At 67.9% G+C, this 57,671-nt stretch carries 41 protein-coding genes and 1 tRNA gene (1 of these 42 running past the window's edge); 19 read left to right on the top strand and 23 right to left on the bottom strand.

The genetic code is table 11. The features are described 5' to 3' along the window. Positions 1–1,082, bottom strand: partial view of a glutamate--tRNA ligase gene (gltX, locus tag JF542_RS15425; protein ID WP_207076484.1) — the 5' portion only. The gene continues 256 nt to the left of window position 1, outside the view; the window shows 1,082 of its 1,338 coding nt (coding positions 1–1,082); its start codon is at positions 1,080–1,082; its stop codon lies off the left edge, out of view. A gap of 100 nt (positions 1,083–1,182) precedes the next feature. On the opposite strand from gltX, the gene JF542_RS15420 reads away from it, so the two are divergent. Then, positions 1,183–2,130, top strand: coding sequence for a 1-phosphofructokinase family hexose kinase (locus tag JF542_RS15420; protein WP_207076483.1), 948 nt, complete (start codon positions 1,183–1,185; stop codon positions 2,128–2,130). A gap of 40 nt (positions 2,131–2,170) precedes the next feature. On the opposite strand, the gene JF542_RS15415 is transcribed toward JF542_RS15420, so the two are convergent. Both JF542_RS15415 and JF542_RS15410 read right to left on the bottom strand, forming a co-directional pair. After that, positions 2,171–3,169: a DUF6976 family protein gene (locus JF542_RS15415; protein ID WP_207076482.1), complete on the bottom strand. Its 999-nt coding sequence runs from the start codon at positions 3,167–3,169 to the stop codon at positions 2,171–2,173. Positions 3,170–3,180: 11 nt separating this feature from the next. Continuing rightward, positions 3,181–3,390 carry a hypothetical protein gene (locus JF542_RS15410; protein ID WP_040545208.1) on the bottom strand — a complete coding sequence of 70 codons (210 nt, stop codon included), beginning with the start codon at positions 3,388–3,390 and terminating at the stop codon, positions 3,181–3,183. A 123-nt stretch (positions 3,391–3,513) separates the two neighbouring features. Between JF542_RS15410 and JF542_RS15405 the strand changes: the two genes are divergently transcribed. From JF542_RS15405 to JF542_RS15395, 3 genes are all read left to right on the top strand, one after another. Then, positions 3,514–4,440: an MBL fold metallo-hydrolase gene (locus tag JF542_RS15405; protein WP_207076481.1), complete on the top strand. Its 927-nt coding sequence runs from the start codon at positions 3,514–3,516 to the stop codon at positions 4,438–4,440. Positions 4,441–4,803: 363 nt separating this feature from the next. After that, positions 4,804–5,562, top strand: a complete 759-nt coding sequence (locus JF542_RS15400; protein ID WP_144266898.1) for an MHYT domain-containing protein — start codon at positions 4,804–4,806, stop codon at positions 5,560–5,562. Between the two features lie 212 nt (positions 5,563–5,774). Then, the gene (locus JF542_RS15395) at positions 5,775–6,917 is read left to right on the top strand and encodes a CpsD/CapB family tyrosine-protein kinase (RefSeq protein ID WP_207076480.1); all 1,143 of its coding nucleotides are present in this window, start codon (positions 5,775–5,777) and stop codon (positions 6,915–6,917) included. 89 nt (positions 6,918–7,006) lie between these two features. On the opposite strand, the gene JF542_RS15390 is transcribed toward JF542_RS15395, so the two are convergent. The 7 genes from JF542_RS15390 to JF542_RS15360 all read right to left on the bottom strand — a co-directional run bounded on the left by JF542_RS15390 (position 7,007) and on the right by JF542_RS15360 (position 23,822). Beyond that, positions 7,007–8,332: a GumC family protein gene (locus tag JF542_RS15390; RefSeq protein WP_207076479.1), complete on the bottom strand. Its 1,326-nt coding sequence runs from the start codon at positions 8,330–8,332 to the stop codon at positions 7,007–7,009. Positions 8,333–8,552: 220 nt separating this feature from the next. Then, entirely contained in the window at positions 8,553–9,209 is a 657-nt protein-coding gene (locus JF542_RS15385; protein WP_207076478.1) for a 4'-phosphopantetheinyl transferase family protein, read from the bottom strand. Positions 9,210–9,213: 4 nt separating this feature from the next. Beyond that, positions 9,214–13,914 carry a MupA/Atu3671 family FMN-dependent luciferase-like monooxygenase gene (locus JF542_RS15380; RefSeq protein ID WP_207076477.1) on the bottom strand — a complete coding sequence of 1,567 codons (4,701 nt, stop codon included), beginning with the start codon at positions 13,912–13,914 and terminating at the stop codon, positions 9,214–9,216. 5 nt (positions 13,915–13,919) lie between these two features. Beyond that, entirely contained in the window at positions 13,920–14,942 is a 1,023-nt protein-coding gene (locus tag JF542_RS15375) for a glycosyltransferase family 2 protein (protein ID WP_207076476.1), read from the bottom strand. Positions 14,943–14,946: 4 nt separating this feature from the next. Then, on the bottom strand, positions 14,947–21,417 hold the full coding sequence (locus tag JF542_RS15370) for a type I polyketide synthase (protein ID WP_207076475.1): 6,471 nt from the start codon (positions 21,415–21,417) through the stop codon (positions 14,947–14,949). Between the two features lie 186 nt (positions 21,418–21,603). Continuing rightward, the gene (locus JF542_RS15365; RefSeq protein ID WP_207076474.1) at positions 21,604–22,968 is read right to left on the bottom strand and encodes an oligosaccharide flippase family protein; all 1,365 of its coding nucleotides are present in this window, start codon (positions 22,966–22,968) and stop codon (positions 21,604–21,606) included. Continuing rightward, complete coding sequence (locus tag JF542_RS15360; protein WP_207076473.1) at positions 22,965–23,822, bottom strand: glycosyltransferase family 2 protein; 858 nt, start codon at positions 23,820–23,822, stop codon at positions 22,965–22,967. Before JF542_RS15360 ends, JF542_RS15365 begins: the two co-directional genes overlap by 4 nt. Positions 23,823–24,064: 242 nt before the next feature. On the opposite strand from JF542_RS15360, the gene epsE reads away from it, so the two are divergent. Next, positions 24,065–25,267 carry an exopolysaccharide biosynthesis GT4 family glycosyltransferase EpsE gene (gene epsE, locus JF542_RS15355; RefSeq protein ID WP_207076472.1) on the top strand — a complete coding sequence of 401 codons (1,203 nt, stop codon included), beginning with the start codon at positions 24,065–24,067 and terminating at the stop codon, positions 25,265–25,267. Positions 25,268–25,291: 24 nt separating this feature from the next. On the opposite strand, the gene JF542_RS15350 is transcribed toward epsE, so the two are convergent. After that, positions 25,292–28,282 carry a calcium-binding protein gene (locus JF542_RS15350; protein ID WP_207076471.1) on the bottom strand — a complete coding sequence of 997 codons (2,991 nt, stop codon included), beginning with the start codon at positions 28,280–28,282 and terminating at the stop codon, positions 25,292–25,294. A gap of 339 nt (positions 28,283–28,621) precedes the next feature. Between JF542_RS15350 and JF542_RS15345 the strand changes: the two genes are divergently transcribed. Further along, positions 28,622–30,187, top strand: a complete 1,566-nt coding sequence (locus JF542_RS15345) for a 2-isopropylmalate synthase (RefSeq protein WP_207076470.1) — start codon at positions 28,622–28,624, stop codon at positions 30,185–30,187. Between the two features lie 65 nt (positions 30,188–30,252). Here the strand turns inward: JF542_RS15345 and JF542_RS15340 are convergent, their stop codons facing one another. Continuing rightward, on the bottom strand, positions 30,253–31,101 hold the full coding sequence (locus tag JF542_RS15340) for a hypothetical protein (RefSeq protein WP_207076469.1): 849 nt from the start codon (positions 31,099–31,101) through the stop codon (positions 30,253–30,255). 258 nt (positions 31,102–31,359) lie between these two features. Continuing rightward, a complete protein-coding gene (locus JF542_RS15335; RefSeq protein ID WP_007795890.1) occupies positions 31,360–32,346 on the bottom strand; it encodes a 2-hydroxyacid dehydrogenase in 987 nt (328 codons plus the stop codon). Between the two features lie 105 nt (positions 32,347–32,451). On the opposite strand from JF542_RS15335, the gene JF542_RS15330 reads away from it, so the two are divergent. Next, positions 32,452–32,952, top strand: a complete 501-nt coding sequence (locus JF542_RS15330; protein WP_207076468.1) for an SH3 domain-containing protein — start codon at positions 32,452–32,454, stop codon at positions 32,950–32,952. A gap of 34 nt (positions 32,953–32,986) precedes the next feature. On the opposite strand, the gene JF542_RS15325 is transcribed toward JF542_RS15330, so the two are convergent. Further along, entirely contained in the window at positions 32,987–34,051 is a 1,065-nt protein-coding gene (locus JF542_RS15325) for a Hint domain-containing protein (protein WP_207076467.1), read from the bottom strand. A gap of 335 nt (positions 34,052–34,386) precedes the next feature. Between JF542_RS15325 and JF542_RS15320 the strand changes: the two genes are divergently transcribed. Then, a complete protein-coding gene (locus tag JF542_RS15320) occupies positions 34,387–34,719 on the top strand; it encodes a hypothetical protein (RefSeq protein ID WP_207076466.1) in 333 nt (110 codons plus the stop codon). 1 nt (position 34,720) lies between these two features. On the opposite strand, the gene JF542_RS15315 is transcribed toward JF542_RS15320, so the two are convergent. From JF542_RS15315 to JF542_RS15305, 3 genes are all read right to left on the bottom strand, one after another. After that, the gene (locus tag JF542_RS15315; RefSeq protein WP_207076465.1) at positions 34,721–36,025 is read right to left on the bottom strand and encodes an O-antigen ligase domain-containing protein; all 1,305 of its coding nucleotides are present in this window, start codon (positions 36,023–36,025) and stop codon (positions 34,721–34,723) included. Next, positions 36,022–37,479, bottom strand: a complete 1,458-nt coding sequence (locus JF542_RS15310; protein ID WP_207076464.1) for a GumC family protein — start codon at positions 37,477–37,479, stop codon at positions 36,022–36,024. The genes JF542_RS15315 and JF542_RS15310 overlap by 4 nt, the downstream gene beginning before the upstream one ends. Before the next feature lie 126 nt (positions 37,480–37,605). Then, positions 37,606–38,220 (bottom strand): response regulator transcription factor, encoded by a 615-nt coding sequence (locus JF542_RS15305; RefSeq protein WP_207076462.1) that lies wholly within the window; start codon positions 38,218–38,220, stop codon positions 37,606–37,608. 313 nt (positions 38,221–38,533) lie between these two features. On the opposite strand from JF542_RS15305, the gene JF542_RS15300 reads away from it, so the two are divergent. The 3 genes from JF542_RS15300 to JF542_RS15290 all read left to right on the top strand — a co-directional run bounded on the left by JF542_RS15300 (position 38,534) and on the right by JF542_RS15290 (position 43,097). Further along, the gene (locus tag JF542_RS15300; protein WP_207076460.1) at positions 38,534–39,913 is read left to right on the top strand and encodes a WecB/TagA/CpsF family glycosyltransferase; all 1,380 of its coding nucleotides are present in this window, start codon (positions 38,534–38,536) and stop codon (positions 39,911–39,913) included. A gap of 134 nt (positions 39,914–40,047) precedes the next feature. Further along, positions 40,048–40,566 carry a putative pterin-binding protein gene (locus tag JF542_RS15295; RefSeq protein ID WP_207076459.1) on the top strand — a complete coding sequence of 173 codons (519 nt, stop codon included), beginning with the start codon at positions 40,048–40,050 and terminating at the stop codon, positions 40,564–40,566. 113 nt (positions 40,567–40,679) lie between these two features. Continuing rightward, positions 40,680–43,097 (top strand): ATP-binding protein, encoded by a 2,418-nt coding sequence (locus JF542_RS15290; RefSeq protein WP_340689161.1) that lies wholly within the window; start codon positions 40,680–40,682, stop codon positions 43,095–43,097. Between the two features lie 12 nt (positions 43,098–43,109). Here JF542_RS15290 and JF542_RS15285 read toward each other — a convergent pair whose 3' ends face one another. Continuing rightward, positions 43,110–44,327 (bottom strand): polysaccharide biosynthesis/export family protein, encoded by a 1,218-nt coding sequence (locus JF542_RS15285; protein ID WP_207076458.1) that lies wholly within the window; start codon positions 44,325–44,327, stop codon positions 43,110–43,112. A 214-nt stretch (positions 44,328–44,541) separates the two neighbouring features. Between JF542_RS15285 and JF542_RS15280 the strand changes: the two genes are divergently transcribed. The 4 genes from JF542_RS15280 to JF542_RS15265 are packed head-to-tail and all read left to right on the top strand — an operon-like array spanning position 44,542 to position 48,725. Continuing rightward, positions 44,542–45,759, top strand: coding sequence for an oligosaccharide flippase family protein (locus JF542_RS15280; protein ID WP_207076563.1), 1,218 nt, complete (start codon positions 44,542–44,544; stop codon positions 45,757–45,759). Between the two features lie 4 nt (positions 45,760–45,763). Beyond that, positions 45,764–46,687 carry a glycosyltransferase family 2 protein gene (locus JF542_RS15275; RefSeq protein WP_207076457.1) on the top strand — a complete coding sequence of 308 codons (924 nt, stop codon included), beginning with the start codon at positions 45,764–45,766 and terminating at the stop codon, positions 46,685–46,687. Between the two features lie 11 nt (positions 46,688–46,698). Then, positions 46,699–47,685: a glycosyltransferase family 2 protein gene (locus JF542_RS15270; RefSeq protein ID WP_207076456.1), complete on the top strand. Its 987-nt coding sequence runs from the start codon at positions 46,699–46,701 to the stop codon at positions 47,683–47,685. Positions 47,686–47,714: 29 nt separating this feature from the next. Beyond that, positions 47,715–48,725 (top strand): glycosyltransferase, encoded by a 1,011-nt coding sequence (locus tag JF542_RS15265; protein ID WP_207076455.1) that lies wholly within the window; start codon positions 47,715–47,717, stop codon positions 48,723–48,725. 750 nt (positions 48,726–49,475) lie between these two features. On the opposite strand, the gene JF542_RS15260 is transcribed toward JF542_RS15265, so the two are convergent. The 5 genes from JF542_RS15260 to JF542_RS15240 form a co-directional block, all read right to left on the bottom strand. Beyond that, complete coding sequence (locus JF542_RS15260) at positions 49,476–49,646, bottom strand: hypothetical protein (protein WP_007795849.1); 171 nt, start codon at positions 49,644–49,646, stop codon at positions 49,476–49,478. A gap of 713 nt (positions 49,647–50,359) precedes the next feature. Beyond that, positions 50,360–50,435 (bottom strand) — tRNA-Thr (locus JF542_RS15255). A 45-nt stretch (positions 50,436–50,480) separates the two neighbouring features. After that, positions 50,481–52,016 carry a heme biosynthesis protein HemY gene (locus JF542_RS15250; protein ID WP_207076454.1) on the bottom strand — a complete coding sequence of 512 codons (1,536 nt, stop codon included), beginning with the start codon at positions 52,014–52,016 and terminating at the stop codon, positions 50,481–50,483. Between the two features lie 10 nt (positions 52,017–52,026). Next, on the bottom strand, positions 52,027–53,550 hold the full coding sequence (locus tag JF542_RS15245; protein ID WP_340689160.1) for a COG4223 family protein: 1,524 nt from the start codon (positions 53,548–53,550) through the stop codon (positions 52,027–52,029). A 47-nt stretch (positions 53,551–53,597) separates the two neighbouring features. Further along, positions 53,598–54,344 carry a uroporphyrinogen-III synthase gene (locus tag JF542_RS15240; protein WP_207076453.1) on the bottom strand — a complete coding sequence of 249 codons (747 nt, stop codon included), beginning with the start codon at positions 54,342–54,344 and terminating at the stop codon, positions 53,598–53,600. A 72-nt stretch (positions 54,345–54,416) separates the two neighbouring features. On the opposite strand from JF542_RS15240, the gene tsaD reads away from it, so the two are divergent. From tsaD to JF542_RS15220, 4 genes are read left to right on the top strand one after another with little or no spacing between them, the layout of a single operon-like run. After that, positions 54,417–55,496: a tRNA (adenosine(37)-N6)-threonylcarbamoyltransferase complex transferase subunit TsaD gene (gene tsaD / locus JF542_RS15235; RefSeq protein WP_207076452.1), complete on the top strand. Its 1,080-nt coding sequence runs from the start codon at positions 54,417–54,419 to the stop codon at positions 55,494–55,496. After that, positions 55,493–56,455, top strand: coding sequence for an NAD(P)H-dependent glycerol-3-phosphate dehydrogenase (locus JF542_RS15230; protein WP_207076450.1), 963 nt, complete (start codon positions 55,493–55,495; stop codon positions 56,453–56,455). Before tsaD ends, JF542_RS15230 begins: the two co-directional genes overlap by 4 nt. A 1-nt stretch (position 56,456) precedes the next feature. Further along, complete coding sequence (locus JF542_RS15225) at positions 56,457–56,729, top strand: YciI family protein (protein ID WP_207076449.1); 273 nt, start codon at positions 56,457–56,459, stop codon at positions 56,727–56,729. Further along, positions 56,726–57,145 carry an EVE domain-containing protein gene (locus JF542_RS15220; RefSeq protein ID WP_207076448.1) on the top strand — a complete coding sequence of 140 codons (420 nt, stop codon included), beginning with the start codon at positions 56,726–56,728 and terminating at the stop codon, positions 57,143–57,145. Before JF542_RS15225 ends, JF542_RS15220 begins: the two co-directional genes overlap by 4 nt. Positions 57,146–57,671: the final 526 nt, after the last annotated feature.

Below are 57,671 nucleotides of genomic sequence, written 5' to 3'. Positions count from 1 at the left end.
TCGCGAAACAGCTCCCACCAGCCCGCGAGATCCTTGCGGGTCTCGATGTTCTCGCGCGTGACGCTCCAGAACAGCTCGGCCTTGTCCGAAGGCACGCCCAGGGCCGCGATCTCGTCGGCCACCGCGGACAGCGGCAATCCGTGCAGCTTGCGCGCGGTCAGCGGGTAAAGATCGTTGACGTCGAACTTGGTCGGCGCAGAGCCGAACTGCGACAGCTCGAAGCCCTCAGCGATCTCTTCCAGCGACAGGCGCAGTTCCACCGGCTGGCTCGAGCCGAGCCGCGCCATCAGCGACAGCAGCGCCTCCGGCTCGATGCCGCTTTCGCGCAGGTCGCGGATCGACAGCACGCCGAGACGCTTCGACAGCGACTCACCCTGCGGGCCGGTCAGAAGCGAGTGGTGGGCAAAGCTCGGGACGGTGCCGCCCAGCGCGTTGATGATCTGGATCTGGGTCGCGGTGTTGGTCACGTGGTCCGAGCCGCGCACAACGTGGGTGACACCCATTTCGGTGTCGTCGACCACCGAGGCCAGCGTGTAGAGAATCTGGCCATCGCCGCGGATCAGCACCGGGTCGGAAACCGAGGCCGCGTCGATCGAGATGTCGCCGAGGATGCCATCGGTCCACTCGATGCGCTCCTGGTCGAGCTTGAAGCGCCACACGCCATCGCCGCGCTCGGCTCGCAGCGCGGCCTTCTCGTCGTCGGAAAGCGCAAGCGCTGCACGGTCATAGACCGGCGGCTTGCCCATGTTGAGCTGCTTCTTGCGCTTCAGGTCAAGCTCGGTCGGGGTCTCCCATGCCTCGTAGAAGCGGCCGATCTCGCGCAGCTGGTCGGCGGCGGCGTGATAGCGGTCGAGCCGCTTGCTCTGCCGTTCGATCCGGTCCCATGTCAGGCCCAGCCACTCGAGGTCGCGCTTGATGCCGTCGACATACTCTTCCTTGCTGCGCTCGGGATCGGTGTCGTCGATGCGCAGAATGAAGGTGCCGCCGGCCTTGCGGGCGATCAGGTAGTTGAACAGTGCCGTGCGAAGGTTGCCCACATGGATGTGGCCGGTGGGCGAAGGGGCAAAACGGGTGACGGTCATGGGAGGCTCCTGCTTACGCGGACGGCACTTCCCACAAGCGCGCTCATTTGTCCAGTTCGAGGCTCTTGGCGAACCGGTGGTTGAGTGACATGGTTCCGCCATGAACGATATTCTGACCGTCACGCTGAACCCCGCGCTTGACCTGACGACGACCGCGGACCGCGTCGTCGCGGGGCCGAAGCTGCGCTGCGATCCCTTCACCGTGGATCCCGGTGGCGGTGGCATCAACGTCGCGCGCGTCGTGGCGGCCCTTGGCGGCCAGGCCCGCGCCTTCGTGGCGCTCGCCGGCCCCACCGGCATGCGGCTCGAGGCGGCGATGGCCGATCAGGGCATCCCGCTGGTAAGGATGGAGGCCCCGGGCGACACCCGGGAAAGCATGGCCGTGCACGATCGCGAAACCGGCCAGCAATACCGCTTTGTCATGCCCGGCCCGCTCTGGTCCGAGGAGCAGGTGACCGAGGCGCTCGAGGCGATTGCCGCATCGGTGCCCGAGGGCGGCATCGTGGTGCTGAGCGGCAGCCAGCCACCCGGCGTCTCGGCCGCCTTCGCGACGCAGCTCTGCGCCGAGTTGGAGCCGCGCAAGGCGCTGCTGATCGTCGACACCTCGGGCCCGGCGCTGGAATATCTCGCCAAGGGCACCAACCCGGCCCCCGCGGTGCTGCGCATGGACACCGAGGAGGCCGAGGGTCTTGCAGGGCGGCCACTTGTGACGCGGCTCGAGTCGGCGCAATTCGCCGCCGAACTGGTGGCGCGCGGCGCCGCCGAGCGGGTCATCGTGGCGCGCGGCGCGGATGGCTCGGTGATGGCCGGGCCGGACGGGCTGGTGCAGGTGAGCGCCGCCAATGTCTCGGTCGTGTCGGCCGTCGGCGCGGGCGACAGCTTTGTCGGCGCCTTCGCCTATGGCCTCGCCGCCGGGATGAGCGGCCCGGACTCGCTGGCGCTTGGCGCGGCAGCCGCGAGCGCGACCGTCACCACGCCGGCGACAGCGCTCTGCACCCACGAGATGGTCATGGGCTACCTGCCGCAATGCGGCGCCAGCCTGATCTAGGAATGAGGCCCCGGCACGACGCGCGCCGGAGACCTTGCGTTCATGCCACCGCAGCGGCCTCTGCCGCCTGAATGTTCAGCCGGACCATGGTCTGGTTCAGCAGCATGTAGGCGATCTCGCCGAAGGTGGCGGGGCCCGTGAAGCTGCCGGTGGTCTTCGACTCGAGCTCTCCGTAGAGGTAGTTGAGGATGCAGTTGCACGACAGCTCGCGGCTGCCCTCGCCCTGCGCCCGAGCGACGAATTCGGAGGCATAGTCCCCCGGCAGCTGCGCGACGCGATAGCTCACGCCCTCGATCACCGGCGCATAGAAGCTGACCGGCTTGCCCGGCTCGACCGACTGGAACGAGACGTTGATCATCGCGCCGGCGAAATTCGCCACCAGCGGGCAGCGCGTATCCACGCCCTTCTCTGCAAGGTAGCTTGCGAAGTCGACCTCTTCGCCATTGACCAGCGCGGTCTGCGCCGTGAACCCAGTGCCTGCAAAACTGATCTCGTCGGCGGTCTGATCGGGCTCGAAGAGGTTCAGGATGTCGATATCCGCGACCCGATCGGCGCGCAGTTTCACGTGCAGCACCATCGCGCCCTCGTCGAAGGCCATGCCGCGCGCCCCGTCGAACACCTTGGGCTTGGCGGACTCGAGATCGTCGAGATGCACGCCGGTGACCCAGCCCATCAGCGGCTGGTCGAACACACCCGAGTAGCTGCTGCCGTGAATGGCGAACTCTTCATGAGCGTTGCTGAAGGCCGGGATCAGGATCACCGACAGGCCGTTGTCGAAGCGGTTCATCGTCAGGCTCGGGAGATCCTCGCCGGCATAGAGCACCGGGCGCGCGTCTTCGGCGGCCTCGATCTCGGTCACGAAGAGGTTATCGCGATCCACCCGGCCGCCGGTATCGGTCATGAAATAGACCGAGGTGCCACCGATCCAGCACCCCTTGGGCAGCTGCGACAGCGCCGCCTCCGATCCGGCGACAACCAGCACCTTGCCGGCATCGATCAGGGCGGCGGCCTCGGCCACGCTCATCATTGCATTCTTCATGGCCAGTCCTTTCAGAAGAGGGCGATGTCCTTCGCCGCAAAGGTATTTTTCTCGAAATAGTCGCGCAGCTCGGCGATCTTGGGGCCGAGCGCTCCGGGGCGTGCCTTGACCTCGCGCCGGAGCCGCGTGACCAGCAGCTTGGTGGCGAGCACGGCGCCGGACAGGTCGCTCTCGGAGGTGAGAACGCGGCGCCAGCAGGGGTTGGTCGTGTCGGGAATCATCGGCATCTCCGTCTTGGGGTGCCGCTCCCTATCCCGTGGCGCGTTAACAAGCTGCAAAGCCGGATCTGGCAAGCCGCCCCGCGCGATCTACCTTCCGCACACCAACAGGAGGGAGTCACCTACATGACGGAACAGACGACATTCAGCCGCCGCACCGCCCTCGCCGGTGCCGTTGCCATGCCCTTCGTCGCGGCCGGTGCCGCGCCGCTGCGGGCGCAGGCCGCCAAGCAAGGCGCGATGGTGCCAAAGGTGAACCGCATCATGCTCGGCGACTTCGAGGTCACCGCGCTGATGGCCGGCACCGCCACGCGCGAGGATCCGCATTCGATCTTCGGCCTGAACGCCTCGGACGAGGAATTCGCCGAGGCCGCCGAGGCCGCGAACATTCCCACCGACAAGGCGCAGTTCTTCTTCACGCCCACGCTGGTCAACACCGGCAACGAGCTGATTCTGTTCGACACCGGCCTCAATCCCGACGGTATTGTCGCCGCGGTCGAGGCGGCGGGCTACGCGCCCGGCGATGTCAGCCACGTGGTGATCACCCACATGCATGGCGATCACGTCGGCGGCCTGACGGGCGGCGACGGCCCGACCTTCGCCAATGCCCAGCACGTCACCGGGCAGGCCGAGTACGATCACTGGTCCGGCGTCGCCAACGACACCTTCACCAACAAGGTGGAGCCTCTGGCCGAGCAGTTCAGCTTTATCGGCAACGGCGAGAGCGTCGCCTCGGGCATCACCTCGGTGATGACCCCGGGCCATACGCCGGGCCACATGAGCTACATGCTCGAGAGCGGCGGCAAGCAGCTGATGCTGATCGCCGATCTGGCCAATCACTACGTGTTCTCGCTGGCCCATCCCGACTGGGAGGTGAGCTTCGACACCGACAAGGAAGCCGCCGCGCAGACCCGCCGCAAGACGCTCGACATGCTGGCCGCCGACAAGATCCCGTTCATCGGCTACCATATGCCGTTCCCGGCCCTGGGCTATGCCGAGACCCGTGACGACGGCTTCCAATACGTGCCGCACAGCTACCAGCTGATGCTCTGAACCTCCCGCCGCGCCCGATTCGCCGGGCGCGGCGACGACATGCCTATCTGTCGCGGCGGTTTTCTGAGTCTCATGCCGACAGCCTCGCGCCGCCCGCTCACTGGCGCCTCAGCCAGCAACGCGCTGCCAAGTCTCGACCGCTTTCGCCGCGCGATTTTCGCAGCAACGCACTGTTTGCACACGATCAATTATCCAGTCTCGGCAGCAGCTTGCACCCACCCGGAACGCGGCGCCGTCATCTCAATGTGAGACGGACTAACAGCCTGACATTAAAGCATCATTCCTCGGCCACTTTTGCGCCGCATCGATAGGTTGATCTCAAACTCAACTTAGACTGAGAATCGACCATCGGAGCAATCCACCGTGCTAGGTACACTACTGCAGGGCATCCTCGAGACCCAAAGCAACTTCATCGCCGCCGCGGCCGGCGTTTGCGTGATCACCGCGGGGATGCTCGTGCTCCTGATGCGCAACAGCGACTACGCCACCCTCAACCAGCGCTGCGTCGTGGCGGTCTGGGTGGCGCTGGTCGCCGGGGTCGGCGTCTGGACCACGCATTTCGTCGCCATGATCGGCTACCGTCCCGATGCGGCGCTGACCTACGACATGTCGCTGACGGCGATCTCGATCCTTGTCGGCGTCGTTCTGGTCGGCCTCCCGGTTGCGGCAAGCCTGTTCGTGGAGAGCGAGCACAAGCGCGTCGGGCTTGGCGTGGTGGCTGGGCTTGGCGTCGCCGCCATGCACCTGACCGGTATGTCGGCGCTGGAGAACTGCCTCGCGATCTACAACCCGATGACCCTGCTGATCGGCATCGCCGCCGGCATCGCGGGATTCGTGCTCGCCATGCTGCAGGAGGGCGACGACATGCGCAGCCAGCTTCGCAAGGGGCTCGGCATGGTCGCCGGCGTCTGCGCGCTTCACTTCATCGCCATGGGCAGCGTCTCGATCGACCTTCTCGAGGGCATCGCCTACGGGATCGGCGGCAAGTTCATGTCCACCCTCGTCGCCAGCGTCTCGCTGGGCGTGTTCGCGGTCACGGTGATCGGAACGATGGGCTATCGCCGGTCGCTTGCGATGCGCCGCGCCGGGTACTGGGGCGAATCGGAGTTCGACCGCCTCTGAGCGGGCACCTCCTGTCTTGGGGACGGCAGTGCCACGGGGCCGTCCTCATTCTGGTCAAATTCTTCTGGTTTACTCTGAGTCAGGGTTAACGCGCGCCGAATCCCTGGTCGGGACGACTGTGGACTGGCGCGCCGGCAAACGGGCTGGTTTATGCAGGTATACAAGGTTCTGGTAGTCTATGGGTCGCCGCGTGATCTGCGAGGTGCGGAGGCATGACCATGGTTGAAAGACGCAAGTTCCGTCGCAGGAACCGCAATCCCATCGATGACGGCCCCGAAGAGCCGCCGATCGAGCCCCTTGAATCCCGCGACCGGCGCCTCGAGCGCCGCCGTGCCGAGGACAAGGCCGCCCTGGCCGAGGAGACGGCGCACGCAGCCGAAGAGGCCGCCCGGCGCAGCGCCGAGGAAGAGGCCCGCCAGCGTGCCGCCGAAGAGGCGCGCCTGCAGGAACAGCGCGAGGCCGAGGCCCGCGAAGAGGCGCGGCGCCAGACCACCGCCAAGCGCGAGGAGATCCGCAAGCGTCTGCGCGTGCATGACGGCGACAAAGTCACCGCGCCGGCGACCGCATCAGCCCCGGTCGAGGCCGAGACCGCGCCAGCACAGGCGCCCCGCAGCCCGGCCCGCAAGCCGACGCCGCTTTGGCATCGGCTGCAGGAATTCACCGTCAATCCTCGCCATCTCGAGCGTCACCGCATCATCACCGCCGAGCGTCAGGACCCGGCCCACGCCGCCTTCGACGTGCTGCGCACGCGGCTGCTGCAGGCGCTGGCCGAACGCGGGTGGACGCGCGTGGCGATCACGTCGCCAACGAAGGATTGCGGCAAGACCTTTACCGCGGCCAACCTCGCCATCAGCCTCTCGCGACAGCAGAACTGCCGCACCATGCTCATCGATTGCGATCTGCGCCGCCCGTCGCTGCATAAGGTTCTGGGGGTGAAGAACCCCGGCTCCATGGGCGATGTCCTGCGCGGCCTCGTGCCGCCGGAAGATCACCTGATCCGTATGGGCGAAAACGAGATCCACGCCGGCCGCAACATCGCCTTCGGCTTCAACGGCACCGTCGAGCCCTACGCCTCGGAGCTGCTGCAATCGCCGCAGAGCCGTACCGCGCTGCGCCACATCGAGGACGAGTTCGCGCCTGACGTGATGCTCTTCGACCTGCCGCCGGCGCTCTACTACGATGACGTCATGGCCTTCCGCGGCCAGTTCGACGGGGTGATCCTCGTGATCGGCGGCGGGATCACCACCGAGAAAGAGATCCGCGAGACCCAGCGCCGGCTCGGCGACGACGTGCCCCTGCTCGGCACCGTGCTCAACAAGGCCGAAGGCAGCAAGATCCGGCAGTATACCTACTGAAAACCTGCTGATCGTCTGGCGGGAGCTGCGCGCGGCAGCTTTGTCTCAGCGTCGCTTCGGGGCCGGCGCCGGCCCGGCCCCTGCGACGCTCAGGACCGGGCCATGCGTGGCAGAAACCTGTCCAGAAGCCCCTGCCACGGCAGGATGTCGGTGAACAACCGGTAGAGCCCCAGCATCAGCGCCGCCAAGAGCCCCACCGCGGTGACCGACCGCAGCTGCCGGCTGCGGCGGTCGCGCCGCGCCTCGACCACCGGGATCGACACCACCGGCTGCAGGCCGAGGACGCGCTCCATCTGCGCCGCACTGCGGATCGCCGGGTTCAGCAGCTCCGCCACGAACGCGATCACGACACCGGCAAGGACGCTGGCCACGACCCCGGCCAGGACGATCTTCTTGCGTCCGCTGGAGGCCGAGAACTCGGGCACAAGCGCGGTTTCAAGCACTTCGAAGCGGTCCGTCTGCTGGCGATCCTCGAGCATCTGGCCCATCTCGGCATCCGCCTTGCGGCGGGTGATGACGCTGTACTGATCCTTCAGCCGTTCGAGATCGCGTTCGAGCGCAGAGAGCTCGCGCTCGACCTCGGGGGCCTGCAGCAGAGTTTCGTTGATGTCGCTGATGCGCTGTTCGATCAGGCTCTGCTGCTCGCGCATCAGGCCAAGCTGGCGCGACAGCACTTCCTCGCGCTGACGGGTGGAATTGCCTTCCATCTCGACGATGTCGCGCGCCAAAGCCAGCTGACTGTCCTCGAGCGTGGTGAGCTGGCTGCGCAGCGCGCCGGTGCCGCTCGGCAGGGCCTCGGCATTTTCGCGCTTGAAGATGGCGATCTTCGCTTCCATCGCCTCGATCTCGGTCTCGACACGGGCCTCCTCGCTTTCGAAGAAGGCCAGCGTGTCGCGGGCGCTGCTGAGGCTGCGGTCGCGCGATTGGTTGATGACCTGGTACATCATCTCGTTGGCGACATCCGCCGCCTTCTGCGGGTCGGGCAGGACCACGCTGATGCGCAGGCCCGAGGGCATCTCCTGCTGCGCGGCAAAGCTGTTGGAGTTGGTCCGGATCTCCTGGATCGAGACCGCCTCGCGCATCCGGAACAGGCGCTGGCCCACGGACATACCGGTATCACCGTCAAACAGACCGTGCTCTTCCATGAGGGCGAGAAGATTGTCGCGCGACATGAGGCGCTGTTCGATCAGGCGCACCCGACGCGACCCATCCTGGTTCTGGGCAGACGCCCCGGCGAGCGAGTCGGGCATCTGGCCCTCCTCGATCTGCACCACGGCGGTGGCTTCGTAGACCTTGATTTGGTTCAGGGCGAGCCAGACGGAGGCGGCACTACCAAGTACGGTCACTAGTAAAATCAGCAGGGCACGGCGTTTCAGTGCGGACAGCACCTCACCGATCGACTGGAACTGGTTCATCTCGTTACTCCGGCAACGTCTGGCCCCCACCCTACGTTCGGAAAAAGCGCCTGCTCCGACCGACCCAACTGGGGCCAAAACGCGTCGGGGTCACGCCGCTTTCGAGACACAAACTAACAAATTTGCCCAAATTTAGCCACGTTCAAACGACGGCGAATGGGAAACAATTCGTGTCCGATTTGCGAAACACGGCCTTATTCTCGCCTCATTGTCGGGGGTTTTAGCCTATTTTCGCGCTTAGGCAGAGTGAAATGACGTGGTTCGCGACCAGAAGCTGCCACATTGGCAGCGCAGCTCCGCGCCCGAGCCCGACATTTTTCGCCATATTCATGCGCCCAATTTGCAGATTCGCCTGCATCGCGTCGAAGCCGAACAGCGCCCTCGTCACCGGGTACTGCGCCTTGTAGGCGGCCTCCTTGGCACTGAAGATCCGGGTCGCGGCCAGCGTCCGTGGCAACGGCGCCAGCGCCGCCAACTCGTCGGGCGCTGCGATCTCGGGAACAAGCTCGGCCGCCATCGGGCGGTCGGGTTCGAGATCGATGCCAATCATCGCCCAGTCGGCGCTTCGCCCGACCACCGCAAGGCAGACCGGGCCCGCATGGCTGATGCTGCCGAGAACGCCCTCGGGCCAGTGCGGGGCGCGGTCGGGCCGGGCGGGAATGGCGCAGGGCGGCAGGCCGAGCTGCGACATGGCTGCGCGCGCAGCCCTGCGGCCACCGGCGAATTCGGCGATACGCGCGGGGATCGCCTTCGAGACGGCGACGCGCTCCTCGGCGAAGAGCGCATCGGGATCACCGGTCGCCTCGTGCACGGCCCAGCCCAGCCCTTCGGGAAAGCGGACCGTGCGAAGCGCCTGTCTCAGCGTGGCGGCATCCATGGCCTCAGGCGCTGCGCCGCGCCCGCATCGCCCGACGGCGCGCCATGGCGTCGGACCGCGCCTTCGCCCGGTCATTGGCGACGGGGGCCGGCGCTTCGGGCGCAGGGGCGGCCGGGGCGGCGGCGAGTTCCGGCTGCGGCTGCGGCGCGGGAGCGCGCTTCGGGGCGACGGTCGGTGCGGCCCCGGGATCAACAAGCCCCGCGACCCGCGCGGTCAGATCGGCAAGCACAGGGAAGCGGAAGATGTCGGTGATCGACAGCCCCTTCGCCCCAAGCTCGTCGCGGATCGCGCGATGCGCCTGGACCGCCAGAAGCGAATGGCCTCCAAGGTCGAAGAAACTGTCGCGCCCCGAAATCTCGGCCACGCCCAGCACCGTCGACCAGATCTCGGCGATGCGCGCCTCGACCTGCGCACTGCCCTGCCCTGCCCCGCGCGCCACGAGCGGCGCCGCGGCGGGGGGCGCTTCCGGGGCGGGGCTGGCTGCGGCTTTCGGGGCAAGCGCCCTGGTCATCGGCTTGGGCAGCGCCTTGCGGTCGACCTTCTTGTTGGGCGTCAGCGGGAAACTCTCGAGCCGCATCAGGTGCGAGGGCACCATGAAGCCCGGAAGATCCCCGCCCATCGCCGCCTTCATCGCCGCCTCGTCGAGCGGCGTCTCGGCGCTGTAATAGCCCACCAGACGAATGTCGCCCGGCTGATCCTCACGCGCGACAACCACAGCCTGAGTCACCCCCGGCTGCGCCTCCATCACCGCCTCGATCTCGCCAAGCTCGATGCGGAAGCCGCGGATCTTCACCTGATGATCGACGCGCCCGATGAAGTCGATGCGCCCATCCATGCGGCGGCGCACCAGATCGCCGGTGCGGTACATCCGTCCGCCGTGGAACGGGTTCGGAAGGAAGCGCTCGGCGGTCAGATCCTCGCGGCCCCAATAGCCGCGCGTCACGCCCTCGCCGCCGATCCAAAGCTCGCCCGGCTGCCCCACGCCCACCGGGCGCATGTCGTCATCGAGCACGTAGAGCTGCTGGTTGGCCAGGGGCATACCGATATTGACCACCCCGTCGACGAGCCCGGCCGCCTCGGTCGAGGACCAGATCGTGGTCTCGGTCGGGCCGTACATGTTGGTGACGCTGGCCTCGGTGATCTTGCCGAACTCCTGCACCAGCGCGCCGGGCAGCGGCTCGCCGCCGAGGAACAGGTGCTGCACCTTCGAAAGCGCGTAGCGCGCCTCGTCGTTCATCGCGATCATCCGCGCCATCGAGGGCGTGCATTGCAGATGCGTCACCTCGTGGCGCAGGATCTGCGCCGCGATGGAGAAATCGCCCGCATCGAGCTCGGGCGCCACGTTGGCCCCCTGCACCACCTGCGCCAGCGGCCGCAGCCCCTCGAGCACGCGCTCGCGCTCGATGCCGTAATCGATCAGGCAGGCAATCTCGCCCACGCCGATGCGCTTCAACTCCTCGGTGCGCGCCAGCGCATCCTCGACGGTGCCAAAGAGACCGCTGTCGTTGAAGTAGCGCTCGAAGGCAAAATCGAGGATCGCGTCGAGTTCCTCGGGGGTGAGTATCTCGAGATCCAGCTCGAACGGGTTGTTGAGCCCCTGAGGCCGTTTGAAGGCCGGGAAGGCCCAGGCATACTGCTTGATGAGCCCGGCGGCCGAGCGCAGGTACGCCTTCATCGGCTCGCGAGCGACCTCGCGCGCCTCCTCTCGGGTGGCGGCGACGAAGCTGTGCAGCATCAGCGTGACGGTGAAGTCCTTCGGGTCATGCCCCGCCTCGCGCAGCGCGCCGTGATAGAGCCGGATCTTGTCGGCCACCTCGTCGATCGACTGGCCAAGCAGATGGGTGAGCACGTTGCAGCCCAGCCGCCCCGCCTCTTTCCAGGTCTCGGGGTTGCCGGCGGTGGTGACCCAGACCGGCAGCTCGGCCGAGACCGGGCGCGGCTGCGTCACGACCTCGTGCAGCGAGCCGTCCTTGCGCGGGAAGGCGACGGGTTCACCGCGCCAGAGGCGGCGCACCTGCTCGATGTTCTCGAGCATGGCGGGCTTGTTCTCGGGCGGGGTGTTTTCGGGACGCAGCACGAAATCGTCCGGCTGCCAGCCCGAGGCGATGGCCAGCCCGGCGCGCCCGTTGGTGAGGTTGTCGATCACCGCCCATTCCTCGGCGATGCGCGCCGGATGGTGCAACGGTGCCACCACCGAGCCCGCGCGCACGGCGATGTTCTGCGTCACCGCGGCGACGGCGGCGCCGGTCACCGAGGGGTTGGGATAGGGCCCGCCGAAGGCGTGGAAGTGCCGCTCCGGGGTCCAGACCGCGCAGAACCCGTTCTGATCGGCGAACTTGGCGCCCTCGAGCAGTAGCCTGTACTTGTCGCGGCCTGCGCCGTCATCGTTGCCCCAGTAATAGATCGAGAACTGCATGGAGCGGTCCGACAGCGGCATCGGCCCGTTCGAGATCAGCCCCCGGTCCTCGTCGGACGTCAGCACCACCTTGAAGCCGCGCGCGGTGGTGTAGAACAGCTCGAGCACCGAGATGTCGAAGCTGAGCGAGGTCACAGCGAGCCAGGTGCCCGCCGGCTCGTGCGGCACGTTGGCATCCATGCCGAGGTAGAAATTCAGCACGTTGCGGTGCTCGATCATCACGCCCTTCGGCGTGCCGGTCGAGCCGCTGGTGTAGATCAGGTAGGCGAGATCCTCCGGCCCGCTGGCCGGGGCGGGGTTTTGCGTCGGCGCCTGCGGCAGGCGCGGATCGGCGTCGATCACCAGCAGGTCAGCGCTGTGCTCAGGCAGATCGCCCTTCAGCGCCGATTGCGTCACGATCACCGGCGCGCCGCTGTCGGCGATGTAGTGCCGCAGACGGTCCGCCGGGTAGGAGGGATCGAGCGGCAGATAGGCGCCCCCCGCCTTCAGAATGCCAAGCGCGCCGACCATCAGGTCGACCGACCGGCGGGTGTAGAGCCCGACCACAGCCCCGGCGCCCACGCCCATGCCGCGCAGCACATGCGCCACCTGGTTGGCGCGGGCGTTGAGCTGGGCATAGGTCAGGCTCTGATCCTCGAAGACCAGCGCCACCGCGTCAGGGGTCTTGGCGACCTGCGCCTCGAACGCCGCCTGCATGGTCAGGCTGCGATCATGCGCCTCTTCGGTAGCGTTCCACAGGTTCAGCACCATGTCGCGCTCGGCCTCGGGCAGCACCGGCAGGCTGGCAAGGTCGGACTGGCCCTGCGCCTCGCGCGCCATCAGTTCGAACCGCGCGGCAAGAAGCTCGGCCTGGGCCTGCGGCAGACGCCCGGTATCGGTATGCAGCGTCGCGCCCCCGGCGGTCAGCTCGATGGTGATCGCGGTGCCCTCGATATGGCCCGCGCCAAGGGTCAGACCAATATGCGGCACCTGCGGCGCACCGGAGAGCTGCGGCTCGCGGGCCGGCAGGTCGGTGGCAAAGCCCTTGCGCTTCCGAACCTCGGCAAGTTCCTCTTCAAGGCGCTGCGCCAGCGCATCCACACTGTCCGAAGCCTTCACCCGCAGCGGTGCCCACGGCGCGATGACCCCGGTCGAGGCCAGCGCGGCGAGCGCGTCGTCGGCATAGGCGAGATCGCAGAGCTCGTGCCCATCGAGCCGCGCCGCGAAGGCGCTGGCGATGACCTGCGCCGGCACCGCGTTGCCCAATACCAGAGGTCGCGAGACCACCTCGCCGCCCGTCTTGCCGAGCCCCTGAAGCTCCGCCGGAGACAGCTCGGCCAGACGGTTGCGCCAATAGCCCTCATGCGGCGCGACCTGCGCCACTGCCTCGGCGATGGCGGCGCGTTCGTCGCCGGGCACGAGGTCGAGCGCCTCGCCCGGCTTGCCGACCTGCGCCACCAGTGCCAGCGCGCCGCAGGGATGGCTGAAATGCGCCATCCGCAGCGCGCCGCTGCCGCAGGCCACCGTCAGGTGATCGTCGGTCGCCTCGAGCACGGCGCCGGGCGCGCCGCTGCCCTCGACCGCGCGGGCCTCTCCGACGAGCCAGAACGCGCCATGCGCTCGAAACTTCGGGGCCGAAAGCGGATTGGCATAGCCGCCGTGATCGAGCGCCCGCACCAGCCGCGCCAGTTCGGTCGCGGGGCGGGTAAAGTCGAGCACCCCGTGCGCAGAGGGGCGGTCGGCCAGCGCATGGTAGCTGCGCAGAGACAGGTCCTGCGGAAAGCGGCGCAGCCCGTGCTCGAGCTGCTCCATCAGGTCGCCGAAGCTGTCGATGGCGGCCTCGTAGGCCTTGGTGTTCAGCGTCAGCGCGGTATCGGTGGGCGCGATGTCGAAGCCGCGCGACACGAGGATGTCGCCCTCGTCGACGCCGCCCTCGATCATGTGCCAGGTCACGCCGTGACGGCTCTCGCCCTCGATGAGCGCCCAGACCGGCGCGTTGAGCCCGGCATGGCGCGGCAGCGGGCCATCGTGGAAGTTGATCGCACCTTTGCCGGGCAGGGCCAGCACCGCCGTGGGGATGATGTCGAGATTGGCGATGGAGAGCAACCAGTCGAACTCCAGACCGCCGAGCCGCTCGGCCAGCCCCTTGCCGGGCGCGACGACCGTCAGCCCCCGGCCCGTCGCCCAGTCGGCGATATCCGGATTGCGGGTCACGACCGCCCGGATCGGATGCCCCGCTGCCAGAAGCTTCTCGCTGCATTGAACGAGGAGGGATTCGTTGCCGATCACCACGCTGGAAAACTGCGCCATACTGCCTACTCCGACTGCGCCCCAAGCACCGCCCCCGGCGCCGGGCCGGGTTTGGTTTCACGTGTGACCGGCAAAGGCCGGGTCATCGCCCTGAGGTCATGAAACACGAGATCGCGCAGGAAGTGGTCCGGGTCGGCCTGAGCCTTGCGCTGCAGCACCCGCCGCAGCCGCCAGAGCAGACCGCCCGCCAGATGCGCGAGCGTTGCCACGGCCGCATAGGCGCGCCCGTGGTTCTTGGTGAAATAGTGCCAGCGGCTGTCGAGCCAGAAGCCCGGCACCCGCGCCCATGTCCTCATCCCCGTCGAGACCGACCCGATATGGGTCACCTCGCTGTCGCGGACATAGTGGGTCTCGTATCCCGCCCGCGCGGCGCGCAGGCAGAGGTCGGTTTCCTCGAAATAGAGGAAGAAGGTCTCGTCGAAGAGGCCGATCTCGTCCAGGACGCTCTGCCGCATCATAAGCGAGGCCCCGGCCAGCCAGTCGACCCGCTGGGTCTGCGCCGGCATCTCGAGCGGCACGCGCCGCAGATGCAGCAGGCGCGAGATCGGGCCGAACCGCGCCGCGCCTTCGAGCTCCGAGGCGATCGACGGAAAGCGGAAGGCGGTGATGTGCGGATCACCCGCCTCGCCGTGGATATAGCTGCCGGCAAATCCAGCCTCTGGATGTGTCTCGAGATGGTCGAGCAGCGCCCGCAGGCTGCCCGGATCCGGGAAGGCATCGGAGTTCAGCGCATAGACGTAATCCGGCGCGCTGCCGTCGGACCAGCCGGCCCGAATGCCCACGTTGTTTCCGGCGCCGAAGCCGCCATTATGGCCCGACTGGATCAGCCGGATCGGGGCGCCCTGCGCCCAATCCTCCGAGCCAAGCGCCGCCTGCATCGTCTCGAACGAGGCGTCACCGCTGTCATTGTCGACGATCACCAGCTCGGCGTTGAGCCCCGCCATCTCCCGCAGCGCCGCCTGCACCGAGCGCAGGGTCATCTCCGGCGTCCGGTAATTCAGCGAGACGATCAGCAGCTTCGGACCCATGCGCCTACTCCGCCGCCCGGTGGCCGGAGCGGCCGGGGAAGTCGACCACCTCCGAGCCGCCGCGCAGCTCCGCCTCGGCGCTCGTGATGGCCTCGCGCATCAGCGCCGCCAGCACCCGCACATTGGGCTCGAGCACCATGCTGTCGTGATCACCCGGCACCTCGTGCACCTCCACATGCGGCACGTACTGGCTCCAGTCGTTGTCCGGCATCACGTAGGCGCGCTCGGAGTTCACCATGCGCCCCTGCGAGACCTGCCACTTGCCCACCAGCGGCGGGCGGTAGAGCACCAGCCGGCCCTGCCAGGGCGTGACCTCATAGCGAGCCACGGCTTCGAGGAAGGCGGCCTCGATCTCGGCGTTGTGGAAGCTGTGCTGCTCGGCGGTGTCTTCCTTGGCCTGCCGCTTGGCGATCTCCCAGCGGATGCGGTTGCGCGCCCAGATCAGCGGGTAGAACAGCCCCTTGGCCTTCAGCTCCTGCATCTGGATCAGCATCCGGTCCTTCGGCTCGAGCGGGCGTCGGGTGGGCAGCGGCGTGTCGAGCAGGACGCAGAGCGACACCTCCTCGCCCGCAGCCTCGAGCTGGCGGGCGATCTCGAAGGCGGTGATGCCGCCGCCGGAGAAGCCGCCGACCATGTACGGCCCCTCGGGCTGCACCTGCCGCATCTCGGCGATGTAGTCGCGGGCCATCTCCTTGATGCTGCCATGCGGATCCTCGCCACCATAGAGCCCACGCGCCTGCAGGCCATAGAACGGCCGGTCGGCGCCCAGAAGATTGGCGAGGTGGCGCAGGTTCAGCACGTTGCCGAACATGCCGGCCACGAGGAAGAACGGCGTGCGCGGCCCGCCCTCGCCGTCATGCATCGGCACGAGATGGGTGAAACGTCGCTCGGGCGCTTTCGGCGCAGGCTCGGCGCCGTCCTCGCAGGCGGTGATCCCCGCCTCCTCGGCGATCATGGCGGCGCATTTGCGGATCGTCGGCGCCTCGAACAGCACCGAGATCGGGAACTCGACGCGGTAGGTCTTCTTGACCATCGAGAACAGCCGCACCGCGATGAGGCTGTGCCCTCCGAGGTCGAAGAAGCTGTCCTCGACGCCGACATTCTGTACCCCGAGCAGCTCCTCCCAGAAGCCCGCCAGCGTGCGCTCCATATCGGTCTCGGGCGCGACGTAATCGCCGTCGAGCTGCGGCCGGTCGAATTTCTGCACCTCGCCGGCCTCGGCGGTGGACGCGGCGGTCTGGCGGGTAAGCTGGTCGAGATCCATCGACGAGATCACCACCTGCGGCAGCCCCAGCACCAGCGCGCGGGCGAAGGCGCTCACGCCCTCGTCGGGCAGGATGCCCTGGCTGAGGTTGTGGGCCAGCCGCTCCTCCGCGGGCGAGAGCGGCTGCGCCGTGCCCTGCGCGCCCTCGATCTCGAGCTCGGCGGCGGTAAGCCGCGGCGCGGCGTGCAGGATATCGGGCTGGGCGAGCTTGTGGATGGTGAAGCCCGAGATCTCGACCAGCACGGTGCCGTCCGGGGCCGAAAGCGTGATGTCGAAGCTCGCGGTCTCGGCATCGGCGCGGTTCTCGGCGGCGTTGCGGACCCAGCTGACGATGCGGTCGGTCAGCGGCGCATGCACGCGCACCCGGGCATAGCTCACCGGCACCCAGAGATGGGTCGGCTGATAACCTTCGATCAGCTCCATCGCCCAGCCGGTGGCGATGTCCATCAGCGCCGGATGCAGCAGGCAGCCATCGGCCTGCGCGGCCTCGGCCAGCGACAGCTCGGCGATGCCTTCGCCGCAGCCCAGCGCGCGGCGGTCGAGCACGCGCCAGCGTGGGCCGAAGGCGAGCTGCACCTCCTGCGCGGTGGCGAGCTTGCCACCGTCGGCGGCCACCACCGGCTTGCCACAGCGGGCGCGGATCGCCGCAAGGTCGAGCGGCTCGGGGCGGCGCATCGGCAGGAGCGCCAGCGTTCCTTGCGCGGTCAGCGCGTGACCGCGCTTGCCAGCCAGCGTGGCATCCGCCAGCACCTCGAACCCGTAGCCTTCGTCACGGCGCGAAAGCCGCAGGCGCAGATCGCGCGCGCCGCCCTCGGCCACCCGCAGCGGGCGCAGGAAGGTCAGGTCGCGGATCTCGAACGCGCCGGTTTCGTGCTGCGCCCGCAGCGCCTCGGCGGCAAGCGCGAGATAGCCGGTGCCCGGCAGCAGCGCGTCCCCGGCGCGGGTCCGGTGCTCGTCGATGAACCAGTCGTCGGCGGAATAGCGCGCGGTGAACAGGCGGTTGCCCTGCGCGTCGAAGCTCTTGTCGTCGAGCATCGCAACGCCCGCCGGCTCGACCGGCGCGGGCGGCACCTCGCCACGGCGCGCGGCGACGGCCTCTGCGGCCATGCCGACCTCGCTCCAGATGCCCCAGTTGATCGCGAGGACCTTGGTGCGACCGCCCGCACGGGCCTGCGCGAAGGCGTTGAGATAGACGTTGGCGGCGACATAGTCGACCTGACCCGCCGGCGCGGTCACGGTGGAGGAGGATGAGAACAGCACCATCCATTCGATGCTGCCATCGGGGAACACCTCGCCCAGCACCTGCGTGCCGTGGATCTTGGGCGTGAACACGTCCTCGACGCTGGCGGGCGACTTGGCGAGCAGCGGCGCGTCGTCGATAACGCCAGCGCCGTGGACCACGCCGGTGATCGGGCCGAAGCGGGCCTCGGCCTCGTCGCGGACCTGCCGCATCTGGCCCGGGTTGCAGACATCGGCGGCGGCGATCATCACCTGCGCCCCGGCCTCTTCCAGCGCCTGCACGGCCCGGATGCGCCGCGCCAGCCCGTCCTGCGGCGCGTGGCGGGCAAGGTAGTCGGGCCATGCGTCGCGCTCGGGCAGCGCCCGGCGCGCGATGAGCACGAGGTTGGCGCCGCGCGTGGCGAAGTCCTGTGCCAGCGTCAGGCCGATGCCGCCGAAGCCGCCAGTGAGCAGGTAAGTGCCGCCGTCGCGGGCAACGGGGGTGGGCTCGGGCAGATCGACCGGTTTCATGGCGCATTCAAAGCGCTTGGCACCACGCAGGGCGGCAATGGCATTGGCGGGCTCGGCGAGCAGCTCTTCGAGGACTTGCAGGCCCAGCGCCTCAAGCGCCTGCTCGTGCCGCGCTACGGCCTTGCGTTGCGCGAAGAGCCCGGCCTCGGGCTGCGGCGGCAGGGCGAGGTCGAGGGTCGAGACCGTCACGCCCGGAAGCTCGCGCGGGATCACCCGGGCGGGGCCGGCGATGGTGCTCTTGGCGGGATAGGGCAGCGCCTCGTCGCGCACCCGGGCGGCACCGCTCGTGACCACGGTCAGGTGCAGCGGGCGGGGGAGGTTTTCCTCGGCGAGCGCCTGCGCAAGGAAGAGCAGCGCGTAGAAGCCCTGCTCCTGAAGGCGGTGAAAGAAGCTCGAGCCCGGACGATGGCTCTCACCCTCGGTGACGAGCCAGAAATGCGCAATCCGGGTCGGCACGTGGCCGCGCAGGGCGAGGTCCTGCAACAGCAGGTCATATCCCTCGCGGCCCCGCTCGGGCGGCAGGAGGTAGGCGGTGTCCGAGACGCGGGTGAAGCTGTCGCCGGGGCGGATCTCGATCACCGTGTGACCGGCGGCGCGGAGCTTTGCCACCGCGCGGGCGGCGAGCCCGGCCTCATCCATGAAGACCAGCCAGCTCTGCGGCTCGGCATCCGCAAGCCCGGCTTCGACATCGACCTCGACAGCCGCCGCGCGGGGTCGCCAGACCGGCTTCCAGCCCCAGCTCGCGACATCGTCGTTGCGCATCAGGAACTGCGGCGCGGTGTCGGACTGCGCCTTTCCCGGCGCGATGAAATAGGGCGCGCGCTGGAAGGCGTAGGAGGGCAGCACCACGCGGTTGCGCCGCGCCGCGCCCCAGACCTGCGCCCAGTCGAACGCGGCACCCAGCGCCCAGAACCGGCCCAGCACCTCGAACATGTGCTTGTCGTCGGCGATGGCATCGTCGCGGTGGCGCAGCGACGACAGCACCGCCTGCCCCTGCACCTCGGGGTGCTGGCGGGCCAGCGCCGAGAGCGCCTTGCCCGGCCCCACCTCGAGATAGATGCGCTCGGGCCGGGCCAGCGTGCCGATGCAATCGGCGAAATGCACGGTGCCGCGCAGATGCTCGACCCAGTAGTCGGGCGAGGTCGCCTGTTCGTCGGTCATCAGCGCGCCGCTGCGGTTCGAGGTCAGCGGGATCTGCGGCGCGAAGAGGTCGATGGAGCGCAGGTAGGCGCCGAAATCCGCAAGGATCGGCTCGAGCATGTGGCTGTGCGCGGCGATGTCGATGGGAATGCGCTGGCAGTCTATGTCCTCGGCGCGCAGCCGCGCCTCGAGCGCGTCGAGCGCCGCCTGCGGGCCGGAGGCGACGGTCAGTTCCGGGGCGTTGACCGCGCCGAGGTCGAGGCCCTCGCCCAGCATCGGCTGCAGCGCCTCGGCGGAGAGGTTGACCGACAGCATCCCGCCCGCCGGCACGGTGTCGAACAGCCGCCCGCGCAGGTGCACAAGGCCGATGCAATCCTCGAAGCTCATCACGCCGGCAAGGCAGGCGGCGGTGTTCTCGCCCATCGAGTGGCCGGCCAGCGCCACCGGCTGGATGCCCCAGCTCATCCAGAGCTGCGCCAGCGCGTACTCGGTGATCATGATCAGCGGCAGTTGCAGCGACGGCTTGGTCAGCGCCTCGTCGGCGCGCTGCCGGTCGGCCTCGGCGGGCAGCCACAGCGACCGGATGTCGGCGTCGGTGATCTCGGCCAGCGCGTCGAGGCCGCGATCCATCCATTCGGCGAAGACCGGCTCGGTCTCGTAGAGATCGCGGGCCATGCCGGAATATTGCGCCCCGCCGCCGGGGAACATGAACACGGTCTCGGGCCGGTCGAGGGCGCTGTGAGAATGCACCCGGCGCGGCGCCTCCTCCTCGAGCAGGCGCGCGGCCTCCTCGTGGCTCTCGGCCACCACGATGCGGCGCTTGTCGAAGGCGCGGCGGCCCTGCTGCAGCGTCCATGCGACGTCGGCGAGCGGCTGCTCGGGGTGGGCGCGCAGATGCGCCGCGAGGCGCTTTGCGCCCTCGTCGAGCGCCGCCTTGGAGCGGGCCGACAGCGTCAGGATCTGGAACGGCCAGTCGCTTTCGTCGGATGCGGCCCGGGCGGGCGCTTCCTCGAGCACCGCGTGGGCGTTGGTGCCGCCCACGCCCAGCGAGTTGACCCCGGCGCGGCGCGGATGGCCGGTCTGCGGCCACGGCGTCAGCGTATCGTTGACCACGAAGGGCGAGCTGTCGAAATCGATCGCCGGGTTCGGGGCCTCGAAGCCCAGCGAGGGCGGCATCTCGCCCTCGTGCAGCGCCAGCGAGGCCTTGATCAGGCTCGCCACCCCGGCGGCGGTGTCGAGATGGCCGATATTGGTCTTCACCGAGCCGATGCGGCAATGCCCCACCGCGTCCGAGCTTTCGCGGAAGGCCTGCGTCATGGCGGCCACTTCGATGGGGTCGCCCAGATAGGTGCCGGTGCCGTGGCACTCGACGTAATCCACCGTGTCCGAGGTGATGCCCGCCATGGCCTGCGCCTCGGCCACCGCCTGCGCCTGTCCGTCGACGGAAGGTGCAAGGTAGCCGGCCTTCTGCGCGCCGTCATTGTTGACCGCGCTGCCCTTGATCACGGCCCAGATGTGGTCGCCGTCGGCGATGGCGTCGGACAGCCGGCGCAGCACCACCACGCCCGCGCCCGAGCCGAAGACCGTGCCCTGCGCGCGGTGGTCGAAGGCGTGGCAGGCGCCGTCGGGCGAGAGGATCTCGTTCTCCTTGTAGAGATAGCCGCGGTTCTGCGGCAGCTCGATGGTCACCCCTCCGGCCAGCGCAATGTCGCATTCGCCGTTGAGCAGCGCCTGCGCGGCGTAATGCGTGGCGACGAGCGAGGTGGAGCACGCGGTCTGGAGGTTGATCGACGGCCCGTGCAGGTCGAGCACGTGGCTCAGACGGGTGGTCATGAAATCCTTGTCGTTGCCAGTATGGCGCAACAGGAACATGCCGGTATTCTCGACGAGGTCCGGGTTCGAGCAGACGTTGAAATAGAAATACGAGCCCATGCCGCAGCCGGCGAAGACGCCGACCTGTCCGTCGAAGCTGTCGGGCACGTGGCCGGCATTCTCGAGCGCCTCCCAGGCGGTCTCGAGAAACTGGCGGTGCTGCGGGTCCATGATCGCCGCTTCCTTCGGGGAGAACCCGAAGAACTCGGCGTCGAACATCTCGAAATCATCGAGCGGCGCGGCGAAGGGAACATAATCCTTGTGCCGCATCAGGCCCGGATCCTCTCCGGCGGCGCGCAGCTCGTCCTCGGTCAGGCGGCGGATCGACGAGCGTCCGGCGCGCAGGTTGTCCCAGTAGGCGAGGATGCTGTCGGCCCCGGGCAGGTGTGCCGCCATGCCGACGATGGCAATGTCATTCTCGCTGCCTGGCAGCGGCAATGCTGTGCTCATGAACCAGTACCTCGTAACCCGCGACGTGCCGCCGTCGTAAACGAAGAGTTAGAAGAAAATGGGGCAGCCCGTTGTCACTCGCAACGATAACCCCTGTTTCTCGCGAAATTGGCTGCCATTGTCGCGAATTTGGAGACAATGATCGGCTTAGGCGCCGTCGCGTCGACTTCATCAGGAACGATTCTATCAACCGAGTCGCGCCAGCGCCACGATTGCCTCCCAGTTGATCGCCACCGCCAGCGCCGCCAGCAGAAGCGCCACCAGCGTGAAGAGCGCGTCGTGCAGCGGATCCCATGCCCCCATGCGCCGCGCCAGCCAGACCACCACCGGGTAGGCCAGCACATAGGCAGCCCCGATGCCCAGCAGCGCCCCCATGAGCCCGGCAAGCTCGAGCCCCGCGAGGATACAGCCCACCATCAGCACCGCCCGCGCCAGCGCGAGGACAAAGAAGGTGCGGCTGTCACCGGCTGCCAGCGCCGCCTGATCGTAGGTCTGCACGATGATCTGGGGCATCTGCACGCAGGCCACGATCACCGTCACCGCGCCGGCGGCGAGATAGCGCTCGTCATAGAGCAGATCGACCAGCCAGTGCCCCAGTGCCGCGAAGACGCCGACCATCAGGATCAGCGCGGCGGTGACCACGAACCGCATCTTGCGCAGGCGCACGAAATTCTCGCGGCTCTCGGTGGGCGGGTTCTCGCGGTAGATCGGGATCAGGATGCGCCGTGTCACCATGCCGCCCAGCAGCATCGGGAAGGCGGCGAGGAAGTAGCCGATATTGTAGATCCCCAGCAGCTCGAGGCTGAGATACTTGCCCATCAGGATCTTGTCGCTCTGGTGGAAGAAGAAGCCGCAGACCGTCGACAGGAAGATCCACTTGCCGAAATTGATCAGCTCGCGCGCCGCGGGCTTCTCCCAGCGGAAGCGGTTTCCAGCCCCCGGCAGGAAGATCCAGTTGATGACGACCTCCACGATCACCGCGATCAGGCCGCTGAAGACCAGCGACCAGACCGACCCAGTGCGCCAGGCCAGCAGGATCGCGGCAAGCACGCCCGTGGTCTGGGTGACGAAGTCGAGCACCGTCACGAGGCCGAGACTCAGGTGCCGGTTGGCGCTGTCCATGCGGGTCGGCTTGAAGCCAGCGATCAGCAGGGCAAAGCTCGCCACCGGCAGGATCGTGAGCAACTGCGGCTCGTCGTAGAAATACGCCGCCGGCCAGGCGAGGCCACAGCCCACGAGGAAGAGCCCGGCGCCGCGCAGCACCTGAATGGTCCAGGCGGTGTCGAGGAAATCGCGCTCGTCGCCGCGTTTGCTCTGCAGGATCGCCGGGCTGACCCCGACATCGGAGAATTGCTGCAGCCCCATCATGAACACCGAGACCAGCGCCATCAGGCCGAAGGCCTCGGGGAAGAGCAGCCGCGTCAGGATCAGGTTCGAGGCCAGCCGCAGGCCCTGGCTGAAGGCGAAGCCGCCGACGGTCAGCGCCGAGGAGCGGATCACCCGGGCGGTCAGCGACGCGCCGCGGAAGCGGGAGAGCAGCGCGCCCGTCATCGGCCGCGACTCCAGTCGCCGGAGGCCGGGCGCAGGCGCACGCTCAACGCGACCCCGGTATAGACCGCGAAGCCCAGCGGATCGCGCAGTGCCATCGCCAGCTTGTCCGAGGCTGAAAAGGCCGGCTTGTCGTCATTGGCGACAAGGGCGGGATAGCGCGACTCGATCTCGGCCACGCCGGCATCCTGACGCCGGCGCACCCGGACCAGCCGGTCGAAGCCCTCGGCGATCGGCCAGTCGTAGCGTGCCGGCACGCCGACGCGTTCGTCGGGGGTGAAGTTCAGCCGCACGAAGGTGTCGTCCGAGATGATGTCGGGGAAGCATCCCCAGCGCCCGCGCCCCGTGGCATTGACCGCGAAAACGCCGCAGCCCGGCACGCATTGCGCCATGAACGGCACCTGTCGCCAGATCCGCGCATAGGCGCGCGACACGGCGCTGCGGGCAGTGATGTTGACGGTGCCGCTGGCGTAGCGCGGCTCGGGGCACGAGAGCACCTCGTGCAGCTGGCTCAGCAGCTCCGGCGCCACGATCACGTCGGCATCGAGATAGACTCGCGTCGCACCGCGCGCGGCGGCATCCCCGGCATCGAGCGCGGCAAGTTTGCCGCCCTCCTGCCGCTCGAGCACCTGCAGCGTCCAGCCGCGCTGCGCGAAGGCAGGCGTCTTGGCACGGGCGCGCTCTGCGGTGTCGTCGCGGCACCCATTGGCGATGACGATGACCTCGACGGGCGCCTCGTCCGGCCAATGCGAGGCGCACAAGGCCTCAAGGCAGCCGCCGATCAGCGCTGCTTCATTGCTTGCCGGTAAGATGACCGAAACGGCTGGCGTCCCGGGAGTCTCGGAAGATCCCGTCATATCGATACCAAACAGACACTCACATGCGCCAAACGCGCCTCACAGCGTCCACATGCCACCAAATTGTGGTTAAAGAAAGAAGCCCTCTCAAAATATAATCAGATTGATACAAGCCCGCCTGATGCGCCGCGAACACGGTGGTGAGGCTTCTTGCGAAATCGGCAGGGCATTATGGAAACCGCTGCCGTTCCCGGTCACATTGGCGTGGACGAGCTGACAGCGGGGGATGCGTGTCGCAGAGATTGCGGATCGGATACCTGGTACCCCAGTTTCCGGGCCAGACTCATATCTTCTTCTGGCGCGAAGTTCAGGCGCTGGAAGCGATGGGCCACAAGGTGGACCTGCTCTCGACGCGCATGCCGCCGTCGGGCCTGATCGCGCATGACTGGTCGGAAGACGCCATCGCCCGCACCACCTATCTCGGCCAGATCAAACCGCTGAACGCGCTGCGTGCCCTGAGCGGGCTGCTGCCGCGCGGCCTGATGCGCGCGACCCTGAGGGAGGGACCCGGCTTTGCCCGCGACGTGGCGGTGACGCTGTCGGCGGCGCAGGCGCTGAAGGCCCACGCGACAACGGCCGGGCTTGATCATGTCCACGTGCATTCCTGTGGTCGCGCGGCGCTGATCGCGGCACTGGCGCAGCAGCTCGGCGGGCCGAGCTATTCGCTGACCCTGCATGGCCCGCTGTCGGATTACGGCCCCGGCCAGCGCTTCAAGTGGCGCCATGCGGGGTTTGCCACCATCATCACCCACAAGCTGCTGCACGAGATGCAGGCGGCGATGCCCGAGGATCTCCCCGAGCGCCTGACGGTGCGCCCGATGGGGGTGGATACCGAGGTGCTGAAACGCGAGACGCCCTACCAACCGCCCGAGAAAGGCCGCCCGATCCGGCTGTTCTCCTGCGGCCGGCTCAACGTGGTGAAGGGGCATCAGGACCTGATGTCGGCCATGCGCCAGCTGCTCGATCAGGGCGTCGACGTCCGGCTCGAGATCGCCGGCGAGGACGATGCCGGCGGCGAAGGCTTCCGCAAGGATCTCGAGGCGCATCTGCGCAAGCTGCGGCTGCAGGATCACGTCAAGCTGCTGGGTGCGATCGACGCCGGCGCGGTGAAGGCAAAGCTGCTCGAGGCGCATGCCTTCGTGCTGGCCTCGTGGCACGAGCCGCTGGGCGTGGCCTACATGGAGGCGATGGCCTGCGGCGTGCCGGTGATCGGCACCGATGCGGGCGGCGTGCGCGAGCTGATCGACGATGGCAGCACCGGCAAGCTGGTGCCGCCGAAAGAGCCCACCGCGCTGGCCCGCGCGATCCGCGAGCTGGCCCAGAACCCCGACAGCGCGCTACATTTCAGCGCCGCCGGCCGGGCGCATGTGGAGACGCATTTCCGCGCCAGCCTCGGTGCAGAGACGCTGGTCTCGGAGATCCTCGCGACGCGGCAGGAGCCGTAGAGGGCGCCCTCCCGAAGCGGGAACTCAGAGACCGGCGGTCGGCAGCTCGACCCCCGGTGCGTCGGAAAAGCTCAGCGCCTCGACCTGCACCATCCGCACGATACCCTGCGGCCCATCCGCCACGAGCCGACCCTCCTCACGCGTGAAAGCATAGTCCGCCTGCGCGCCGGGCAGCACCGCCACGTCGCGCCCCTCGCCACCGTGCAGGATGTCGTCGCCGCCCTGCCCGATCAGGGTGTCGTCGCCGTCTCCGCCGAGCAGGATGTCGGGCTTCGCGCTGCCTTCGAGCGTCTCGCTCCCGGCATCGCCCTCAAGCAGCAGCCCGTCGTCGAAGCTGCCCGGTGCGCGCGGCTCCCAATCGGCAGGCGCGGTGGCGTTGTAGCTCATCAGCATGTTCCAGCGCGGGTTGTCGTCAGCCAGATGCCGCAGCGCGCCCCAGCTGCCCCATTGCGATGCCGGGGCGACATCGACGAAGGCGTTGAACAGCGTGCCGCCGCTCGCCACCCAGCCGGTCAGAAGCTCTTCGTAGAGCTTGGCCATCTCGGGGGTATAGTTGAAATACTTGAAGAACTCGGCCAGCTCCTCGTCCTGGACCCGAACCATCTGGGCCGAGACATGGGTGCCCCCCTCGTACATCACCAACTCGAGCCCGGCTGCCTCGGCTGCGCTGGCATGGTAGGGAAAGATCTCTTCGATCAGTTCCTTGAGCGAGCCGTCGAGCAGCGCCTGCGCCACCGGCGCCACCGCCGCGTCGAAGCGATGCTCGCGGACATATTCGCGCAGCGCCACGCGGCGCAGCCCCTCGGCCTCGCCCGCGGCCACCGCCGCCGCCTCGGAGCGCGCCAGCCAGTCGTCGACCTGCGGCGCCATCTCCTCGCCGCCCATCTCGTAGCCGAAATACCCCGCCACGGCATAGGCGTCGAACAGGTCCTGCGGCGGATGGCCGAGCTGCAGATAAGCCAGCGGCGCCATCAGCACGCTCTCCTCGAGCCCCGGCCAGCCGGTATGGGTCGAGATCACCCGCACCAGCCGGTCCTCGGCCTCGTCGCCATAGATGTCGGTCCAGATCTGCATGACCTGCGCCGAGCGCAGCCCGTAATACTGCATCCAGCCGGCCTCGGAGCGGCCCCAGAGCGCATCTGCCTGCGCATCGGCCCAGCGCGCCTGCTCGAAGATGTGGTTCCAGACCTCGTTGGAGTATTCCACATAGACCTTGAGATCCGGATCGAGCCGCGCCTTCACCAGTTCGGCGAACTGGCGCACGTAATCGTCATCGGCCATGTGCGGGATATTGAACCACGGATCAGCACCGACGCGGTTGGCGAGCCGCAGCATCACCTCGGCCGGGACACCCCGGGAGGTCCAGCTGAAATCGCTCATGCGGGGGCGGTCGTCCCAGCTCTGTACCGGCGAGCCGTTGGTGTGCATCCAGTCCATGAAGCGCAGGCTGCGCAGGTCGCGGATGCGCTCGATCCAGAGCGGGTTGAACAGCGCGCCCGCCTCGAACAGCGCGAGCTGGTCCTCGCGCACGATGCGGATGTTGCGGATCGGGTCGTCGGGATCGGTGGCGGTGATCGAGACCCCCACCGCGCCCTCGCCGGGGGCGTACCAGAACTGGCCCTCGCCCTCGCCGAGCCGCACCCGGCTGGCGCGGCCGGTGATATCGAGCTTGCCCTTGCCCTCCCAGAACACGCGGTAGGTGCCGATCAGGTACTCGGCATCCGACGAGATATCGGTGAGCAGCAGCGCCTCCAGACGCTCAACCCGCTCGGGGATGCTGACCGGCCAGCCGGCCTCGTCGAGGGCGCCTTCGGCGCGCAGCGCGTCGGCATCCACGCCGCCCCATTGTCCGGGCAGGTGACCGACCCACTGCCGCGCGGTCTTCATGTGATCGAGAAAGGGCGCCTGGGTCGACCAGTCGGCGATGCCGTTCAGCCCCATCGCAAGCGCTGGCGCGCCCTCCGGACGCCCGCCCGGATCGGGCAGCGCCACCTGCCCGCGCACCGGCATCGGCTCGGCGGACGCCGCGGGCGCGGCCTCGGGCTCGGACTCGGGGGCAGCTTCAGCGGTGCGCGTGGCAGGCGCCTCCGGTGTCAGCCCGGCGCTTTCGAGCACGCCGGAGGCCGAGATCTCGTCCCATACCAGCGCGGCAAGCTCGGGGTAGTTGGCGACGATCTCGGGATGCAGCGTCTCGGGCGGCGTGAAGTCGGCGGGCGGCGGCGCCTGAAAGGTCGCGGCATAGGTGATCATCGCGGCGAGGAAATACAGGCTCGGCGTGCCGTGCGGATCGAGATCGACATAGAGCGCCTCGGCGGGCACGTCCTCGAGCGGGCCGTCCTTGCCCAGCAGCACCGAGAGGATCGGCGCCACCGGGATCAGCCGGATATCGGCCTCGGGCCGCTCTGAGCGCAGATCGTCGCGCAGGGTCTCGTACCAGTCATGGTAATCGCCCTGGTTCATCGCGTGATAGCGCCGAAGGGCGCGGGCCGAGGGCGGAAAGCTGCGCGAGAGCGCGGCCATCTCGGCCCAGCCCTCGTAAAGATAGATCGGGATGCCCGGCACCCGGTTGTCCACCCAGTCGACGACCTTCAGGATCGCGCCCATCGGGCTCTCGTTCGCGGCGTTGTCGTAGTCATAGGGCGCGTCGGGCGCCTGGTACTGGATGAAGTTCGTCGGGGTGATCCAGACCGCATCGAACCCGGCATCCCCGAACGTGCCGCGCCCGGCATCCCAGTGGCCGCTCACGTCGGGAACAGACCAGTTCGGCCGCGGCGGCAGGCTGGAGGCGAAATCGCGCAGGAACCCCCACTGGCCATCCAGTGCGAGCGCCCGGCCATCGGCGCGGGCCAGCACCCCCATCCAGTAGGGCACGTTGGCAGTTCCTTGCTCGTTCAGATGATGCACGAGACTGTTGCCGAAGACATAGACCTTGGCGGCGTCGCGCTGCTCCTGTGCAAGCGCGGCGAGCGGCGTGAGCAGTGCGAGGCAGGCGGCGTGGATGATACGTCGGATCACATGATCTCTCCCGGATGGTCGGCCCTGACCTCCAATATGGCGGGCGTGACGCCACGCTCAAGCCTTGTCTCGGGTCCCTGCCCCGCTGCCACCTGTGGCAGCAACAATCGCGGCATTTTGCGGGTTTTCATTCGTTCGATTGCGCGTATAGTCCGCCACATGATGACCACCGGCCATATCGCTGCAATCTCCCGTGCCCTCGGCGCGACGCTTGCGCTTGGCCTGCGTCTTCTCCTAATCCGCCTCTGAGCGCGCAGTCACCCGGCGCGACCGCTCAGAGGAGGCATCGTTTCGCGCCGGCGAGACACCAGGACGAAGACCAACAAGAGATTCAGTGACATGACCGACCAGACCAAAGACCGCGTGTACATTTTCGACACGACGCTCCGCGACGGCGAACAATCGCCCGGCGCCACCATGACCCATGACGAAAAGCTCGAGATCGCCGAGCTTCTCGAAGACATGGGCGTCGACATCATCGAGGCGGGCTTCCCGATCGCCTCGGAGGGCGACTTCAAGGCCGTCGCCGAGATCGCCGAGCGCAGCAAGGAGTCGGTGATCTGCGGCCTCGCCCGCGCCCAGCTCCCGGATATCGACCGCTGCTGGGAAGCCGTGAAGCGCGCGCCGCGCCCGCGCATCCACACCTTCATCGGCACCTCGCCGCTGCACCGCGCCATTCCCGACCTCACCCAGGACGAGATGGCCGAGCGCATCTTCGAGACCGTGACCCACGCCCGCAACCTCTGCGACAACGTGCAATGGTCGCCGATGGACGCCACCCGCACCGAGTTCGATTATCTCTGCCGGGTGATCGAGATCGCCATCAAGGCCGGCGCCACCACGATCAACATCCCCGACACCGTGGGCTACACCGCACCGCGCGAATCGGCGGACCTCATCCGCCGCCTGATCGAGACCGTGCCCGGCGCCGACGAGGTGATCTTCTCGACCCACTGTCACAACGATCTCGGCATGGCGACGGCGAACTCGCTCGCCGCGGTCGAAGCGGGCGCGCGGCAGATCGAGTGCACCATCAACGGCCTTGGCGAGCGCGCCGGCAACACCGCGCTCGAAGAGGTGGTCATGGCGCTGCGCACCCGCGGCGACATCATGCCCTTCGACACCGAGATCGACACCCGCAAGATCATGCAGATCTCGCGCCGGGTCTCGACGGTGTCGGGCTTCCCGGTTCAGTTCAACAAGGCCATCGTCGGCAAGAACGCCTTCGCGCATGAGAGCGGCATCCACCAGGACGGCATGCTCAAGAACGCCGAGACCTTCGAGATCATGCGCCCCGAGGACGTGGGCCTCGCCGGCACCTCGCTGCCGCTCGGCAAGCACTCGGGCCGCGCCGCGCTCCGCGCCAAGCTCAAGGAGCTCGGCACCGAGGTCGGTGACAACCAGCTCAAGGACATCTTCGTGCGGTTCAAGGATCTCGCCGACCGCAAGAAGGAGGTCTACGACGAGGACATCCTCGCGCTCGTGACCGCCGCGATGACCGATGGCGCCGATCACCTCGAGATCGTGTCGCTCAAGGTGACCTGTGGCACTGGCGGCCCTGCGGAAGCCACCCTCGAAATGGAAGTCGGCGGCGAAGAGATGTCGGCCACCGAGCACGGCGACGGCCCGGTCGACGCCACCTTCAAGGCGGTGCGCGCGCTCTACCCCAACAAGGCCCGGCTGCAGCTCTACCAGGTGCACGCGGTGACCGAGGGCACCGACGCGCAGGCCACCGTGTCGGTCCGGCTCGAGGAAGACGGCAAGATCGCCACCGGCCAGTCCGCCGATACCGACACGGTCTATGCCTCGGCCAAGGCCTATGTGAACGCGCTCAACCGCCTTCACGTGCGCCGCAGCAAGACCGGCACCGACCAGAAGGAAATCAGCTACAAGGACATCGGCTGATCCAAGGGAACCACCAGCGCCCGCCCCGACAAGGGCGGGCGCTTTTTCGATCTGCGCGGGATGGCTTACGCGATGTCGGCGTGATCCGCGAAGTGGCCCTGCGCGTGATCGTCCAACTGGGCGCCGTGGCCGGGCTCGTCCGCAAGCTCGAACGCTTCATGCTCATCGTGGATCTCGCGCATCACCTCGGCCATCAGCAGTTCGACCATGGCGTCGTCCTGCGGCGGCTCACCGTCGGCGACCGTCGCCTCGGGACGCTCCTGCGGCGCGTAGAACTCGAAGACCTCGGGGGCGTCCTCTGCAAGGAACAGCGCGATCTCGGCAAGTTCCGGGGCCGAGGCTGGCCCGACGACCAGATTGCTTGCCGCAACGGTGGTGAACCACTGAGGCGCTGGAGAGGACGGCTCGGAGATCGAAAGCACCGCGTCCGGCAGGTCGCCTGCGGCCTGATCCGGGCCCAGGGTCGGCGCCAGCCCGTCGGCCCCGTCTGGTGACGGACCCGCAGCAGTCGGACGCCTTTCCTCAACATCCCCCTCGATCAGGCGCGACACGGACGGAGACAAGATCGGCGCCGACGGACTGGCCTCGTCTCCCTCCAGAGTCCCGGTCAGCTCATCGGGGGCCAGCCCGGTCCTCTCATCGTCCGCGTCCGCCTGCCACATCCTGATGGCGCGCTCCTGCGCGGTTTCCTCGGCGGCATCCACCATCCCGAGCGGCACCACATAGCCGAGGCTGACGACGGCGTTGCGAAGGCCGCGCACGCTGCCATCGCCTTCGAATTTCATTGCCGAAAGACCGCCCATGCGGCGCCCGTGGAAAAGCTCGTCCCCATACGAGGCGTTGGCCTCGGCCTCGAGCTCCTCTTCGAGGCTCTCATGGTGCTCTCCGGCCTCGGATCGCCCGGCCCCCTCCATGGATTCGATCCCGAGGTCCGATGCGACAGCCGCACCGCCCTCCGAGACAGGTTTGATAAGACGTTCGAAGATATAACCTAGCACTGTTCTCACTCACTGTTCAGCCCGTGACACACTCACGAGGGGCACAGTGATCCGCGGCAATGGCGCGGGAGGGCATGCAAAAGCGGCGATAGCGGGGCGCTTGCCCACAAAGCTCTCCGAAAGCTTAGGTCTTTCGAAACGATCAGGCCGGCGCAGAGGCCGGCCTGAGACAGGTCAGTGCATGGCGGGAACGACCTGATCCGGCGGCCGGTGGCCATCGGCGAAGGTCTTGACGTTGAGCAGCACCTTCTCGCCCATTTCGATCCGGCCCTCGATGGTGGCCGAGCCCATGTGCGGCAGCATCACCACGTTGGGCATGTTGACGAGCTCGGGATTGCCCTTGATGCCGTGCTGGTAGACGTCGAGACCGGCACCCGCCAGTTCGCCCGCCTTGAGCATTCGGGTCAGCGCGCTCTCGTCGATGACCTCGCCGCGCGAGGTGTTCACCAAAACCGCAGAGGGCTTCATCAGCTTCAGCCGGCGCGCGTTGAGCAGGTGGAAGGTCGAGGGCGTGTGCGGGCAGTTCACCGAGATCACGTCCATCCGCGCCACCATCTGGTCGAGGCTCTCCCAGTAGGTCGCCTCGAAGGCGTCCTCGGTCTCGGGGCGCAGGCGGCGGCGATTGTGATAATGGATCTGCATCCCGAAGGCCTGCGCGCGCTTGGCCACCGCCTGACCGATCCGGCCCATGCCGAGGATGCCCAGCCGCTTGCCGCCCAGCCGCGTGCCGAGGAAGGCATTGGGCGCCCAGCCCTCCCACGTGCCGGCCTGCATCACCGCAAGCCCCTCCTGCATCCGCCGGGTCACCGCGAGCATCAGCCCCATGACCATGTCGGCGGTATCGTCGGTCATCACGCCGGGCGTGTTCGACACAAGAATGCCGCGACGGCGGGCGGTCTCGACGTCGATGTGATCAACCCCGGCACCGTAATTCGCGATCAGCTTGAGCCGCTCACCGGCCTGACCGATCAGCCCGGCATCGATCGGGTCAGTGATGGTCGGCACCAACACGTCGCACTCGGCCATGGCTTCGGCCAGCTCGGCACGCGACATCGGCGTGTCGCTTTCACGCAGGGTCACGTTGAACAGCTCGCTCAAACGCGTCTCGACCGCTTCGGGCAAGCGTCGCGTCACGACAACACTCAGGCGTTTCTGAGGCATGGCGCGCCTCCCCTCCCTTTCCACTGCTCGTCTCCGATGGCACAGTGTCCCATGAGCGTGCGGGGCACAAGAACCCCGCCTGAAAAACTCGGGCAGGACAGTGAAATGCGCATGGCCGCTTTGATCGTGGGGCTGATGGCCGCCCTGTTGACCGGTACCGTCTCCGCCGCCACCGACGAGCGTGGCCCGGTCACCAATCTGCCCTTGCCGCGCTACGTGTCGATGAAGGCGTCCGAGGGCAACGTGCGGCGCGGCCCGTCGCTCACCCACCGCATCGACTGGATCTACACCCGCCGCGACATGCCGCTCGAGATCACCGCCGAGTATGGGCACTGGCGCCGCGTGCGCGACGCAGACGGTGCCGGCGGCTGGGTGCATTACTCGCTGCTGTCGGGGGTGCGCACGGTACTGGTGCAGCAGGACATGCTCGAACTGCACGGCCGCCCCGACGAGACCGCCCCGGTCAATGCCAGGCTGGCGCTCGGCGTGGTGGCGCGCCTCGGCAAGTGCGAGACCGCGTGGTGCGAGCTCTCGGCCGGCGGTTATGACGGCTGGGCGCCGAAATCGGCGCTCTGGGGCGTCGCTCCGGACGAGATCCGCGACTGAGCCACCCGGACTGAGCCCACGATGTCCCGCCCCCTCAGGCGGCCTCGTGCATCAGGATCGCCGCTTCCGATTCCGAGAGATTGCGCCGGGCAAAGCCCCCATAGCTCTGCGGGCTGTGATCGATCTCCGGCATCATCGCCAGAAGCCGCATCCTGTCTGCGTCGCGCAGCGTGGTCAGCGCGGTGTTCGAGGGATGGAAACTCTCGGTCTCGACCCCATTGGCAAACAGCACCTCGTGGCGCGGCAGCAGCAGGTGCACGTAGGTCACCTCGCGCACCGCCAGATCCCGCACCACGGTGCGCCCGTTCACCAGGTCCGAGGCCCGCACCAGCACCTCGTCGGTGTTGAACAGCGCCCGCGCTGCAGGGCCTGTCACCAGCATCCGGTGCTCGGGCGAAACCAGGAACTCCTCGTCGGGGCGCTCGATCCCGAAGGCGCCGGCGCGGATGCGCACCGGGCGCAGCCTGGGCATGGCGAAGAGCCGCGCCCCGGTCATCCGGCGGCTGCCGACCCACTGCACCTCCTGCGGGCCGTTGTCCTTGGTCTGGATCAGGTCGCCCTCGCGCAGCGCTTCGACCGGTACGGGGCCGGTCGGGGTCTGGATACGGGTGCCCGGGGTGAAGCAGATCACCCCGCCAGACTGCTCCGCGCCCTCATGCCTGGCCAGCGGCCCGAGCGACGCATGCACGACCCAGAGATCGACACCCCGCGGCGGGATCTCGTTGAGGAACATCAGCAGCGGACGCGCCGCGCCATCCACCTGGATCAGCGTGACCGTATAGGTCTGCGCACCGTCGGTGACGATGAAACTGCTCTCCGAAAGAGGATGTCCGACCTCGACCGTGTCGAGACGGCTGTTGTTCGTCACCGCGGCCCCCACAAGCCGGCGCACCATCTGCGCCGCGCGACGGCGGATGTCGACAACGTCATCCGCACGATCAAGCTCGAGGAGCCCCGAAGGCCCATCCACCCGAACAGCCTCGCCGCGCCATGCCCATGCCGCTCCGACACGAAGCGACGAAAACCCTGCGCACTCGAAACCGTCTACCAGCGTTTGTGACCAGGATATGACGAACGTGCCCTTGATGCCCGTTCCCATCTTGCCTGTGCCTGCTCTCTTTATTGTTTTCCATGGGGTAACAAAACCGGCGTTGCATTTGTAGAGCGCGCGGCAAACGCGGTCCTATGATACCGCAAATGGCCGTTGAATGTTGCGACCGGACCACAATACAAGGACAAAACACATCCCTAAGGCGATTGTGACGCAAGGGAGTGGCGAGCCTCCGAGAGCGAAACAATCACAGCGCGTTTACCGAACGTCAGCTTCGAGTCGGGGCAAAGGCTCTGCGGCCCCTCGCGTCACTTTGGCAGCCGCAATTGGACAGCGCCCGCATTGCAAGGTAACAGGCGACAAGATTCATTGACGGTAGATCCATGTCCCAGACCTCTTCCGAAATCGCCCGCACGGTGCTTGCGACCGAGGCCCAGGCGCTGACCCGTCTGGCAGAGGAATTGCCCGCTGCCTTCAACGCCACCCACTCGGTGCAGCTTCCCGGCGGTCAGGGCGCAAGCTCGGGCGGCCAGCGCCAGTTCGTCGAACCCTTGGCGCGCGCCGCGCTGGCGGTGGGCGCGGGGGCGGTCTTCATCGAGACCCACGAAGACCCCGACAACGCCCCCTCGGACGGCCCCAACATGGTGCCGATCTCGGATCTCCGGCGGCTGCTGAAAGGTCTTCGGGCGATCGACGATCTGACCAAGGCGGGCTAGGTCAGGCCGCAACAGGCTCTGTTTGGTGCACGGGCTGATCTTCGGCCCGCGCATCCGCGACCTCGCGGGCGTGCAGGCCCAGCACCACCAGCGCCGGCCACAAGAGGTAGGCCTCGATCTCGATATTCTCGCCGAACGAGAGCAGCACCAGCACCATGCAGATGCCGAGCGGCAGCCGACCGCGCGGCCCGAGCGCGGCGTCCTTGAGCGCGATCCAGATCTGCCAGACCAGCGGCACGGCAAAGGCCAGAAGCCCCGTCAGCCCCTTCACGAAGAGCAGCCCGAACCACGTGTGATGGCTGCCGATTGGCATGTACTCGACGATATGCGGCCCCGGATGCACAGTGCCGTGGCCGAACCACACCGCCTCCTCCTGCCAGCGCTCATGCGCGATGCGCTGCAGCGTTTCGCGCACCCGCGTGCTGTCGGCGCGTGCGCCCTTGAAGGCGGAGACGCCACTGTCGATGGCGCGCAGCAGCCCAGGCCCGACGATGGCCATCGAGGCGGTCAGCCCGGCGAAGGCGCCCCACGCCCATCCCTTGAGGATCAGCGGCATCATCCGCGGCCCGATGGTGCAGGCGACGAGCCCGACCAGCCCCATGCGCGACTTCGAGGCGAGGATCATCAGCACACCCGCCGCCACGCCCGCCGCGCGCCACTTGTTCTCTTTCTCTTCCAGAGCGAACAGCACGGTGGTCACACCCAAGAGCGCCGCAAAGGGCGACCACGGCGCGAAGAACTGCCAGCGCGGCGTCCAGGAGGCCGGGTCGAAGGTGAAGAGGTAGACCGAGAAATACTCCGGCCCCGGCCCGCCGATGGCCTTGAGCGGCGAGGTAAAGATGCGCTCGGGCAGGCCCAGCGTTGGCGCGATCAGCAGGATCGGGGCGAGGCAAAGCGTGTAGAAGCCGAGCTTGCACTGCGCCCGGATCAGGATCTCGCGCCGGATCGGCAGCACCGCGCCGGCCAGCGGGAACAGCGCCAGAAGTGCCCAGCCCTTGGCCCAGCCGATCGAGGACTTGATGGTCTTCTTCGGCCCCAGCCCCCAGTCGAGATGCCCGGCCCAAAGCGCCACCAGCATCACCGCCATGCCGAGGATCCAGCCCCAGACCACCGGCGGCACTGGCCCGGTTGCGCGCAGGTCGCTGCGGATCGCCGGGCCAAGATAGAGCGCCAGCACCGCCAGCATCGCAAGCAGCCATGCCAGCACCGGCCCGACCACGTAGAGCGCGCCGATGCCGTAGAGTGGCCAGGTCCAGACGATGGTCTTCCAGACCATGGCCTCGGCGGGGTTTTGCGGCGCGATCATGTGCGCTCGGCCTTGGTGAAGAGCAGCCGCCGGATCAGCGCCAGACGGATCCAGGCGAGGCTCAGCGAAAACAGCAGCAGGAACGTGGCCGCCGCCCCGGCCACCACGGCGAGCTTGCGCTTGGGCGAGGTCGGCCCGTCGGGCAGCGATGGGTCTTCCAGCACCTGCACCAGCGGGTACGAGGCGTAGATGTCGGTCTTGCTCGACTGGGTGCGGGCGATGGCCGAGGCAAAGACCGCCTCGGCGACGCTGAAGTCGCGCTGCAGATCCTCGAGCCGCGCGGCCAGCGGGGCCAGCGCCTCGAGCCGGGCGGCCTCGGCTTGGATATGGGCGGTCAGGCCCGCGACCTGTGCCGCGAGGCCGGTGCGCTCGGCCTCCTGCCGCACCAGCTCGGTCAGCAGCGTGGCGCGGCCGCCGTCGATGGCGCGCTCGAGCTGTCCTGTCCCGCCGGTCAGGGCCCGCGCGCGGACCTGCGCCTCGGAGCTGGCGGCCTCGTAGGCGGTGGCGGCCTTCACCACCTCCGGGTGCTGACGGCCATAGCGGGCACGGGCGCTCGCCAGCTCGGCCGACGCCTCGGACATGGTCTCGAGCAGGGCGAGGTAATCGGCATCGCCGTTCAGGCGCAGAATGATCGCCGCCTGCGCCGCGTCGGTGCCAAGCTGCGCCTCGAGCTGCGTTACGGCGGCCAGCTTGTTGCGGTGCTCGGCGCTGAGGGTCTCGTGCTGCGCCCGCAGGTCGTCGAGCTCGTCGAGCTGGCGGCGGTATTGCTCGGACGAGTGCAGCCCGCTCTCGGCCTGCAGTCGGGCGATGTCGTCGCGGGTGGCGGCGACAGACCCCTGATATTCCTCGATCGCGGCCAGTCCGCCGGTCTGGCGGCTGTCCTGCTCGTCGCCGCGCAGGCGGTCGATCTCGTCGAAGAAGGCGGCCAGCAGCGCCCCGTTGCGCGCGCGGGCGGCCTCGGCGCTGGGGCCAGTCATCTCGATATGGATGAAGGCGGTCTGGTCCACCAGCCGGACCCGCGGCTCTCCGAAGCCAGCCTTGTCGGTGCCCAGCCGGTCGGCGGCATCGCGCAGCACGCGGTCGGCCGCAAGCAGGCGCTTGTAGGTTTCGGTCGGGCTGACCGAGTTGCTCGAGAAGGCCGAGTTGGAATAGCTCGACGCCTGCCCGATCTCGGCAAGGTTGACCGAGGCCGAGGCGCCGGACCCGGGCAGGATCAGCGACATGTGGCTGGAATATTTCAGCGGCGCGGTCTTGAGGTAGCCGGTGATCGGCGCCCAGATCGCCGCCGCGCCCAGCGCGAAGATCCACAGGTAGCGCGGCAGGCGGCTGAGATCGAGCGTCGCGCCGCCCATCAGCAGCCGGCGGAGGCTGATCTTGCGCGGCCACAGCCGGAAGCGGCGGCGGGCGGGTGCTGCGTCGGTCTCGGCGGTCAGGGACTGGTCGGCAAAGGTCATGGGCAATCCTCCGTTGCCCGTGACATTAACCTTAAGCGTGTATGAATGCCGCTGCGCGGGCGGAGGGCCGGGGGCCTCGGATGCGCCGCCGACCTATCCCTTCGGCGAGGCCGTGGCGTGACCGGATCAGAAGATGCCGGCGTCGCGCGCGACGATGGCCGCCTGGGTGCGGTTGTTCACGTCGAGCTTGCGATAGAGCGTCTTCACGTGAAGCTTGATCGTCGGCTCGGTGATCTCGAGATCGCGGGCGATCTCCTTGTTGGACTTGCCCTCGGTCAGCCCCTTAAGCACTTCCAGCTCGCGCTTGGTGAGGGACTTGGCCAGCGGGTGCTCCTCGACCTCCTCGGCGGCGGTCATGAAGGCAATGGGGGCGTATTGCTCGCCCATGGCCATGAATCGCACTGCATTCACAAGGGATTTGGCCGGCAGAGTCTTGGGGACGAAGCCCGCCGCCCCGAGCTCGAGCGCCTCTTCCGCGATCTCGCGGCTGGCCTCGCCCGAGATCAGCGCCACGTGGCGGGCGCCGCCGATCGCCAGCGCCTGCTTCAGGCCCTGAAGCCCGTTCATCCCCGGCATCTTGTAGTCGAGCAGGACCAGATCATACGCCACATCGTCCTTCATGCGCTGAAGCGCCTCGTCGAAGCTCGATGCGCTGCCGGTCTCGATTCCATCTTCGTCATCAAGAAAGGCGATCAGCGTGTCGCGCAGCAGGTCATGGTCGTCGGCGATGAGAACGCGCATATCGGGGCACCGTAAGATCTTGCTTTCGGATCTACACGCTACACGAGTGCCCGCACCCCGTTAAGGCAATTCTGCGAACGCTCACGGCAAAGCCGAATAGGCCTCCTACCCACAGGTATAGGCCGCTCTCGCAAACGCCCGCATAGAGCGTCTATCCCGCTGGATAGGAGGCGGGGATGAACGCGCCCGTGACGCTGCGTCCGGCGAGGATGCGCACCGTCCGCGCCACCGGACTCACCGGCTGGGAAATTGAGGTTAACGCTGTCTTCAGGCGATCCAGGAGGGGCCACTCAGCCAGGAGGAGACCCCCACCATGAAGATGATGCCCCCCGCCGCATTCGCCCGTTCACTTGCCGCCACCCCCGCCTTGAACACCAAGCGCGTGCTTGGCCTGCCGGTGGTCGACGCCACCACCGATGGCTGCGTCGAAGCCCTGCTGGGCGGCGCGGCGCGCACGGTCTTCTTCCTCAACGCGCATTGCGCCAACATCCGCGCCCGTGATCCGCACTATGCCGCGGCGCTGGCCCGCGCCGGCGCCGTGCTGCCCGATGGCATCGGCATCGAGCTCGCCGCCCGCATGACCGGCACGGAGCTGACCGAGAACCTCAACGGCACCGACTTCACCCCGGCGCTGCTGCGCGCCGCGGCCCGGCGCGGCCTCTCGGTCTTCCTGTTCGGCGCCAAGCCCGGCACCGCCGAGGCCGCCGCCCGCAAGCTCGCCACCACGATCCCCGGCCTGCGCATCGCCGGCACCCGCGACGGCTTTGGCGGCGCCGCCAACAGCGCCGAGGCGATCCGCGAGATCAACGCCTCGGGAGCCGACATCTTGCTCGTTGCCATGGGCGTGCCACAGCAGGAGCTGTGGATCGACAACCACCTGCCAGACCTCGCACCCGGGCTGGTGCTTGGCGTCGGGGCACTGTTCGACTTCCTCGCCGGGACCGTGCAGCGCGCGCCCGCGCCGGTGCGCAAGGCGCGCCTGGAATGGGCCTGGCGGCTGGCGATGGAGCCGCGCCGCATGGCCGGGCGCTACCTCGTCGGCAACGCGACCTTCATGGCGCGGGCCGCGCGGCACGCGCTGCGCCTTGCCGGCCCCGAGGCCATCGGCAAGCGGCTGCTGGATTTCGCGGGCAGCCTCGTCCTCACCTTGATCATGGCGCCGCTGCTGCTTCTGGTGGCTGCACTGATCCGGGCCGACAGCCGCGGGCCGGTGCTGTTCCGCCAGACCCGCGTCGGTCGCAACGGCAAACCCTTCACCATCTTCAAGTTCCGCACCATGCACACCGACGCCGCCGAGCGTCTGGCCGAGCTGCGCGCCAGCTCGGACCGCGAGGGCATCTGCTTCAAGTCGCGCAGCGATCCCCGCGTGACCCGCGTCGGCCGCCTTCTGCGTCGCTACTCGATCGACGAGCTGCCGCAGGTCTTCAACGTGCTCTTCGGCCACATGTCTCTGGTCGGTCCACGCCCGGCCCTGCCCACCGAGGTCGCCGCCTACCCCGCCCACGCGCTCGAGCGGCTCGATGCACGCCCCGGCATCACCGGCCTCTGGCAGGTCTCGGGCCGCGCCGATATCGGCTTCGACAAGATGGTGGACATGGACATCGCCTATGTGCGCTCGCGTAGCCTCCTGCTCGACCTGATTCTGCTGGGTTTGACCGCACAGGCCGTATTCTCGGGACGCGGCGCGTATTGAGCGAAGTTCCGCTAATATCTGGGAAAAAGGCGTCAGACCTATCCTTTCGGATAGGGTCACTGTCCTGATCCCCGCATGAAAAAAGCCCTGTCCGATGGCAGGATTCACAGAACGTCTGAATCAAGGTTGGTGCCATGTACACTCTTACGGAACGTTTTACCCGGGTCGCAGCTCTTCTGCTGCTTCTCCTCGGTGCCACCTCTGTCGCCGCGGGTGAACTCGAAGAACCGACCGGCCCCGTTCTTCTGACGATCAGCGGCGACATCGAGAACACCAATGGCGACGGCACCGCGGCGTTCGACCTCGACATGCTGCGCGCCCTCGGCGCCACCGACGTCACCACCGAGACGATCTGGACCCCTGGCACCATTACCTTCACCGGTGTGGAACTGAAGACCCTGCTCGATCATGTCGGCGCCACCGGGTCCGAGATCGATGCCACAGCGATCAACGACTACACCGTCGTGATCCCGGTCAGCGATGCCGTCGAAGAAGGTCCGATCGTGGCCTATGAAATGGATGGCAAGCTGATGTCGCGCCGCGACAAGGGTCCGCTGTGGCTGATTTACCCGTACTCGTCGAATGCCGAGTACCGGACCGAAGTGATCTACTCACGGAGCATCTGGCAACTCGACCGTGTGGCGATAAGGTAGGGGGCCACTCAACCCATACCCTTGGAGGCTGAATGACGCTAGCAACCGGTTTCCGGCGCACCGGGCGAGCCGTATTATCGGTCCTCGCCCTTTTGTGCTTGCTGGCCATCGCCGTGCTCGTGAGAGAGGTCGTCAAGGAGCTGAAGTTCCTCAGCTCGGCCAGCTCCGACAATGTTCACTGGACGCTGTCGCAGGCCGAAGTCGAATTCCTCGAGTTCCGCAACGCCGTGAACTGGGCCCGCACCGCACCCGAGACGCCCCTGAGCAGTGTCATCGTCGAGTTCGACGTGTTCTACAGCCGCACCTCGACCCTGGCCAACGGCTCGCTCTACTCCTCGCTGCGCGAAGACCCGGCCTTCGATGCCCCCCTGACCGAGGTGCGCGACCGGCTCAACGCGATGATCCCGCTGATCGACGGCCCGCGGGACGAGCTGCGCGCCAATCTCGATGACCTGGCCGCGCAGGCCGACGAGATGCGCGTCCTCGTGCGCAAGATCGCCACCACCGGCCTGCAACACTTCGCCCTCGAATCCGACGAGCTGCGCACCTCGGTCGCGGTGACGCTGCTGCGGCTTGCGGTGCTCACGGGCCTACTGCTGCTCGCCCTGGCGGCGCTGCTGATGCACGCGCGCCGCACCGCCCAGCAGACCGAGAAGCGCGGCAAGGAACTGGCCATCGCCTATGCCCGCCTGAACACCATCCTCAACACCTCGCTCGACGCAGTGGTGGTGACCGACACAACGGGCCGGATCCAGAACTTCAACCCGGCGGCGGAGCGGATCTTCGACTGCCGCCTGAAGGATGTGCGTGGCAAGCGGGTCGGCGATATCATCGTCCCCGAGCACCTGCGCGACGCGCATGAGGCCGGCATGGCCCGCTTTGCCGCCGATGGCGAGCATCGGGTGATCGGCCAGGGCCGGGTCAAGCTCGAGGCAATGCGCTCCAACGGCGAGACCTTCCCGGTCGAACTTGCGATCGAGACCGCCCATGCCGGTGACGAGCAGCTCATGGTGGCCTTCCTGCGCGACATCTCGCACCGCTTGGCGGCCGAGAACGAACTGGTGCAGGCCCGCGACAAGGCGCTGGCCGGAGAGCAGGCCAAGGCCGAGTTCCTCGCCATGATGACGCACGAGATCCGCACGCCGCTGAACGGCATCCTCGGCAACCTGTCGCTGATGGAAGACACCAAGCTCAGCAGTGACCAGTCGCGGTACATGCGCAACATGAAGATCTCGGGCGAGCTCCTGATGCGGCACGTGGATGCGGTGCTCGACGTGGCGCGCTTCGAATCCGGGGCCGACAAGGCGCAGGAGGATGTCACCCACCTGGGTCACCTGTTCCAGGACATCGTGGATTCGCAAACCAGCGCCGCCCATGCCCACGGCAACGCCCTGCAATGGGGCTGGGTCGGCACACCCGAGGAGTGGGTCGAGGTCGACAGCTCGCGCCTGCAGCAGATCCTGCTCAACCTCGTGGGCAACGCCATCAAGTTCACCCGCGAAGGCCGCATCAGCATCGAGGCCGAGGTGATCGAGGAGGGCGAGCCTGCCAAGATCGAGATCCGGGTCAGCGACACCGGCAGCGGCATCGCCGAAGGCGATCTGGCGCGGATTTTCGAGGATTTCCAGACCGTCTCGCACCAGGTCAGCGACAGCGTCGGCGGCACCGGGCTTGGCCTCGGCATCGTGCGCCGCTTCGTGCAGGCCATGGATGGCGTGATCGGCGTCGAGAGCACCCTTGGCGAGGGCAGCACCTTCTGGCTGCGCATCCCGGTCCTGCCGGTCGAGCGCCCCGTCGAAGACAGCGGCGCCGGCCCCGAGAGCGAGGCGCCCAGCGATCTCGAGATCCTGCTGGTCGAGGACAACGACATCAACATGCAGCTGGCCTACGAGGTGCTGGTCGGCATGGGCCACCACGTCACCGAAGCCCGCAACGGCCAGGAGGCGGTGGACATCACGGCCAAGCGCCCGTTCGACCTGATCCTCATGGACATCCGGATGCCGGTAATGGACGGCCTCACCGCGACCAAGATGATCCGCGAGGGCGACGGGCCGAACTGGAACGCCCCGATCGTGGCCTTCTCGGCCAACGTCCTGCCCGAGGCCAAGGACCGCTTTGCCGCCGCGGGCATGTCGGATTTCCTTGGCAAGCCGCTGCAACGCACCGAACTCGCCCAGATCATCGTTCGCTTCTGCGCCGGTCGGGACCGCCGGGTGAAGCTGGACGGCGCAACGCCCCTCTTGGTGGAACAGAAGGAGAGCCCGATGGAAAAGCTGCGCAACCGCTACATGTCCGAGACCAGCTCGCTCTTCGAATGGCTGGCTGGCCTGCCCGAGGACACCCATGCCATCGCCGACCGCGCCCACCAGATCGCCGGCAGCGCCGCCGCCTTCGGGCAACCCGGCGTGCGCGAGGCGCTGCTGCTGGTCGAACAGGCCGCCGAGGCCGGGGACCGCGAGGATCTCGTGGTCGCGATCAGCGAGGCGCAGGCGGCGTGGAAGGCGGCCCCGGAGCCCAGCCTCGTCGGCTAGGCCCTTACGGCGTCAGGGCAGCACCGCCTTGGCGACACCCACCGCCAGCAGTGCCTGCGTCAGGTTGGTGACGCTGCTGTCGTAACAGGCGATGCCGTCGCCGGGCAGCAAGTAGGGGTCGTAATCGTCGCGGTCCGGGCGACGCAGCTGGTTCTCGATGCTGCGCTCGATCACCGTCGAGACCTGCGTGGTCGGGTCGCGGGTGACAAGGATCGCCGAGCGATGCGCGCTGGTGGTGCGGGTGCCGCCGACGCAGTTTGTGTCGATCACCGCCTGCATCATGCGCGTCCCGTAGGGCACCTGACGCACCTCGCGGCCGATGGCAGAGGGCGCGTTGCCGGTGGCGGGCACCGTAAGGTTCGACAGGAACATCGACACACCCGGCGGCGAGATCGGGCTCGGGCGCATCAGGTCTTCCTGGAAGCACTGGCGCGACGGCACGATCACTTCGTCGCCGGTGATCAGCATCACGTCCACCGCGTTGCGCCCTTCGAACACACCGCGCATGTCCAGAACGTAGCGCTGTCCGCCACGATAAAGCTCGACGGCCGAGATATCCGCATCCGGACGGATGCCGCCCGCGGCGCGGATCGCGGCCGAGAGGTTGCGTCCTTCGGTCGAGGCGCCCAGCGCGGTCTGTCGCGCGATGTCGAGATCATCGCCCGAGACCCGGCCGATCTCGGCCGCGTGGGGCTCGAACACCGCCCCCGAGACCGCCACCGACACACCGGCGAAATCCGCCACACGGACCGAGACGCGCGGCGCCTCGTCATAGAACTCGTCATTGAGCAGCGCGTTGATCAGGTCGGCCTCGATCTGGGCGGTGGTGCGCCCCTCAGCGCGGACCGGCGGCAGGAAGGGCAGCTTCAACGTGCCATCGCGCGACACCACGTAATTGCCGACGAACGTCTCGTCATCGGCGACCCGGATGTCGACCAGATCGTTGCGCGACAGCCGCTCGCCGCGCAGCGCGTGATGCGCCAGCCCGCCGGTCTTGCCATCGCCGCTCGCGACACCACCCGCCAGCGGCTTGCAGCGCGCGGCGTTCAGCCGCTCGGACTGCAGTATCGGGGTCTCGGCGAAACTCAGCGGCGGGTCGCGATACTGCGCCTGGTAGCCGCCGCCATCGTCGATTGGCCCGAGGTTCTTCGGCGACGGCGCAGGGCCGCAGCCGGCGACGAGGCCGACGCCCAGAAAAAGGCCTAAGGTTTTGCGGCTTGCGCTCGACATGCAACCCTCACGTGATCTGCTTTTTCTTCTTATCTGTCGCCAGCATGACAGAAAATTCGCTCATGTGCAGTGCCTACCTATCCTCAAGGGTAGGATTACTCTCTCATGAGTTGCTTGGCTCTCCCGCCGAGCGCAGGACAGCACCGGGCCTGCAATTTATGGTTACTCCAACATCAAGGAGAACCTGACCGTGTCCCGCACCGCAACCCCACTGATGAGCCACCTGCTCGCTTATGGCGCCTCCGAAGTCGCCACCAAGCTGTCGCGGCTGGGGGTCGTCATTGCGGTTGCCCGCACCCTCGACGCCACCGAGATCGGCGTCGCGGCAGCGGCGCTGGCCACCGGGGACCTGCTGAAATCACTCACGGAGAACGGTGTCGGGCAACGCATCATCGCCGCGTCCGACACCGAGCTTGCCGCGACCTGCAACCGCGCCCACGGCCTGAACTGGGCATGGTGCCTCGGCCTCTTCTCCGTGCAGAGCGCCATCGCCGCCGGCGTCTGGGCGCTCACCGGCAACGTGCCGCTGGCGCTGATGATTCTCGTGCTTGCCGGCGAATATCCCTTCATGCCCGGCGGGCTGGTGCAGACCGGCCTCGCGCTGCGCGCCGGCAAACTCAAGCAGACCGCCGCAATTGCCGGCGGCCAGGCGGTGATGGCGAACCTGCTCTCGGTGCTGCTGGCGCTGGTCTGGCCGAGCGCGCTGGCGCTGGTGCTGCCGCGGCTGCTGACCGCGCCGTTCTGGCTCGTCTCGATGCGCGCCCTGCACCCGTGGAAAGCCGACAAAGCCGCCGGCAAGGCGCCGATCCGGCCCTTCCTGTCCTTCGGCTGGGCGGTGCTCGGGGTCGAGATCGTAAAGGCGGCGCGGATGCAGGCCGACAAGCTGATCGTCGGCGCCCTGCTCGGCCCGGCCGCGCTCGGCATGTATTTCATGGCCTTCAACGCCGGCCTCAGCCTCGCCACCTCGTTCTCGACCGCCTTCGCCGCAGTGCTTTTCCCGCACCTGTGCGGCAGCAGCGACCGCTCTGCCGCGCTGCGCCAAGGGCTTGGCGTGTCGCTCGGCCTCGTAGGCCCGGCGGTGGTGCTGCAGGCGCTGCTCGCACCGTGGTACGTGCCGCTGCTCCTTGGCTCCGACTGGGCTGATCTCAGCGGGGTGGTTTCGGTTCTCTGCCTCGCCGCGATCCCGACCATGCTCTGGACCGCCGCCGCCGGCTGGATGCGCGCCGAAGGCCGGCCCCAGCAGGAACTGCTCGCCACCGTCCTCCTCACCGCCGCGCTGATGGCCAACATCGCCCTCACCGCCCCCCACGGCCTCGAGACCATCGCGTGGGGCTACCTCGTCACCGCCAGCCTGACGATGATGATCGTCTCCCTGCCGGCGCTTCGGTTCGCCTTCGGACCGGTCCTCGTGAAGTCTTTCGTGAAAGTGTAAGCCCATGTCCCTGATCACTATCGTCATCCCGGCCTACAACGCAGCCAAGACCCTGCCCGCCACGGTTCAGAGCCTGACCCGTCAGACCTGGGTCGACTGGCAGGCGATCATCGTCGAGGACGGCTCGCAGGACGACACCTTTGCCGTGGCACAGGCGCTGGCCGAAGACGAGCCCCGCCTCACCGTGGTCCGCAACCCGGGCAAGGGCCCGAGCGATGCGCGCAATCACGGCGCCATCGACCTCGCTCGTGGCGCGTTCATCGCCTTCTGCGATGCCGACGACATCTGGCTGCCGGGCAAGCTGTCCTCGGTCGTGACCTCGCTGCTGATGGGCGAAGCCGACGCCGTGTTCGGCCGCATCGGTTTTTTCGAGAGCGACCCGGCGCAGGTCGGAGCCCGCTCGACCGTGCCCGAGGGCCGCGTCACCGTGCCGATGCTGATGGGCGAGAACCCGGTCTGCACCATGTCGAACCTCACCGTCCGCACCGACGTCTTCCGCAAGCTCGGCGGCTTCCGCGCCGACATGGTGCACAACGAGGATCTCGAGTGGCTGATCCGTCTCGTCGGCAGCAGCCACGAGCTCTGCGGCCTGCACGAGGATCACATCCGCTACCGCACCAGCAGCGGAGGCCTGTCCTCGGACCTTGCCGCCATGCTCCGGGGCCGCGAGCAGGCGATGGAGACCGCGCGCCGCTTCGGTTTCAGCCCGGATGACCGCGCCGAGGCCATCCACCTGCGCTACCTCGCCCGCCGCGCGCTGCGGGTCGGCTGCGAGCCGCGCCTCGCCCTGCGCCTCGCGCTCTCGGGCCTGCGCCGCGACGCGCGTGCCTTCCTGTTCCCGCTGCATCGCGGGGCCGCCACCGCGCTTGCCGCGATGCTCGCCCCGGCGCTTCCCGCGCCGCTGCGCCACACCCTGTTCTCGAAATAAGGAGCCGCCCGATGTCTTATGCTTCCATCGTCGTCCCCGCGTTCAATGCCGCAGCCACCCTGCCCGAGACGCTGAACGCGCTCTCGGCCCAGAGCTTCGGCGATTTCGAGATCATCGTCGTCGATGACGGCTCCACCGATGGCACCGCCGCGGTCGCAGAGGCCCATGCCAAGGGCGACCGCCGGGTGCGCATCGTGCAGCAGAACAACCGTGGCCTGGCCGGCGCGCGCAACACCGGCATCGCCCATGCCCGCGGCGCGCTGATCGGGTTCTGCGACTCCGACGACCGCTGGATGCCCGACAAGCTCGACGCCCACGTGCTGCACCTTGCCACCTCGCCGCATGTCGGCCTGAGCTATGCCGGCTCGGCCTTCATCGACGAAAACGGCCGCCGCACCGGCCACGCCATGCGCCCGCGGCTGAGCAATGTGAGCACCGCGCATGTGTTCAAGCGCAACCCGGTGGGCAACGGCTCGGTGCCGGTGTTCCGCCGCGAGGCGCTCGAGGCGATCTCGTGGCGCCCCGCCAGCGAGACCAAGCGCGACTGGGTCTTCGACGAGACCTTCCGCCAGTCCGAGGATATCGAGTGCTGGCTGCGCTTCGCGCTGACCACCGACTGGAGCATGGAGGGGGTGCCCGGCCTGCTCACCGAGTACCGCATCAACGCCACCGGCCTCTCGGCCCGCACCGATGCGCAGCTCGCCGCGTGGGAGCGCATGGTGACGAAGCTGCGCCCCTCCGACCCGGCCTTCTTCGCGCGCCACGAGGCGGCGGCCCGCGCCTACCAGCTGCGCTACCTCGCCCGCCGCGCGGTCAGCAGCAACGACGGCGAGGCCGCCTGCGACCTGGTCACTCGCGCCTTCGCCGAATCCCGCGCGCCGCTCTACGAAGAGCCGCTGCGCAGCCTGACCACCCTCGCCGCCGCCCGGCTCTGCGCCCGCTACGGCGACGCCCCGATGCGGTTCGCCCGCAATGTCCTGACCGCCGGCCGGTCGTGATCCTTCGTTTGCCAAAGGAGAGTTTCGTGATGTCCAAGCTTCCCCACATCGTTCACCTGGTCGACGACACCACCCCCGGCGGCGTCATGCGGGTGCTGGATCACATCTATGGCTCGCCGCTGATGGCGCAGGCCGCGCATCATGAGATCCGGGCCGTGCCGCGCAACAAGGGCATCCCCGCGGTGCAGGCCGACATGATCGTCTCGCATCTTTCGATCAGCTGGCGGCGGCTGCCGGCGCTGGTGTCGCTGCGCGCCCGCCATGCCCACCTGCCGCTGGTGCATGTCGAGCACAGCTACACCGAGGCTTTCACCGCGCTCAACGTGCCCTCGAAGCTGCGCTTCTTCACCCTTCTGCGCAACGCCTACGCACTGTTCGACACCGTGGTGGCGGTCAGCCACGCACAGGGCGACTGGCTCACCGCGCGCCGGCTGGTGCAGCCCCAGGCGCTGCGGGTCATCCCCTCTGCGGTCGATCTGCGCAGCTTCCGCGCCCTGCCCGCGCCGCGCCCCGGCGGGCGCACCATCGGTGCCATCGGGCGGCTTGACCGGCAGAAGGGCTTCGACGTGCTGATCCGCGCCGTGACCGAGATCCGCGACGCATCGCTGCGGCTCGAGATCTTTGGCACCGGTGCCGAGGAAGAGAGCTTGCGTGCCCTCGCCAAAGGGGACGAGCGCATCACGTTCCACGGTCACGCGATCTCGCCCGAGGCGGCGATGCGCGCCGTCGATCTTGTGGCCATGCCCTCGCGCTGGGAGGCTTACGGGCTGGTGGCGCTCGAGGCCCGGGCCGCAGGCCGCAGGCTGGTGGTCGCCGATGTCGACGGGCTGCGCGACAGCGCCGGACCAGAGGCCCGCTTCGTGCGCGGCCACGGCATCGCGAGCTGGAGCAACGCGCTCTCGCTCGCCCTGCGCTCTGGCGCGAATGCCGCCGACCAGAGCCGCGCCTCAGGTGCCGCGGCGGAATTCGCTGCGGCTTGGAACAACCTTGTCTCCGAGCGGTTGGGTCCGTCCGTCACAGGTCTGCGCGAAGCGGGCTGAGCTCGTCGCAAGGAAATGCGCGGCGCCCCAAGATGTTCGGGGCCCGCATAAGAGGTTTGGTAAGTGTTTTTCGGGATGTGCGGTAACCAGTGACCTTTTCCGTGCGGTCACGAGTGTATCGGGGAGTGCGGTGAAGAGTGGCCCGGTCAGGAAGGGGCGCCCCGTGTGTTTGGGGCAAAGTCCGATCTGGGTGAGGTGTTTGTGTCTGTTCGCGTAGCGAGTGGGTAAGTGGTCACGGCCCTGTTGGCCGTCGAGTACCAGTGTTGACGGTATGAGTTTTGTCGCTGTCACGAGTGTCGGTCTGTACGACCGGTCCGTCTTTCTGCTTGAGCCGGGCTTGGCGGGGGTCTTCTGCGGCCCCCGCCGCTGGCTTGCAGGAGGGCATCGCGCGTAGGATCCCCGTGGCCCGAAGGCCATGCAAAAATCTCAATGCTGCCTTGCAGAAAGAGATATTGTTCTGCAATGCAGCGTCGCTTATTTGTATACCAACAACGCCGACAAGGTGTTCAAAAGTTTCCTGGGGTTCTCTCCTCCTCCCTGAACCCCGGAAATCAGCGGCGGCCCTCTCTCCTCCTCCCTGAGGGTCGCCGCGCTCCTCCCCCACGAATTCTTCGATACATGCCCAAAGGCACCTGACCGCTCTTCAGCGCGTCGAGATCCTGATGTTGCGGGAGTGGTGTCTGGCCTCGGGCTCAGACAGGACCGAGGGCGAGCCATCGCCGCCCAGGGTCGTTTTTCCGGTTGAGCAGATCAGAGCGCGTCGGCGCGCTCCCGGCGCTCGCGCTGGGCCGAGACCGCCTCGAGCAGCAGTTCCGGGTCTTCGTTGTCGGCACAGACGCTGCGCGCGATATCGAAATCAGACATGCCGCGCTTGAGCAGGGTTTCTACGGCGTTGGCCTGTTCGCGATTGAAAAATGTCATGTGATCCTCTCCCTAAGGACTGCTGAACATGCAGGAAGACGTGGGCAGACGGGCTGTCCAGTGAATGGGCCTTCCTGTGTGGCAACCCGTCCGAGCAGTGACGGGCCTTCGTATTAGCATGAAACGGTAGCGCAACCAAGGCTTCGATACCCCGAGACGTGTTTCCAAGAGGTTTACACGCCTGTCGGATGATTTCCCGCGCTGCTCGTGCGAGGCTCGTTTGCCGTGAACACCGATGAAAAGATGTGCAGCGGATATGCCAATTGGTCGCATGTCGCGGGTTAACGACGACGTCACGGTTGCGATCCACGGCAGGGTGCTTACTTCGGTAGAAGACGCCCGGTCGCCCCAAATCCTCCCCAGGGGCGACCGGTACACGACTGGATGGCCCTTCTCCCTTTCAGCGCCATCCGTCTGTCGGTCGGTCCGCCTCCTCCTCCCGGCGGGCCGACCTCCGATATCTCCGTGGGACGCACGACACATCACGAAGGGCGCAAAGTCCAGAAGATTCTCCGCTACACCGCGGCATCCGGTCGCAATCCCCGAGAATCAATGACTTCGGAGATTCCAGCACACCCCAAGGTTGCAAAATTCCGCGATCTCTCGAATCACCCGAGACGCAAAACGTCGCGCTTCGCCGGGTGTGGCGAATCGCTCTGCGCCAATCGGCTGCGCTTGATCGCCTGCGGAACAGGTGGGGTCTGAAGGGGACCTGGTGCCGGTGATAGGACTCGAACCTACGACCCCATCATTACGAATGACGTGCTCTACCAGCTGAGCTACACCGGCACTGGTGGGCGGCCTCTTAGCACCGGGGCCGCCCGGGGGGAAGGGCTATTTTGCGCCTTCCTTTTCAGGCTCGTCAGAGACTTCCTCGGCATCCTCGACCGTCTCCTCGGCGGCGGTCTTGCCCTCCTCGGTCGGAGGATTGGGCGTGAGGATCTCGGGGGCGTCTTCGGCCTCAGCCTCGGCGCTCTCGTCCTTGGACGTGTCCTCGAGCGCACCGACGATCATCGGCAGCATCTCGGCGCCCGCCGGGGCCGCGTCGGATTGCGGCGGCGTGGTCCAGCTCAGCGTGTCGAAGCCACCGCAGTTCTCGCAGACAGGCACCCACTCGCCGTGGATATGGTGGCAGCTGTCGCAGACCCATTGCGGGCCGCGCGGCGCCACCAGAGCCTTGGCGAGCCAGCCACGCACCTCAGTCTCGGGGGCGCCCTCGCCGCGCGCGATGGCCGCCATCACGGTCAGCGTGCGGGCATCGGGCTCCTTGTCGACGAGATCGCCCATGGCGCGGCGCGCTTCAGGGAAATCCTCGGCCGCAAGCGCCAGTTCGGCACGCAGCAGGCGCGTCTCGCGGTGATCCGGGCGGATCGAGGTGATCGTGCGGAAGCGCTTCATGCGCTCCGCCGGGGTCTCGTCGGGCGCGATCTCCGCGAAGGCGGCGGCGAGGTCCGGATGCGGCTGCACGCTCCACGTCTTCTTGAGGATGCGCACGGCCTTCTTCTGCTCCCCGCGCGCGATGTAGGCGCGGGCCGCCATGCAGGCCCCGGGGATCAGGTCCGGCGAGCCCTTGGCCGAGGCGATGGCCGCCTCGCGGGCCTCGATCGGCTTGTCCTCGGCGAAGATGTCCTTGGCCTCGGACAGCGCCAGAACCGCGTCGCGGCGACGGTAGACGTCACGCGGCAGCGAGCCGTGCTTGAGCTTGGCCGACAGCGTCTGGCGCGCCCCGCGCCAGTCGTGCTTCTGGGCCTGAAGCTGCAGAAGGGTGTCCTGGATCTCGGGGTGCTTGGGCTTCAACGCAAAGGCACGCTCGGCCAGCTTGAGCGCCGTCTCCGTGTCGCCCTTGGCAAGCTTCAGCTTCATCATCCCGCGGATGCCGACAAAGCGGGTCTCGTCGTTGGTGATGAGCTTCTTGTAGACCTCTTCCGCCTTGCGCGTGTCGCCGGTCATCTCGGCGGCCTGCGCGGTCAGCAGGTTGGTGAGGCCGGGACGGTGCAGGTAGCGGTCGGCCTTCTGGGCCTTGGCCATCGCCAGCTTGCCCTCGCCGGAGCTCAGCGCCAGCATGCCTTCCGACAGCGCCTGGTAGCCCTTGCGCTCGCGGTTGCGGTCGAAATAGCGCGACAGCGCCGTGTCGTCGCCGTTGATGAACTTGAGCACCGCGATGAGCAGCGAGACCAGCTTGAACACCACGTAAAGCGCGATGACCAGCACGATGACGGCAATCACCGACTGCAGCGGCCCGAGGTTGAACTCGTAGCCGCCGGCGGTGATCTGGATGCCGCCCTGGCTTTCCATCACGTAGCCGGCGCCAAGGGTCAGGGCCGCCACGACGGCGACGAAGAGAATGATCTTCAGAAGTGACCAGAGCATTGTGCGACCCTTATTCCTTGTTCAGTTCCTGAGCCAGACCGTCGGCGGCAGACACCGCCGCGACCCGGGTCTGTGCCCGAGCCATCCAGTCCGACAGCGGTGCCTTGGCCTCGTCCGGCAGGGCCTCGAGCTCGGTCAGAGCCTGTTGCAGATCGCCGTCCCGCAGTGCGGCCTCGGCCCGCGACAGGATCGCATCCGGCGCATCGCCCGAGCGCGGCGTCACCGACCGTGCGCCGATCTGATCGGCGAGGAAGGTGGCAAAGCGCTGGGTGCCGGTCTCGGCGTCGCTCTCGAGGCGTCGCGCCTCGGACAGCGCCTCACGCGCCGCCGGCGGGTAATCCTCGGTGAGCGCGGCCAGCGTCGGAACGCCGTCGCCCGCCGGTCCGGACAGCTCGGAGGACACCGAAACGCCGTTGGCCTCGATGGTGTTGACCTGTTCGGCATAGGGCTCGCCGGCGCTCAGCGCGGCATAGACCTCGGAGAGCGCGGCGCGGGCCTTGGACAGCGCCGCCTGCTCCTCGGCGTTCGATTCCGCCTCGAGCGCCTGCTGGGTCATTTCCTCGACCTCGAGCCGCTGCTGGGCGATGGCGTCGCGCAGCAGGTTCAGCTCGTTCTCGTAGGCGGCCATGGCCTCGGGCGAGACCGACTCTTCCACCGGGCGCCGTTCGATCGCGTCGATGCGGCCGGCAAGCGCGTCGTAGGAGCCGGACGCGGCGTCGAGATCGGCGCGAAGCGCCTCGACCGCGCTTTCGAGCCCCGAAAGGTCGATGCCGTTGGCGGCGTCCGTCGCGGTTTGCACTTCGGCGGCCAGCGCGTCGATGCGTGCGGCCTGCTCGCCCAGTGCGGTGGTGGTGTCTTCGCGGAAGCTGTCGGGTTCGGCAGCGGTCTCGAAGGGCCAGGTGCCGGACTGGTAGGACGAGGCGCCGTAGCCCAGCGCCGCGGCGATCACCCCACCCAGCAGCATCGGCATGAACCCGCCCTTGCGCTCGACCACGGTCTCGTGGGTCGCAAGCTCTGGGGCCGGTGCCGCGGAGGCCCTTGACGCCGCGCGGGAACTGGCAAGCCGTTCATGTACCGAGGCCGGGTCCGACTCGCGGGCATCGCTATCCGAGCTCTGCTCCTCCGCCGCGAGCATCTCGGCCTCGCCGGCCGAATGGATCTGGTCATCGCCTTCGAGCGTATCGTCCCCGACGCTGTCCTCGCCGGAAGCCAGCGTGTCGTCATCCGCGAGGCTGTCGTCCCCCGCTGCGCTCAGGCTGTCGTCATCCACGAGGCTGTCATCGCCCGCTTCGCTCAGGCTGTCGTCATCCGTGAGGCTGTCATCGCCGGAAGCCGCGACGGTTTCGCCGGCCTCGCGATCCTCGATCTCGCCGGTCGGCGTATCGTCGCCGGCCTCACTCGAGGTGATCTCGGCGTCGTCCTCTTCGGTCACGACCGCGTCCGAGGTTGTCTCCGGGGTCAGTTCCGTCTCGGGCGTCTTCGCCTCGTCTGCCTGTTCCTCGGCGCCATCCACTGGCTTTTTTTCGTCGGCCACGCTCCACCCTTTCAAAAATCTTGCTTCGGCACGGTACTCGCGCCTGTCTAACCTTTCACAGACCCGCGAGGTTTCACAAGCGCCCCGAAGTCCGTCAACAAACCAATCACCGCCCGCCGCATGCCTATGGCGTCGGGCTGTGCCAGAATCTCCAGTCGAGTCACATATAGCGCCTCCAGCGCCGCGGCCACATCTCTGCTCATCGCTGCGACGATAAGCGGCGCGCCGCCGCGGGCGCCACCGGCAAATTGGGCCGCGCTTCGCGGAGAGAAAAGCGGAACGATCACAGGGGCATCGCCCTGAAGCGCCGCTTTTGCCCCGGCGTTCAATTCCTGTGCAGGCTGGTCGTAGATCACCGCCTCGCGGGCGCTGAGCCCCGCCCCACGCAGACGCTCGGCCACGGCCCCCCGGGCATGTGTTCCGCGGAAATGCACCAGCGGCACCCCCGGTGCCTCCTTGATGATCAATCCGACCAAAGCGGCGGCATCACCACCGGCGCTCTTCGGTGCGAATCCCGCCTTGCGTGCGGCTTCGGCGGTGGCATCGCCCACCGTGAAGCAGAGCGGCAGCACCGGGCCGCCAAGTTTTTCATAGGCCCGAACCCCGTTGGCCGAGGTGAAGATCGCCCCGCCAACGCCCTCGAGATCCGGCAGCGGCCCGGTCACCTCAATGCCGATCAGCGGGCTGACGATGGTCCGGAACCCGCTCAGCCCCGCGTCTTCGAGCGCCGTCAGGAACTGCCGCGAGGCCGCCTTCGGGCGGGTCAGCAGCAGGATGGGCTCGGGCGGGGGCATAGGCGCTCCGGCATTGTGGGGCGGATGAGCAGGTGGTAGCTGCAAGGGGACGACAATGCAACGGACCCGCCGATGCCCGAGCCGATCATCCTAGGACTGGAAAGCAGTTGCGATGACACCGCCGCCGCCGTGCTGCGCGGGCGCGAGATCATGTCCTCCGTGGTGATGGGCCAGACCGAGCTGCACGCGGCCTTCGGCGGCGTGGTGCCCGAGATCGCCGCCCGCGCCCATGCCGAGAAGCTCGACCTTGCCGTCGAGCAGGCGCTGGCCGAGGCAGACCTGCCGCTCTCCGAAATCGACGCCATCGCGGTGACCGCCGGGCCGGGTCTGATCGGCGGCGTTCTTTCTGGCGTGATGCTGGCCAAGGGGCTGGCGACCGGGCTCGGCAAGCCGCTGGTGGGGGTCAATCACCTTGCCGGCCACGCGCTGACGCCGCGGCTCACCGACGGGCTGGCCTATCCCTACCTGATGCTTCTGGTCTCGGGCGGGCATTGCCAGTTCCTGATCGTGCGCGGACCCGAGGACTTCACCCGCCTCGGCGGCACCATCGACGACGCGCCGGGCGAGGCCTTCGACAAGACCGCCCGCCTGCTCGGGCTGCCGCAGCCTGGCGGCCCCTCGGTCGAGACCGCCGCGCGCGACGCGGACGAGACCCGCTTCAAATTCCCGCGCCCGCTGCTCGACCGCGAGGGCTGCGACCTGAGCTTCTCCGGCCTCAAGACCGCGCTGCTGCGGATGCGTGACAAGCTGGTCGAGGCGCAGGGCGGGCTGCACGAGGCCGACCGCGACGATCTCTGCGCCGGGTTCCAGGCCGCGGTGCGCGACGTGCTGGCGGAAAAGACCCGCCGGGCGCTGGCGCTCTACCTGGCAGAGGCCCCCGCGGTCCCGGCCTTCGCCATCGCCGGCGGCGTCGCCGCCAACGGGGCCATTCGTGGCGCGCTCGAGTCGCTTTGCGCCGAGCGCGGCGTTGCATTCACCGCCCCGCCGCTGCGGCTCTGCACCGACAATGCGGCGATGATCGCCTATGCCGGGGGCGAGCTTCTGGCCGAGGGTGAGACCTCCGACATGGCGCTCTCGGCCCGCCCGCGCTGGCCGCTCGACCGGGCCGCCGCGCCGCTGCTGGGCTCCGGCAAGAAGGGGGCCAAGGCATGAGCATCGCGGTCCTCGGCGCCGGCGCCTTCGGCACCGCCCTCGCCCTCAGCCTCGCCCGCGAGGGCCACGAGATCTGCATCTGGGCCCGCGACGCCGCCACCGTCGAGGCGATCAACAGCGACCGCCGCGCGCCCCGGCTGCCCGGTATCCCACTGCCCGAGGCGATCTCTGCCAGCACCGATATCGCGACCGTTGCCCGGGCCGGGACCCTGCTGCTCGCCGTGCCGATGCAGTCGCTCCATGCCGTGCTGACCCGGATCGAGAGCCCGCTGGCCGCGCAGCGGCTGGTGGCCTGCTGCAAGGGCGTCGACCTGCAAGAGCTCACCGGCCCCACCGGCGTCATCGCCCATGCCAAGCCGCAGGCGATTCCGGCGATCCTCACCGGGCCGAGCTTCGCCGACGACATCGCCCGCAACCTGCCCACCGCGCTGACGCTGGCCTGCCGCGACGAAGCCGCCGGGACCGCGCTGCAACAGCAGCTCTCCACCGGCGCATTGCGGCTCTATCGCACCACCGACACCAGCGGCGCCGAGCTTGGCGGGGCGCTGAAGAACGTCATCGCCATCGCCTGCGGCGCCTGCATCGGCGAAGGGCTGGGCGACAGCGCCCGCGCCGCTCTGATGACCCGGGGCTTCGCCGAGATGACCCGCCTTGCCGCCAGGCTGGGCGCAAAGCCCGAGACCCTTTCCGGCCTGTCCGGACTTGGCGATCTGGCGCTGACCTGCACCTCCGAGCTGTCGCGCAACTACCGCTTCGGCCTGTCGCTCGGGAAGCACGAGCGCTTCGATCCCAGCCTCACCGTCGAGGGCGTGAAGACCGCCGAGGCGGTGACCCGGCTCGCCGCCAAGCTCGGGATCGAGCTGCCGATCTGCGCCATGGTGCACGAGGTCGGCGGCGGCGGCACCAGCGTCTCCGAGGCCATCACCTACCTGCTCAACCGACCACTGAAGGAAGAATGACATGCTGATCGCCCTCATCGCCAAGGACAAGACCGGCGCGCTCCAGACCCGCAAGGACAACCGCGACGCCCATCTCGCCTATATCGACTCGACCGGCGTGGTGGCGCAGGCCGGGCCGCTGCTCGATGAGGCCGGAGAAATGGCGGGCAGTCTGGTGATCCTCGACGTGACCGACATGAGCGCGGCGCAGGACTGGGCCGCCAACGACCCCTACGCCAAGGCCGGCCTGTTCGAGAGCGTCGAGCTCGTGGCGTGGAAGAAGGTGATCGGATGAGCTACTGGCTGTTCAAGTCCGAGCCCTCGACCTGGTCCTGGCAGGACCAGGTCACCAAGGGCGATGCGGGCGAGGAATGGGACGGCGTGCGCAACTATCAGGCCCGCAACTTCATGCGCCAGATGGCGGTGGGCGACCGGGGCTTCTTTTACCATTCCCAGAAGGAGAAGGCCGTGGTCGGCACCGTCGAGGTGATCGCTGCCGCCCATCCAGACAGCAGCACCGATGATCCCCGCTGGGAGTGCGTCGACATCAAGGCGGTGCAGGCCGCCAAGACCCCGGTGACGCTGGAGCAGATCAAGCAGGAGCCGGCGCTCTCGGAGATGGCGCTGGTGAAAAGCGCGCGCCTGTCGGTGCAGCCGGTGACCGAGGCCGAATGGCGGCTGGTCTGCGAGATGGCCGGTCTCGATCCCTAGGCAGATCGCCCGTGCGCTGGCGCTGCCACGACAGCAGGGCAATCGCGCCGGAGACACGCGCTTCGGCGCGATTGCCCGACGCTGATCGACAGCGGTTGCACGGCATTCGGCGGTTCGGTGATCGGGCTGGTGCTGGCGCTGTTCCGAGGTGACCGCGCGGGCAGTTCGACGCAGGCCATTCCGATAAGGGTCATGCGACGCGGGGCCCGGGCTGGCCGGGCCCCGCTCTCACCCCTTGGCTGCTCCCACGCAGCGCACGGTTCGATGTGGATCCGGCCATTCTGGCCACTCCCTGTATACCTGACCACCGCGCCCGCGACAAAACGGATCTGCTTAAAATGCCGAGCATCACGCCCGCTGCCCGGCACCGGCGATAGTGCCCCATAGCGTGGTGTAGGAATCCGCGGGCGTCGCCACATGCGACGCTGGCGGTCACCGTCGATCTTCGGAGAAGGTTCGGGTTGCGACACCTGAAACCTGAGACGGAGATGACGATGACCGACGACAGAATGGCTCTGATGGAGCT

It is taken from the genome of Salipiger bermudensis (genome assembly GCF_017309175.1).
GTDB lineage: Bacteria > Pseudomonadota > Alphaproteobacteria > Rhodobacterales > Rhodobacteraceae > Salipiger > Salipiger bermudensis.
The sequence above is the reverse complement of the archived record's forward strand: the minus strand, read 5'-3'. Positions and strand labels throughout refer to the sequence as shown.

What these genes read in the sequence shown, in the direction of transcription:
- JF542_RS15240 (WP_207076453.1), bottom strand. Translation starts at nt 54,344, where the DNA reads ATGCCCCCGCCCGAGCCCATCCTGCTGCTGACCCGCCCGAAGGCGGCC.
- JF542_RS15280 (WP_207076563.1), top strand. Translation starts at nt 44,542, where the DNA reads ATGAGCCACCTGCTCGCTTATGGCGCCTCCGAAGTCGCCACCAAGCTG.
- JF542_RS15320 (WP_207076466.1), top strand. Translation starts at nt 34,387, where the DNA reads ATGTCCCAGACCTCTTCCGAAATCGCCCGCACGGTGCTTGCGACCGAG.
- JF542_RS15330 (WP_207076468.1), top strand. Translation starts at nt 32,452, where the DNA reads ATGCGCATGGCCGCTTTGATCGTGGGGCTGATGGCCGCCCTGTTGACC.
- JF542_RS15345 (WP_207076470.1), top strand. Translation starts at nt 28,622, where the DNA reads ATGACCGACCAGACCAAAGACCGCGTGTACATTTTCGACACGACGCTC.
- JF542_RS15420 (WP_207076483.1), top strand. Translation starts at nt 1,183, where the DNA reads ATGAACGATATTCTGACCGTCACGCTGAACCCCGCGCTTGACCTGACG.
- JF542_RS15305 (WP_207076462.1), bottom strand. Translation starts at nt 38,220, where the DNA reads ATGCGCGTTCTCATCGCCGACGACCATGACCTGCTGCGCGACACGCTG.
- JF542_RS15220 (WP_207076448.1), top strand. Translation starts at nt 56,726, where the DNA reads ATGAGCTACTGGCTGTTCAAGTCCGAGCCCTCGACCTGGTCCTGGCAG.
- JF542_RS15365 (WP_207076474.1), bottom strand. Translation starts at nt 22,968, where the DNA reads ATGACGGGCGCGCTGCTCTCCCGCTTCCGCGGCGCGTCGCTGACCGCC.
- JF542_RS15390 (WP_207076479.1), bottom strand. Translation starts at nt 8,332, where the DNA reads ATGAACCAGTTCCAGTCGATCGGTGAGGTGCTGTCCGCACTGAAACGC.
- JF542_RS15315 (WP_207076465.1), bottom strand. Translation starts at nt 36,025, where the DNA reads ATGATCGCGCCGCAAAACCCCGCCGAGGCCATGGTCTGGAAGACCATC.
- JF542_RS15370 (WP_207076475.1), bottom strand. Translation starts at nt 21,417, where the DNA reads ATGAGCACAGCATTGCCGCTGCCAGGCAGCGAGAATGACATTGCCATC.
- JF542_RS15375 (WP_207076476.1), bottom strand. Translation starts at nt 14,942, where the DNA reads ATGGGTCCGAAGCTGCTGATCGTCTCGCTGAATTACCGGACGCCGGAG.
- JF542_RS15385 (WP_207076478.1), bottom strand. Translation starts at nt 9,209, where the DNA reads ATGGATGCCGCCACGCTGAGACAGGCGCTTCGCACGGTCCGCTTTCCC.
- JF542_RS15360 (WP_207076473.1), bottom strand. Translation starts at nt 23,822, where the DNA reads ATGACGGGATCTTCCGAGACTCCCGGGACGCCAGCCGTTTCGGTCATC.
- JF542_RS15225 (WP_207076449.1), top strand. Translation starts at nt 56,457, where the DNA reads ATGCTGATCGCCCTCATCGCCAAGGACAAGACCGGCGCGCTCCAGACC.
- JF542_RS15295 (WP_207076459.1), top strand. Translation starts at nt 40,048, where the DNA reads ATGTACACTCTTACGGAACGTTTTACCCGGGTCGCAGCTCTTCTGCTG.
- JF542_RS15250 (WP_207076454.1), bottom strand. Translation starts at nt 52,016, where the DNA reads ATGCTCTGGTCACTTCTGAAGATCATTCTCTTCGTCGCCGTCGTGGCG.
- JF542_RS15285 (WP_207076458.1), bottom strand. Translation starts at nt 44,327, where the DNA reads ATGTCGAGCGCAAGCCGCAAAACCTTAGGCCTTTTTCTGGGCGTCGGC.
- JF542_RS15415 (WP_207076482.1), bottom strand. Translation starts at nt 3,169, where the DNA reads ATGAAGAATGCAATGATGAGCGTGGCCGAGGCCGCCGCCCTGATCGAT.
- JF542_RS15260 (WP_007795849.1), bottom strand. Translation starts at nt 49,646, where the DNA reads ATGACATTTTTCAATCGCGAACAGGCCAACGCCGTAGAAACCCTGCTC.
- JF542_RS15335 (WP_007795890.1), bottom strand. Translation starts at nt 32,346, where the DNA reads ATGCCTCAGAAACGCCTGAGTGTTGTCGTGACGCGACGCTTGCCCGAA.
- tsaD (WP_207076452.1), top strand. Translation starts at nt 54,417, where the DNA reads ATGCCCGAGCCGATCATCCTAGGACTGGAAAGCAGTTGCGATGACACC.
- JF542_RS15395 (WP_207076480.1), top strand. Translation starts at nt 5,775, where the DNA reads ATGACCATGGTTGAAAGACGCAAGTTCCGTCGCAGGAACCGCAATCCC.
- JF542_RS15380 (WP_207076477.1), bottom strand. Translation starts at nt 13,914, where the DNA reads ATGGCGCAGTTTTCCAGCGTGGTGATCGGCAACGAATCCCTCCTCGTT.
- JF542_RS15405 (WP_207076481.1), top strand. Translation starts at nt 3,514, where the DNA reads ATGACGGAACAGACGACATTCAGCCGCCGCACCGCCCTCGCCGGTGCC.
- JF542_RS15275 (WP_207076457.1), top strand. Translation starts at nt 45,764, where the DNA reads ATGTCCCTGATCACTATCGTCATCCCGGCCTACAACGCAGCCAAGACC.
- JF542_RS15310 (WP_207076464.1), bottom strand. Translation starts at nt 37,479, where the DNA reads ATGACCTTTGCCGACCAGTCCCTGACCGCCGAGACCGACGCAGCACCC.
- JF542_RS15300 (WP_207076460.1), top strand. Translation starts at nt 38,534, where the DNA reads ATGAAGATGATGCCCCCCGCCGCATTCGCCCGTTCACTTGCCGCCACC.
- JF542_RS15410 (WP_040545208.1), bottom strand. Translation starts at nt 3,390, where the DNA reads ATGATTCCCGACACGACCAACCCCTGCTGGCGCCGCGTTCTCACCTCC.
- JF542_RS15270 (WP_207076456.1), top strand. Translation starts at nt 46,699, where the DNA reads ATGTCTTATGCTTCCATCGTCGTCCCCGCGTTCAATGCCGCAGCCACC.
- JF542_RS15265 (WP_207076455.1), top strand. Translation starts at nt 47,715, where the DNA reads ATGTCCAAGCTTCCCCACATCGTTCACCTGGTCGACGACACCACCCCC.
- JF542_RS15325 (WP_207076467.1), bottom strand. Translation starts at nt 34,051, where the DNA reads ATGGGAACGGGCATCAAGGGCACGTTCGTCATATCCTGGTCACAAACG.
- JF542_RS15230 (WP_207076450.1), top strand. Translation starts at nt 55,493, where the DNA reads ATGAGCATCGCGGTCCTCGGCGCCGGCGCCTTCGGCACCGCCCTCGCC.
- JF542_RS15340 (WP_207076469.1), bottom strand. Translation starts at nt 31,101, where the DNA reads ATGGAGGGGGCCGGGCGATCCGAGGCCGGAGAGCACCATGAGAGCCTC.